The organism is Pseudoalteromonas aurantia, assembly GCF_005886875.1.
Lineage (GTDB): Bacteria > Pseudomonadota > Gammaproteobacteria > Enterobacterales > Alteromonadaceae > Pseudoalteromonas > Pseudoalteromonas aurantia_A.
Genome location: NZ_PNBY01000058.1, coordinates 1 through 57,671 on the forward strand (window position 1 = coordinate 1; position 57,671 = coordinate 57,671).

Sequence of the window (57,671 nt, forward strand, 5' to 3'; positions counted from 1 at the left end):
TCTTGTCTGAACTAATACAAGTGATTTTTCATGCTCTTGCCCTGGGACTTGGTCTGGTTCTGGCTTTGAAGGTGCTTATACTAAAATGCAATATTTAAAAAATAAAATAGCTAAGTGCTTAATAACATAAAAATCCTACACCTATACACTCTACTAATAATCTCTATAAACTTTGATTAATGTAGAGTGTTCTATTAAAAACTATACTCTGTTCTAATTCAGGTTTTATTGTTACTTAGAGTCCATTCTTTCATACATTGGTGACGACTTCTGTTACAGTGTACTCTTCCATGCTTACCTACTATAAATTAAATGTATCCATGAAAAAAATTGCTATTTTTGTTGATGTACAAAATATCTATTACACCTGTAAACAGTCCTTGGGCGGTAATTTTGATTACAATGCATTTTGGGCACAAGCAAAAGAGTATGGTCAAATAGAACATGCCTACGCTTACGCAACATATCGCGGTGACGACAAACAAACTCAGTTTCAAAATATCTTGCGCGCGATAGGGTTTGATGTGAAGCTTAAACCCTATATACAACGTCAAGATGGTTCAAAAAAAGGGGATTGGGACGTAGGCATTACCATTGACATGATGGAGGCAGCCAAAACAGTCGATGAGATCATATTACTATCAGGTGATGGAGACTTTGCTATTTTACTGGCACATTTGCGTGATCACTATAACGTAAAAAGCACCGTGTATGGAGCGACAAAACTAACCGCTAATTTATTGATTGAATCATGCGACGAGTTTATTCCTATTAACTCATCATTGCTGCTATCGCGCTAAAACTTTATCTCGCACCAACAGTGTAATAAATTAACACGCTTTATAAAAAAATAGCGGCAATTGAGCCGCTATTTTAAGAATCTTAAAAAGACCTTATTATTTATCAAGTCCTAACTTCGTCCCTTTTATTTGTTTACGGACATTGGCAATACGTGAGCGGTTTTTAGCACGCGCTTCACCACTTGCCTGATTGCTAGGGCGGTTACTACGAGGTTGACGACGCTGATGTGATTGCTTTTTACTTAACTTTTTAATTAAGTTATCACGGCTACTTACTTCATACCCTGGCAAATAATAACGCTTGATCTGCTGCTCAATCAGTTCTTCAATATGCACCAAAACTTGCTCTTCTTCACGTGCCACAAATGAGATAGCTTGCCCTTCGTTACCCGCTCGCCCTGTTCGACCAATACGGTGAACATAATCTTCAGCCAAATACGGCAAGTCATAGTTAACAACACGTGGTAAGCCCTCAATATCAATACCTCGAGCAGCGACCTCTGTTGCGACTAAAACGCGTACCTTGCCTTCTTTAAACTCTCGAAGAGCACGACGACGAGCGCCTTGCGTTTTATCTCCATGACATACAATCGCTGGGATCCCATCTAACACCAGCTCACTGACTAATTCATCTGCAACGTCCTTCATGTTTACAAACACGAGCACTTGCTGCCAGTTTTTCTTACCTATCAATTCTGAAAGTAATTCTTGTTTACGAGATTGTTCAACAGGATATACAACATGACGAACCGTTTCTGCTGTGGTGTTCTCAGGCGTTACTTGTACATATTTAGGATGTCTTAGTACTGAACCAGCAAATTGCTTCATAGCGGGTGGAAAAGTGGCCGAAAACAATAAAATCTGTTTATCGGTATGCGTTAGCTCAATCACTTGTTGAATATCAGTGATGAACCCCATATCCAACATGCGATCAGCTTCATCTAATACCAAGTGCTTAACATTAGCCAAACTAATGTTACCTAGGCGAATGTGGTCGAGCAATCTACCAGGTGTTGCAACAACGATATCGGCACCTGCAGCCAGCTTATCAGCTTGCCCAGTTGTATTTATACCACCAAACAACGATACGGTTTTTAGCTCTGTATACTGTGCAAATTCCTCACAGTTACGGCCTATCTGCTCCGCCAACTCTCGCGTAGGCGCTAAAATTAAAGCGCGTGGTGATTTGGTTTGCGAGCCATTATCTGCATCTAGCAGTTTTTGAATAACAGGTAATGCAAACGCTGCTGTTTTACCTGTGCCTGTTTGAGCCGTAGCTAAAACATCATGCCCTTTGCGTACGACGGGGATAGCAGCTTGTTGTATTGGGGTTAGGGTAGAAAAGTTTATTTCGTCGAGTGCTTTAAGCAACAAAGGAGAAAAACTAAAAGATTTGAAATTCATGAAAAAACCTGCGACCAATACTTAAGGGCCGCAGATTATACGTTATTTGTTACAACCTAACAAAGCTTTAATAGCGTTTCATCAATGATATTTGCTTTTCCACCGACCACATCGGCTTCGTTAAGCGCATTTATAAGTTCAACCCCTTGCAACTGCTGTGCCTTGCTCAGAGTAACATAAGGTAAACGTGATACAGGTTTAACAGCACCCGTCATAATTAACGCGCTGTTGATTGCAATTGGATTCGGCTCACAAAACAGCCAGTTCATAAGAGGTGTCAATTGCTCATTTAACGTTGGACTTTTTGCGTCCATTAATGTGCGAAATAGCTTAGGGATCAAATTTGAGGTTACTGAAATTACCCCATGCGATTGATGCAAATGGCGGCCATCATGCGCTTCATCATCGTTTCCAGACCAACACGCGATGCCTTTTGACTCATAGTGTGCAATGCGCTCATTGCCACCACACTCCTTTACACCAATAAAATTAACGTGCTTTGCAAGTGGTTCTATGATGTCAGGGGTCAAGTCTTGTCCAGTTCTACCCGGCACGTTATAAACAAATGCTGGGCCAAGATCTAGCAAGCGCTCGAAATGGATTTTAACGCCCGCCAGTGATGTACGGCCATAATACGGGTTAATTTGTAATGCTGCATCCATCCCAGAGGCAAAGCCATATTCTGTAGCTTTTATCGCCTCTCGCGTATTATTACTACCAGTATTGCCAACAATAACTAAGTCTTTCGAAAACTTATTGACGCTATGTGCGATGAGCATTAGGTGCTCTTCCCAGTTCATTAACTGGCCTTCACCTGTTGTTCCACCTACGATAATGCCATCAACGCCCGCAATGACTTGCGCTTCAACCAAGCGGTCATAGGTTGCTAAATCAATGTCACCAGACATGGTGTAAGGTGTTTTTATCGCGGTAATAAGGCTTGCTTGTTTAATTGTTTGTATTGTTCGCATTCGATTTTAATTGGCGTTGGATCAGTTTGGCTATGTTTTACCATAAATGGCCGTAATATCCGAGTAATTCACGATGCAATTTTTTACTTGAAATATTAAATTAAATCATCCACAATTTAATTACTGTATATTTATCCAGTCAATTAACAATGAGTCTACTTAGCCACTTAGATACTTACTTTTATCGCGCTGAAGAACTATGCCAAGCGCTAAAAATTTCTGAAGAAACTTTATTAAAATGGCAAGAAAGCCGCATATTCCCAAAGCCCTCTTATAGTATTCAAAATACCATAAAATGTAGTTCTTACTTAGGGCTCTATGAATGCGAGGAGTTTACCGACTACTACCCAAGAGGTGGCGTACAATGGGGTCAAGACTTAATAAAATATAAAGTGCAAAGCTCTTCTCAGGCTTACGAATTGTTTTATCAGCAATACACGCAAACTCTAGAGCGATGCCAACAACAAGCTTTGTATTGCCAAGACGCTCGCTTTAGTGATGATTTAGAGGACCAGATCCAGACCAGTTGGCAACAGTATCTATGCAGTAAATACGGAACAATAAGCCAAAATGGGTTAATTGAAGAAATTGTTTATATTGAGCTGGGCAGAGCGATTGTCGATGAGCTAACTGAAGAACGCACAGCATCAAGCATTAACATAACAGTACGCCCACAATTGCTTAAAGCACTAAAGCTATTAAATCGAGCCATAAGCCATCAAGCAAAGCATGAACAGAACCAATCATTGCGTGAACGGTATATCGATGCCCTAGTTATTAAGTACGATTTAAGCGTAAAGTAATTATTTACGCTAGGACTGCTCACAGTGCGCACGCATTACTTCAAACGCCTTAAGTACAGTAAGCTGCTCTTTACATAACGCATCGTACCAATTATCGAATTTTTCATCATCTTCTTGCTCGCTGAGCACCTGATATTCAGCAAGTAGCTCGATAATGTCTGTATGAGTGCAACTTAAACTATCTAGTTGTGCACTCAATGCAGAGTGATCTTTATTTTTTAGTGTTGCAATTACACTGTTGTCTAGTTGATCGTTACCCTGAATCATAACTCTTCCCTTTTCTTGTTATAGTTACTAGTTATAACAGTCTGATACGGAATTGGTACCCCCTAAGCAACCGTTTGCACAACATTCGTGCGATCTGAGGAGAAATTGCGGGAGTCGCTATTAATTGTTGCAATTAATTCTTATTTGAAATAAAATTCGATACATTATAACAAAACATTACGGAGTTTTTATGAAGCCTGGTATCCACCCCGATTACCAACAAGTCGCTTTTCACGATACAGCTGCAGATAGCTACTTTGTTGTAGGCTCAACAATTAAAACTGACAGAACGATTGAACTAGAAGGTGTTACTTACCCTTATGTGCCAATCGATGTGTCTAGTGAATCTCACCCTTTCTATACTGGTAAGCAAAAAGCAGTTGCTAGTGATGGACGTGTTGCACAATTTAACCGCAGGTTTAAAAACTTAAGCACAAAATAACGGAGGCTCTATGAAGGTACTTAGTTCACTAAAAAGCGCAAAAAATCGCCCTGGTTGTCAAGTAGTAAAAAGACGTGGTCGCGTATTTGTGATTTGTAAAACAAATCCGCGCTTTAAAGCTGTACAAGGGAAAGGCGGCTCGAAAAAGTAACTTTATCTTGCCCTGACAAAAAACCTCTACCTAGTTGGTAGAGGTTTTTTATTATTAGCTCATTCAGCTATTTATTCTTCGGTCCATAACGCAATTTCACCTATTTGGATCAAACGACCACTATCACCACCAACCCCTTCTCCTGTGCGTGTATTATGAAAATCAATTCGATATTGTATATATTCAGCGGTATTAGCAACATCAAACATGTAGGTCGCACTCAACTCAGGTAAGTTTGAGAACTCTTGACTATCCAGCAGTGTCCATTGCTCACCATCGTTTGAGCCATACATATCCCAACTGCTTGGAAAGCGTATTGCGTTATCTTTGGCTGTTGCAATAGAATATTTTGACACTTTCGTTGCTTGCGCTAAAACAAAGTCGGTATATACACTGTTTACTTGCGCAATAGGCAGTAAATCTGGAGCGTACTCAGCTACCCACCAAGGTGCTTCAATCAACGCATTGAACTTATTATTTATATTATTATCGACTAACTTATCTGGCCCTTCACCCCAAATACCTATATGAGTTGCGTTTGTGTTTACTATTACCGACTCTAAAATTGCAATATTTTTAAACCCTGCCACAGGCGTAGGGAAAGGTGCAGTGATGCCTTTTTCATCTTTCAAGTAGGCAATATACTCAGAAAATACCACTTCAATCCCTCGATCTGCACCAAATATATGCTTAAATGCCAAATCAAAGTCCCATTTATCAAGCTCATTTGCACTGGCATTAAAGCGCTTAATAAAATCGATACTCTTATTTGTATTAACGACCCACTCTAAAAAAAATGCGGTTTGGTTATATGCATCTTCATTATGGTCTTTTACCCAAGCAATATTAGGTCTCGCGTGCTCGTAGAACCCGGCTTCAATTCGGATGAAATTTGCCAGTGACTCCAAGTACGTATGATAGTCGTTACCTGCTTCATAACTCCCTGTCTTTGGTGTGTTATTATAACCATGTGTTAATTCATGCCAAAGTACCCCAAGAACTTCTCTTCTAATGGCTTCATCACCTTGACCTTCCAAGCTCGCTATATGGTTTAAGTCAAACATCAGTTCCATATGTTTATCACTCCCCCCCTTAGCGGCAGGGAAATCATACAGATCAGTAATAAACTTCACTGACTCAAAAGTATTTATTTCGGTTACGTTGTTGAATAAACGCTTGGCAATTTTTAATGATATTTCTTGGATCACTGCTTCAAGGTCAGGAAATACTCGTTCAAGTGCTTTTTGACCTGCGTGCTCAGGTTTATTTTTTATAAAAGTAACGCTTGGGTTTTCAAAACCTGCCCAAGGCTGTTGTTCGTCCCACACCCGTATATAGTCTTCCTTAATTAACATTGACTCACCTTTGTCATTTGCCGCGCTCAAGGTTACCGACTTGGCACCTAACGACGAAAACTTAACCAATGGCGATCGCTCATTACTGGTTTGCGGCGTCCCATCTTCAAATGTCCATTGCCAACTGGTCGGGTTTACCAATGACTCGTCTTTAAAAACCACCAGCTCATCGACCGCTGGTGTCACATTTGTCGCTATAAACTCTACCAGTGGGACATCAGATACTACCATCAACTGCAATTCAGCAAGCTGTAAGATGTTACTGCCGTAGGAGTCAGTCCCAGCATGTACCATTTCAAAATTGAAGTACTGAAATGCTTGTTCATTCTCAATGGAAAATGACCTCATTGACCCACGTGATTCAAATACTTCATCTGCACGAGCATCTATTTCAACCCAGTCTTGCTTGTCATTGGAGCCATACACTACCCAATTTTTAGGGTCTCTGTTCGGTTCATCCCCAGCCGATATAAAGTTATAACCTTTAAGCTCATATTCCTTAACTGCTGAAAAAATCACTGTGGCTTTGCTATCAAACGCTAAAAATTTAGTACCCGCCTTGCCATCAATTAGATTTTCAACCTGCTCGCCAGCAGGTGAGGAGTCAGTTCCTTCAGTCAATATGGCTTCAACTTTAGAGCCAGTATCGCCAACCATATTTCGCTGCGCTGAGTCATTAACAACGGTTTGCATTGGTGTTTCTTCACTACTTTGCCTAGAAGTAAAACCTGATCCATCATTACAGCCCGTTAGTGCCACACACACAGCAAGTGTTACTGCTGAATATTTTAAATTAAACATATTATTCACCTGTTATTATTAGAATTGGTAAGTTAATCTTGCACTAAACTCTCGGCCAATGCTGTCGTAGCGACCGCCATGATAAAATGGATAATTACTGAATGTTTCGTCTTGAGGTGGCATCGCATTGAGTAAGTTTTTAACAGTGAATATCAGACGCGTATCGTCATTAATATGATACCCCAGCGTCACATTGTGCTTTATCCATGCGGGTAACTTTTGACGCTCACCGTATACAGCGTTATTCCACATTTTTCCTTTATATAGCATTAACCAACTCACTGATGTATCGCCACTTTCCCACGTGGCAGAGAAAGACCCTAATTCTTTAAAGTCATTGTTATTTTGGTCATCTAAGATATCAACTAATGGGTCTTCTGCACGGATCCGCTCTTTCTTTTTCAATACACGATTATAATCTGCTTTGTAGCGGAACGTTCCAAAAGCCGTATCAAATGTACCCCGTATGCCAAGATCTATCCCCGCATCTTGACGTTCGGCAGCATTAATATAACCCTCTTGTATCGTGTGAGGTGTATAAGCTAACCCTGATATTGCATTACCTAGTCGGTCAATTCCTTGGCCATTTTCATCATAGCGCTTAACTCTTTCACGCATATTGCCACACAGCTCGGAATCACTATTCTCGCCTCCGTTTTGGCATAACCAGAGTTTGTCTAGGATATAACTTGAATCAAGCCTCTTAATTTTGTCTTTGATTTTTATCGAGTAAAAATCGATATTGAATGACAGTTCATCTGAGTACTCATAAACAATACCCGCGGTAAACGAACTTCCCGTTTCTTCTTTTAGCGTCAGATCACCCGCTGATAATGTTTCAAAACCGGTTTGTAGGCTACTAATATTGGCACTGGTTAAATCTAACTGACCTGTTTCACAAGTATGCGATAACGCATCCGTATTATATCCATCAACTTGTTGCGTGCTTTGCAGCATGCGACACGCATCAGCGGTGATCCTATCGTTTAAGGTAGCAAAGTTACCACTGAACCCTTGGTAGAGTGAAGACATATCAGGGCCTCTAAAGGTTGTCCCATAAGCACTCCTGATCACAACTTGTTCAGTAGGTTTATAGGTGAAACCTAACTGCGACGTCATTGCTCCACCCACTTGACTTTCATCATCATAGTAATCATATCGTACTGCTGCTTCAGCACTTAATTCGGATGTAATTGGAACTAAGAACTCAAAGGCAGCGGCATATCTATCTCGCTCCCCATCGGTGATCACGCCAGTTAGACCAACAAATTGTTTATTTAATATTCTATCGTCGGGTGTGGCTCTCGTGCCCTCTCGCATCACTTCAACATACGCTGAAAACTGAACCGCTCCCGCCGATAATTCGAATAAGTCTCCGGATATATCTGCCGTTACACTGTCATTAAACGAATTACCATCATACGTTGACCAGTCCATAAACTGCATCACACTATCTGGTGTAGCGCCCCCAAAAAACAGTTTATAATTTGGACGATACACATCTATTCCATTCACTTCACCAAGTTTTTCTCCTTTGATAAACTGATTTCCTGCAACGGTATGTGATAAATACCTATCAGCAAAATCGTAGTTAGCGTGGCTGTAACCCACAGAGTAGTAAAACTCACCAACCTCACCTTTTACGCCAAAATTAAATGACATAGACTCATCGTTAAAGATGCGCCCTAAACCGTCATCGGTATATTCATCATCTGATAGTACTCGCCACATATACTTAACTGGAGCGCCATATCCCCCATCACTATTTTGAATATCAGGATCCCAAAAATTACCACCGTGGAATGAGCCTAAATGGCCCCATAAAAACGGATTACGTCGGCCTTTTTTATCTTGCTGAATATAAAATCCATTCGCAAATAGTGCCGTGGTCTCAGACAGTTCATATTCAGAATTCAAATAAACACTGTAAGTTTCACTTTCATTGCGTAATAACTTATCACCCGTTTCATCCCATCCACAGCTCGGCCCATAATTACTGCGCTTAATGAAGTGCTGGGTAGCTTGTGGGTGTGGGTTATCATCAGTATTACAATATTGCTCTGAATACTGATTTCGATACTCAGTATTTTCAGCCCAAACCGTAATGGAGCGGTTAACTTCACTGTTCGAGTCAGGGTCTGGGTTATCCCAAACACTATCGTGATAAGGCCTATCACTTGATAGTAGCGCATCTTCTTTTTTGTATTCTAAAGCGTAATCAAAGGTGAAATTGTCTTTTTTCATTCCACCAACAAATGTCAAAGACTTTTTATCACCCTTACCATAGGTATCTTGACCAAACTTCGCATCAATAAAGTGCCCATCAATTCCTTTCTTAGTTATGATATTTACAACACCCGCCATTGCATCAGAACCGTAAATCGCTGACGCTCCACCGGTTTGAATATCAATCCTTTCAACCATCGCTGTTGGGATCATATCTAGGTTTACAAAGTTTGTTTGTCCGCCAAATGGCATCGGATAGTAAGCTAGTCGTTTACCATTAACCAAAATTAGGGTGTATTCTGGTCCTAACCCTCTTAAATTTAATTCTTTGGCTCCGGGGGTATAAGAGCCTGTTTCGACTTCACCTAATACAGCACCACCTGCTGCAACTGATCCCATTAAAGCATCGTACACAGAATCAAAGCCATTACGAACCATATCGGAAGAACTGATCGTATGTACGTTAATTGCCCCTTCGATGTCAACACGTTTAATTCTCGACGATGTAACTTCAACTCGTTCTATTTTTTTTACTTCTTGAGCTGCCAAGGCGAGGCTTGAGTTAGTGCAAATGACAGCTATAGCCATTGCAATTGGTGACAACCTTCTTAATTTATTATTATTCATATTTCATCCGCTGACTTATATTGTTATTGCTAAATTAGAACGTTCCAATTACCATTAAAAAAACACTGCTAACGAGCTATTTGTTTAATACGCATAAATGGAACCTTCCAATTATTGGTGGTAGAAGGTAGTCTGTCAATGTATTTTATTCAATAATTAATTACATACTATTCAAAGACTGTTGATATTCAGACCACAACAAGTCTACATCTTTACCTGTTACGTGCTTTATTGCTTTATCAAAGCGCCACTTTTCAAGCTCAATGGCTGTTTTGTTAAATCGATACGCAAAATTGTCATGTTCTTTGCTCAACCAATATAGAAAGAATCCAGTGTTTGTGTAACCCCCTAGATAGCTTTGCGATGGCTTAGGTGACCTTGTTTTGTGAAACCCGGCTTGTATTCTAATTAAATCAGCCATACCCTCAATAAAAGCGTGCGCACCAGCATCATCATAACCTACGGACTTTGGAAAGTGCTGATATCCATGAGTCAACTCATGCCATAAAACACCTAGTAGTTCATACCTCACATCTTCATCAGGTTTGCCAGCTAATTTCTCAGTAATATATTTTGAGCTAAAGGCAATTTCCATATTAGTATCATCACCAGCTCGGTAAGCGATGGTATCCATCCATTTTAAGGTAAACGTTACTTGTTCAAAATCAGGTAATTCAGCAAAATTTTTATATAGCAGGGGCGCTAGATCTCTAGTCACTCTGTCAATTGTCTGTGCTATGTTTGGAAATAATCGGAGCAACCTCTTTGCGCCAGCCGACTCTGAATCTTCAATTACCACTTTTACTTTTGGTGTTGTGTGCCCTACCCAAGGCTTTGACTTGTCGACTACTTTTATCACATTGTTACGGTAAACTCTGTCTTCACCAAACGTATTTATTGCCTGCAGTGACACTGAATAACTACCTGGCTTTGAAAAATATGCCTTGGCTTTATTGCCTGCTTCAAACAGGGTAGCACCGGGGATACTCCATATTATTTTACTCGGATCATTAGCGACATTAGCATAAATATCAATAGGTTGATTAATTGTAGACACCGGTTGACTGACATTAAAATCCGCTATCGGCAAATGAGTATCAGAGATAAGAGCAAAGTTAGCAAGTTGCAAATAGCTATCCCCCCATGCAGTTGTCCCCTCTTGTTTCATATCTAGCTTAAATCGGCTAAATGACAGACTATCATTGACTTGAAATCTGAGAGACTGACCGCGTTTTGAAAACGTGATGCTATTTCGTTTATCAAGCTCATACCATGACTCCCCATCATTTGACCCAAATAAAACCCAATTTTTTGGATCTCGCTTTGGCGCATCAAGTGCCGACGTTAATACATACTCATAAACTCGCTTTGGGCGCTCAAACTGGATAGATACCCAACTTTGGCTGTACTTTGATATGTATTTACTTTGCAAGGAAGTATCGAATAGTTTATCAACGCCTTCATTTTCTATGTAAGTTGGATACTGCGTGTTAACGGTGAATGGGTCTTTTTTGGTCATATCATACAACACGAGATCATTCGCTAATATGGCAGGCGATGCCAGTATCACCAGTGTGGTAAATAAGGCTTTTTTTAGGTATGTCATAGACTCTCCAAATGAATGCAAACGCCATTATTGGATCGTTCCTATTGAAAAAGCAAGAACAGCACGATATATTTTAAAAGCCTCGTCTCTAGAGTGAAACTGAATGCGGACAGGAAAAATATGGGAAGGTGATGTTTACACCACAAAGCACCACCTTACAAGTTTACTAATTAGCCAAATATAAGTTGCCAAATGCTCGGGGGTTCATGGAATTTATGGTACTCTTTTCTCAATGAATCTATTTTCTTTAACTCAGTTTGTGCACTTTTCATATCGCCGTTTTTGGCCAACTGCCTGGCCCGTTCAATCGTATCTAATACTTTTTGCAAACCTTCTAACGACTGAGTTTTCAATTCAGGTTTAAAAGTTTCTTTTGTCGCTTCAAGTGAATAACGCGACAGTGATTCTAATGAAGATAGGAGTTCCTGCTTATTAGTCGCTTGCACTGCCTGTTTATAACTTAGCCCTATATTTTTCATCGTGACCGACAGCTCGCTCGTCTCTTTTGCAAAAACAGTTATCGACAGAAAAAATAATAAAAATAGTGTATTACGCATTGCCCTACTTATAACGCCCTTATATATGTTGCCGTAGTATACCGAAAATAGCGCGATTAAACATTTATTTGCCCTGTAAAGGAGGTGTATGAATTAGCCTCAAAAATGCAAATATGTGTCATAATTAAGATAAGTTTAATTTTATGAATTCCCAATGAAATTGCCAATTATCATACTCTTCGCATTGCTGGTTTTTATTGCGCCTCAATCTCATTCGCAAACGAAAGTAACATTTATCAATCCTGGTTACGCCCACAGTAATCCTACAGGCGACTTTTGGCTCAATGTTACCTTATTTATGCAAGCCGCAGCTGATGATCTAAATATAAACCTAACAGTGCAATACGCTGATAGGAATCATATTATTATGAAGCAACTGGTTCGAGAAGCGCTAAAAGACACTGACAGCTATTTAATCTTGGTCGACGAAAAGTCGGTGATAGCCAATACCCTTATAAACTCTACTCATATTCACCCTGCGATCATTTTTTTACTGAACCAACCGACTCAAGTACAAACCAAAAGGCTTGTGAAAAAAGGATATGGTATTTTGGGGAGTTTATTACCAGATAACTTTCAAGCTGGGAGGCTACTTGCGCAGAAGTTAGTGTCGCTCATTGATAAGCCACATCGGCGTTATAAAAATGAAATGATTGCTTTGTTAGGCGAGACTGCAACCCTTGCAGCTCAGCAACGTGAGCAAGGCTTGCTTAATTATTCAAATCGCGAACCATATCTTAACTTAAAGCAAAGAGTGGCTGCCAACTGGTCTTATGATGAAGCATTTCAACTTACTCCCAGCTTACTAAAACGTTTTCCAGACACAAAGCTCATATGGAGTGCCAACGATGCGATGGCTTTTGGTGCAGCAGCAGCGCTTACAGAACTCGGGTTGCGAGAAAAAATTAAAGTTGGCGGCGTTAATTGGGACCAAAAACAAACTACACACTTAGATACCTCCATTGGCGGCCATGTCACACTGGGCGGTCTTGCGATGATAAAAGTCTTTGAACATAACCAACCGGAGTCAATGTCAGTAGACGATAATATATACCCTATATTCACTGTATATAGCGAAAAATATGCACCAATCTACAACGCGATACACAACAAAAATATTGATGATATAGATTTCAGCCGCTTCACCGTCATAAATAAAGCGCCACTGGAATACAATCTTGACGCTTTAAATAGCTTTTTTAAATAACGTATAAAATTCACATAACTTTAATTTATTAAATTAAATAGCCGCATAAAACACCAACCAGCTCATTTAAAAGCCAATAATTGTCTCTTTTTTGGCTTTTATTTCCATAAAAACATTGTTGTATAAAACACACAAAATTGACACCACTCGAATTACCTGTTTTATTTACAGCCGTTAACAACATGTAACTAAGGTAATAACAATGAAAAATATGGTTTCAACAAGCTTAAAAATGACAGCGCTATCAGCATGTATTTGTGCATCTTTAGCAACACACGCACAAGATACACAACGTGTTATCGTCACTCTAAAGTCTCACTCAGTGAATGCTTCACTACCCGTGAAAATGTCTGATGCTGAAATGACGTCTTTCAAACAACAAACTTTAACGAATTTTGCTACGTCAATGAATTCGGCGCCTATTTCAACGTTACCAAGCGTGAATAGTTTTGTAACAGAAGTAACCCCAGAGCAAATGACATTACTTGCTGAAAGCGATGATGTTGCTCATGTTGAAGTAGATCCAAAGCGTTACCTAATGGCGGAATCTACGCCATATGGTATTGGTATGGTTCAAGCTAACCAACTTGCTGATAATATGAGTGGCAACCGTAAAGTATGTATCATGGATACTGGTTACACACTTAACCACCCTGATTTACCAAGCACTGGTATTACTGGTAATGACGGCTACGGCAGTAACAACACAGGTAACTGGTATAACGACGGTAACGGTCATGGAACTCATGTAGCAGGTACAATCGCTGCTGTTGGTGGCAATGGTCAAGGTGTTGTTGGTGTAAATCCATCAGGTCAACTTGGACTTCATATTGTTAAAGTCTTCAATGACCAAGGCCGTTGGGCATATGGTTCTGACTTAATTAAAGCCATTGAGCAATGTGAAGCTGCGGGCGCAAATGTTACTAGCATGAGTTTAGGTGGCAGTGGCAGCTCAACCGCTGAAAGAAATGCTTTCCAAGCAAGCTACAATCGCGGTGTTTTACATATTGCAGCAGCGGGTAATGGTGGTAATAGCAGTTTAAGTTACCCAGCTTCATACGATGAGGTTGTATCTGTTGCGGCTGTCGATAGTGGAGAAAGAAAGGCATCGTTCTCTCAATACAACAGCCAAGTCGAAATTGCAGGACCAGGTGTGGGCGTAAACTCTACTTGGAACAATAACGGGTATAAAAGCATCAGTGGTACATCAATGGCAACACCTCATGTTTCAGGTGTAGCTGCATTAGTTTGGAGCCACTATCCACAGTGTAGTAATAAGCAGATCCGTAACATTCTTAATATCACAGCTAAAGACAAAGGCGCTGCGGGTAAAGATACATCATATGGTTACGGTATTGTTCAAGCAAAAGCTGCATATGACTATATTGCGCAAAATGGCTGTTCTGATGACCCAGTCTTAACGCCAGTTGCAAACTTCACAAGCAGTGCGTCTGGTCTAAATGTTAGCTTCAGCAACACATCACGTAACGCACAAAGCTATAGTTGGAGCTTTGGTGATGGTTCAAGTAGCTCAGCGGCATCTCCTAGTCATACATATGCAGCAGCTGGTAGCTATCAAGTTACTCTAACAGCAACTGGTGCTGGCCAAAAAACATCATCTAAAACAGCAACCGTTACTGTGACTGATGGTTCAACCGGTGGCGGTTGTCAAGGGTTAGAAGCTTGGAATGCATCAACATACTACCGTGTAGGCGACAAAGTATCTTACAACAACAGAGAGTACCAAGCATCTTGGTGGTCAAGAGGTGCTCAGCCAGACGTATTCTCAAACGTGTGGACTCGCGGTGCAAACTGTAACTAAACCTAGTTTTTAAACATCAAAGGCACCAGATTATATCCGGTGCCTTTATCCTTATAATTCATATCTAATATTTAAGCGCTGTCATAGTAATTCAGACATAACCACGTTTACCTGACGCTTCATATAATTATTTATCTTTAAATGGTTCGGTTTCCAACCAAGTAAAAATCGATAGAAGTCCGACCAAATGATGGGCCATGCGCCTCGCCACTGAGATTCAATTTCTCTTTTTATATCAATATCATATCTAGTTTTAAGGGCTGAATGTAATTCACTAAAGTATAGTGCTAACAACGGTTCCTCATAAACATGCTGTTGCTCCGAGCTAAATACACTGGTAAATAACAGCATAATATCTTGAAGCCCAACCCCCTTGCCAACATACTGAAAATCATAACCCATCACGGCATTCTGCTTAATAGCAAAATTAGCCTGTTTCGCATCGCCATGGATCAAGGTCCTGTATTTTTGACTCACCAACCTATTATCGAGATCAACCGCATAACGTTTAATATCCCCTTTGGGCATTTTTTCATATTCGTCAGGACGAGTTGCTAAGTGCCAATAACCCCCTTGCTCCCAAAGTTTTGTGTGTTCTGGTTCTGGCTCAATATCACACCATAAAAACGTCGCGTGAAATCTTGCCAGCCAAGCAACTATATTGCCTACCGCTTCAAGATCTACACCTTCAACAGCATGAAACCCTTGAGTTGTAAAATCTTTAAAGACCAATATATTCTCTGAGCCACACTCATCAGCCCATAACAATTCCGGTGTTGCCGTGCAATAGGGTAAACGTGGTGCATATAGTTGGTAGAAATGCCTTTCTACACAATAAGACTTGGCTTTTCGCGCTTTTGCAAACAAACTTTGCCTAATATTAGGATGTTCGAGAGTATCGGGCACAGATGAAAACTTAATAACAGCGTGCTGGTTATCAATGTCTGCTTTTATAACTTCACCACACCCGCTCCAAAGTGCACATGGTTCGTCATTAAATGTAACGCTATCAAATTTTGTATTGAGGCTTTCTACTAACATAGTCAAATTGTTCCTATTATTGTTGCTACCCTAGCATGCAATTTAAACCTAATCACGACCTTCCTAGATTCCCCCCACTATTTATTTCCCCAACCTTATGGTTTCTAGCAAAATAATAAAGCTTTAAAAGCTCTGCATTGACTATTCAAACAATCATTTTTTAATAAAAAAAACCTCGATATCAACTATCGAGGTTTTTAATCATTAAGTGCCATGTATAGCGGCACTTAGGCATTGTTGACTAGCTTGCTTGCCGCACTTTGGCGACTTTATCAACGGGCTGCGCATTATCATCTAGCAAATTCATATCAAAATCGAATTCATCTACCCGAATCGCTTTTTCGCGCTTTTTATTATAATCAATTAGCTGTGCATACTCTGTCGCATTGATTAGGTTAGCTGCAAGTGCATTGTCTAGCGTTTGAGAAAAACGCACACCGGCTTTAATTTCTTTTTTACGCAATGCTTTTTTAACCTTTGCCAATAAATCTAAGCAAGCAAGTTTTGCTTTAAATGCTTGCTCGTTTATATCGTGTCCGTCACCCGGACTTGGTTTTACTAAATGGGTTAGCTGCACTTTAAAGGCGGTATCTTGCTGTGCAACCTTCGCTAATTCTCGGACCATATCATCTGAAATAGCTGGCATCTTATGACGGAATTGCAGCGTAATTGTACGCATTAATTTACGCGTACCAGATGCTGGGAAGTTATCTAAAAATTTGTGAAGCGCCTCTTCTGCTTTTTGTAGTGACCAACGCGTTGCGTAATGAAAATAAGGGGCTGCTGATTGTCTATCGCTAATCGCTACTTTTTGCTCATAGTACTTGATTGATGCCATTGCGCCATATAAGTGGCTCATCACATCGCCCAGTCTCGCCGATAACATTTCTGCCTGTTTTAGCTTTCCGCCCAATACCAACAATGAGAAGTCTGCATAAACAGCCAGTTTTGCCGACAGTTGATGTACAGCTTTTTCATATTTTTGTACTTCTGGTAACGCTGATTTACTGCCTGCGCTGAAGGGTAATAAACCCAAACCAAATGCACGGAAACTATTAGCAACACTGTAACCCACCGTCTTTACTAAGATTTTATTGAACGTTTTATCGGCAGATTTATCTTCACTATGAATAGATTCAACCATCGACTGCAAATACGGGTGACAACGCATAACACCTTGACCAAATATCATCAGATTACGCGTCAATATATTCGCACCTTCTACCGTAATGGCAATAGGTTGTGCAACATAACCACTCGCCAACGTATTCTGAGGTCCATTTTGTATCGCTTTGCCTGCCTGAATGTCCATTGCAGAATCGAGAACATCACGGCCAACTTCCGTCATATGATACTTAGCGATTGCTGTAACCACTGACGGTTTCAAACCCATCCCAAGCCCTTCGGTCGTCAATACGCGCATTGACTCTTGCAGATAGGTTTTACCTGCGATATCCGCAAGCTTTTCTTGAATACCTTCAAACTGACCGATTGATAGGCCAAACTGTTCTCGCACCGCTGCGTATTCTGATGCCGATTTGAATGCAGCCTGACTGGTTGATACACCCAATGCCGGTAGCGATATTCCGCGCCCCGCCCCTAAGCAACTTACGAGCATTTGCCAGCCTCGGCCAATATTCTGTTGGCCACCAATAATAAACTCCATAGGAATGAATACTTTATCACCTCGAGTTGTACCATTGTAAAAGCGGATACCCATTGGATCATGGCGGTTGCCTAATTCTACACCAGGGTGCGATTTAGGGATAAGGGCACATGTAATACCTAAATGTTCTTTACCACCGAGTATCCCTTGTGGATCTTCCACTTTAAATGCCAGACCAAGTACAGTCGCAATAGGCGCAAGCGTAATGTAGCGTTTGTCCCACGTTACTTCCATACCAACCACTTCTTTGCCTTCAAACATGCCTTTAGTGACAATACCTCGGTCAGGAATACCCCCAGCATCAGAACCCGCTTCTGGACTTGTTAACGCGAAGCATGGGATCTCTCTACCGTTAGCAAGTCTCGGTAAGTAATGCGCTTGCTGCTCTTTTGTCCCGTAATGAAGCAATAACTCACCTGGGCCGAGTGAATTCGGCACCATAACCGTTACGGCAACAGCTGAAGACTTTGTCGCAATTGTCCCTACAATCGTTGAATTGGCATAGGGGCTAAATTCTAAACCACCAAATTCTTTTGGTATAATCAATGAAAAGAAACGCTCTTTCTTTAAGAAGTCCAAAATATGGTCTGGTAAATGTTTGCTATTCTGAATGACAGAATCGTCAACCATTGCCATTAACTCTTTTACTGGGCCGTCTAAAAAGGCCTGCTCTTCACTTGAAAGCTTTGCTTCGGGCACAGCTCTCAGTGCGTCAAAATCGGGTTTACCCTGATAAATTGACCCTTCTAACCAAACATCCCCTGCATCTAAGGCTTCTTGTTCAGTGACTGAAATACTTGGTAATACTTTTTTTAATTGTGTTCTTAAGCTCATAATCAACTCATCCGACCAGCTACATATAACTACATTACGGCATAAAAATTAGATTAGATCAAATACTCAATTAAGTTTTTAACGGCTTTGCTGCTATAAAATCGAAAAAAAGCAGCATAATATACATAAAATCAAGCTATTAAGTTTTAAATATTAAATTTATGTTATTTAGCTTAATTTAGTGAATTAACAGTACGCAGCGATAAATAGGCCTTGAATAGTGTATTCTAAGCAAATAAACCGATAAATCATCTAGCGCTTTTTCAAATTTACCTCTCGCCATTTAAGCCAATTATGACGCCAACTAACAATATCAGTGCACAGACGTGAAACCACATTGCCTAAACAGATCAGTACCAGTCCCATATTCGCATTTAAGCTCCAAACATATCCTTCAAATATGCTCTACATAGCCAAAGCAATGACCGGGGTGCAAACTAAAATATAGGCTGCATTACTCGCACCAATACGATTAACTAATACTAAAAATGCAGTAAAACCGAGTACTGAAGCAGGGACAGCCAAATACAATAAACTGCTGATATACAACATGGTGAACTCAAAATTGAAACTTAATTCTTTTAAAAATATGACAATTAGTAGGCATGCACATCCATATGCCATTGCATAGCTGGTTGCAGTGAAAGGGAGGATCCCTTTGTTTGTATTTTTAACGCTCAACATGTTTCCGATTGAAAAGCACCATGTACCAACCAATGAGTAAAACACACCGTAAAATGTAGCGAGTGACAATTGCAAAGCAGATAGCTCGTTCACAAATAAAAAACCGATGCCAGCCAACCCAAAAAACATACCGAAAAAGAAATTCAGCGTGATAGATTCGCCAAAGAATAGTCGACTGTGAATACTATTAAAAAGTGGCGTAGTTGCCATAAGTAAAGCAACTAACCCACTTGGTATATAAGCAGTAGCGGCATAAAATGCGATGAAGTTGAAGCAAAATAGACTAGCACCTTGTAGTGCAAACCAAATATGATTTTGATAAGACGTAGATTGTAATAACTTCAATAACTTGCCTGCAACTAGCATGATCACAGCAGCAATACAAAACCGATAAAGTATCGACACTTCCAAAGCCACAATGCCGTGCTGCCATTTAATCGCAATCCAAGACAATCCCCAGATACAAACCAATAAAACATATAGAATGAGTGACATAACAGACTCCTAGTAAATAGTGTCACCCATTATCTATGGTGAACCAACTCTGATATCTCACGTTGTTGCCGTCGTTAACACGATCTTGCGGTTATTATCTCCACCTGAAATCGTCACTCGTTGCGAGTATAAAATACTTACGATAAGCTAAATCATAAAATTAAGTAGCTTATCGATTAGTGGATGCCAAACAAAAACCTTCATGCTTCTTCTGCGCAAAGAGGCTGTTCCCATCAATCACATAGCCAGTACTACTTTGCGCTAGCTGCGCATCAGCAAGATCAGCTCTTTTACCCTTACAAGCCATTGCATATGCTTTTAAGTCGATTTTATTGGTCGAAAGCAGTATCGCTATATGCAAAACACCATCAACATTCATTACTATCGTTTTAAATACTGTCTCAGGCTTTAAACAGAGTTGCTAAGCCGCATCATTGGCAAAGTTTACCGAGGTTTCAATCTGCTTAAATTACAACACTTCAAAAAGTATCTGGTGTTTTGACAAGGATTTTATGGCTGGTGTCATAACCTATCCTTAGTGCAATATACGTCTTAATATTCACGACTAGATTAATTCAGACATTAGACTAAAGTCTATAAATGCACCTTTTTTGAAGGTTGGACAATATGCTCAATCGTAACGTTAGAGTTTTATTCTTCATCATTATCGCTTTCTCTGCGATCAATTTTATGGTGACCGAGTATGCTTTATGGACAACAAGTTTAGCTTGTAGCAGTAAATGTGAGGTATTAGGGTGTAAATCTGGAAAACTAATGTTTGGTGAGCGACGTCGATTGATTGGCTGTAAATGCGATAGCAAACAAGACTATCTTGTATTATTAAACTGAACATGTAAAAAACGGTGCACTAGGCACCGCTTTAATTCATGACTTTAGCCATCAAATTTATTTAGTTAAGTCATCAAAGAATTTTTTCACACCGTCGAAGAAGCCTTGTGCTTTCGGGCGGTTTTTGTTGCCTTCAGAGCCCATGCTATCTTCTAGCTGTTTTAAAAGCTCGCGTTGGTGTTCATTCAGGTTAACCGGTGTTTCAATAACAACTTTGCAGATCAAATCACCAACTGCACCACTGCGTACAGACTTAACACCTTTCGCGCGCATACGGAACATTTTACCAGTTTGACTTTCAGAAGGGATCTTCAGGTTAGCACGACCGTCTAATGTCGGTACTTCAATCTCGCCACCCACTGCTGCCGTTGTAAAGCTAATTGGTACTTCACAGTAAAGGTTGTTACCGTCACGAACAAATATCGGGTGTTCTCTTACTGACACTTGTACATACAAATCACCCGCAGGTGCACCATGCATGCCAGCTTCACCTTCACCTGATAAGCGTATACGGTCACCAGTGTCAACACCCGCTGGGATTTTCACAGACAGGGTTTTCGTTTTTTCTACGCGACCTTGACCATGGCACTTATTACAAGGATCTGAAATTGTCTGGCCAGTTCCATTACAGGTTGGACAAGTTTGCTGCACAGCAAAAAAGCCCTGACGCATTTGCACCTGGCCAGCACCGTGACATGTTGAACATGTTTTAGGTTTAGAGCCTGGCTTAGCACCACTGCCATCACATGGTTTACAAGCAACCCATGTAGGTACTTTAATTTCAACTTCTTTGCCACGCACCGCTTCTTCTAAAGAAAGGTCCATGTTGTAACGTAAATCGGCACCACGCTGCTGGCGAGATTGACGACGGCCACCGCCACCACCAAAAATATCACCAAACACATCACCGAAAATATCGCCGAAATCACCTTGACCACCACCATGGCCGCCACCGCCATTTTGATCAAATGCAGCATGGCCATATTGATCATACATTTGACGCTTTTGACTATCAGTCAGTACTTCGTAAGCTTCTTTTACTTCTTTGAATTTAGCTTCGAGTGCAGTATCACCTGCTGTACGGTCTGGGTGATATTTCATTGCTAAGCGTTTATATGCTTTTTTTATGTCACGTTCACTGGCGTCTTTACTCACACCTAGTACGTCGTAATAATCACTTTTTGACATAGTTATCACACTACTCTAATTGGTTGGCAAACAAAGTATCTGCCAAGATGGTAATCTGTAGTTGAGCCCACATTACCAAAATTTACATACACTAAGGGCGCGACAAGCGAAATTCGCCAGCGCGCCCTTACAAGTCAACAATTACTTGTTGTCTTTAACTTCTTCAAACTCGGCATCAACAACATCGTCGTCTTGCTTCGAAGAGCCAGCACCCTGCTGTTGCTCACCAGCTTCAGGACCCGCTTGCTGTGCTTGTGCCTTAGCTTGTGCAATTTCCATTAGCTTTTGTGATTTTTCTGCAAGTGCTTGTACTTTAGCATCGATATCTTCTTTGCTATCACCTTTGATTGCAGTTTCAAGCTCAGTTAAAGCCGCTTCAATTGCTTCTTTATCTGCTGCTGGAAGTTCCTCACCGGCTTCTTCAACTTGCTTACGCGTGCCGTGTAGCATCGCATCAGCTTGGTTGCGTGATGCAACTAATTCTTCAAACTTTTTATCTTCTTCAGCATTTGCTTCTGCATCACGTACCATTTTTTCAATTTCTTCATCATTTAGACCAGAAGAAGCTTGGATTGTGATCTTTTGCTCTTTACCTGTATCTTTATCTTTAGCAGATACATGTAAGATACCATCAGCATCTACATCGAAAGTAACTTCGATTTGCGGTGCACCTCGTTGTGCAGGGCGAATACCTTCAAGGTTGAACTGACCAAGAGACTTGTTATCGCTTGAACGTTTACGCTCACCTTGTAATACGTGGATAGTTACCGCTGACTGATTGTCTTCAGCCGTTGAGAATGTTTGCGATTTCTTAGTAGGAATCGTTGTGTTCTTCTCAATTAGAGCAGTCATAACCTGACCCATAGTCTCGATACCTAGAGACAATGGTGAAACGTCTAGTAATAGTACGTCCTTAACATCACCAGCTAGTACACCACCTTGAACCGCAGCACCAACTGCTACTGCTTCATCAGGGTTTACATCTTTACGCGGCTCTTTACCGAAAAACTCTGTCACTGTAGTTTGTACTAGTGGCATACGTGTTTGACCACCAACAAGGATGATGTCATTCACATCACTTACTGTTAGGTCAGCATCAGCTAGTGCACGCTTAAGCGGCTCGATTGATTGAGTTACTAAGTCTTCAACTAAAGACTCAAGCTTGGCACGAGTAAGCTTCACATTCATATGCTTAGGACCCGTTGCATCAGCCGTTACATAAGGAAGGTTAACTTCTGTATGCTGTGCTGAAGACAATTCGATCTTCGCTTTTTCTGCCGCTTCTTTAACACGTTGCATCGCTAGAGGATCAGTTTTAAGGTCGATACCTTGATCTTTCTTAAACTCATCTACTAGGTAGTTTATTACGCGATTATCGAAATCTTCACCACCAAGGTGCGTGTCACCATTCGTTGCAAGAACTTCGAATGTGTGCTCGCCATCTACTTCATCAATCTCAATGATTGAAATATCGAATGTACCACCACCTAAGTCGTATACAGCAATAACGTTATCGCCTTGCTTTTTGTCCATACCGTATGCAAGAGCAGCAGCTGTTGGTTCGTTAATGATACGCTTAACTTCTAGACCAGCAATACGGCCCGCATCTTTTGTCGCTTGACGCTGTGAATCATTAAAGTACGCAGGTACAGTGATTACGGCTTCTGTTACTTCTTCACCAAGAAAATCTTCAGCTGTTTTCTTCATTTTTTTAAGTACTTCAGCTGAAACCTGTGGTGCAGCACGTTTTTCGCCACGTACTTCTACCCACGCGTCACCGTTATCTGCTTTCGCAATCTTAAATGGCATGATATCGATGTCACGTTGTACTTCTTCGTCTTCAAAACGACGACCGATCAAACGTTTGATTGCAAATAATGTATTTTGTGGGTTTGTAACCGCTTGGCGCTTAGCAGGTTGACCTACAAGCGTTTCACCCTCTGCAGTAAATGCAATAATAGAAGGGGTTGTACGATCGCCCTCTGCGTTTTCGATAACGCGTGCTTTTTCACCATCAAGTACTGCTACACAAGAGTTAGTAGTACCTAAATCGATTCCAATAATTTTACCCATGAATCTTCTCCGACTTCAAAATTCGTTGTTCTGTTTAGATGACTTGTAAATAGGGGCGGTAAAATCTAATTCAACCGTAAAAACAAAAAAAAATGCACTTTTTTTGAAATTTTTTCTATAAACGTCTTTTTTAGGCAAAAAAACATCAACAATAGCGGTTTATTAAACAGGTATGACCAGATATGCTACCCATCATTACAAAAAAACGAATTATATAGGATCCAACAATGACCTTCGATGAAATAATTACTAATCCGCTATTAAAAGCAAGCCCTTGCGAGTTAACATTTCCACAAAATTGGTGTCAAGGCCGTACGGCTTTTGGCGGGCTTTCTGCAGCAATTATGCTGCAAAACATGAAACACCAGCTAACAGATGAACGTCGGTTGCTGTCAATGAGTACTAATTTTGTCGGGCCTCTGTTCGCCGAACAACCGTTTATTTTAGAGACGCAAATACTCCGTAGTGGCAAAAACGCAACTCAAATGTTGTGCACAATTAAACAAGACGCAAAAGTTTGCCTGATTGCGCAAGCCTGCTTTGCAAAAGAACGTGTGTCAAAGGTCAATGTGCCTGTAACTCATCAGCATAATTTGCGCCCAGCTAGCAGCACACACGTGCTGCCCTATCAGGAGAATGTCATGCCAGCATTCTTTCAACATGTTGACCTAAATTTGCAAACCGGTGACATGCCATTTAGTGGTTCGAATAACTCAAATCTAGGTGGCTGGATGCGTTTTAAAAAAGCCCCATCTGATAACCTAAACGAATTACATCTACTTGCATTAGCTGATGCTTGGCCTCCGACTTTATTACAAATGGCCAACTCACCTTCTCCTGCTAGTAGTATGTCTTGGTATATTGAGTTTGTGCAAGAGGTTAATCTCGATAACGATGCATGGTTTGGCTTAGATGCACAAACACACCATGCCGCTAATGGCTATGGTCTAGAAGATGCAAAAATCTATGCACCAGATGGCACGCTGTTAGCAATTAGCAGGCAAACAGTCGCCATCTTTGATATGTGATAACCATTCGCTTTTTGGCTAATTGGCATAACAAAAACAATCACCAAAACAAATTGCACTCATACACACGATGTATCACACTAGAGATATAGTGTGGGTGTGATTGGCTTTATCGTGATAATAGCGTGCAAACAATGTGATAGATTAGTTCAAGTTGAACAGTTAAGTACTCAGCAAAAAGCAACATGTCCAAATTGTGGCGCGCATTTAATTACATGTCGACAAAATCTATCACAATGGAATATGGCATTTGCCATCACTTCTTTATTATTTTTATTTACCAGTCTCTATCCTAGTTTCATTTCTTTTAGTCAACATGGACTAACCCAGCAAATTAGTCTTTGGCAAGCCTGTATATTACTCAGTGAAAAATACAATGCCGTACTCGCAGGTCTCTTTTTGTTTACCATCTTATTGATGCCTGTGTATGTATGCCTATTAACGTTAATTTCTCATAGTAAACTTTGGCCAAAACTCAGGTTAAGTATTGCACGAAAGCTGACAAAGAGCTTTAGCTACATTACCCCTCTTAATTTGGCTGATATATTTTTGGTTGCAGTGCTCGTAAGCGCATTTAAGTTAATGTCGCTGGCTGATCTGACTCTGGGATATGGCTTTTGGGCTTATGTTCTTTTTGTTATTTGCTTTATTGAACTTCTGACATTGGTAGATGAAAGTGAACTTTGGGAGCGTCAACAATGTCAATTTGAACCTGTTGAACATTTATGCGGTCAATCCGCAATGTTAAACAAACTACGCCGCTGTCATATTTGTAACCAATTATCTCACGAAGATACTTGCCCACGGTGCGAAGCAAAAACCTATTTTAGAAAACCTAACTCTATGGAGCGTGCAACTATCTGGATGCTTACAGCACTGATACTATTAATACCAGCCAACCTCCTTCCTATAATGGACACGATAAATTTAGGTCAACATACACCCGCGACGATTTTTTCTGGGATTGTTATTATGTGGAAGTCTGGTTCATACCCGATTGCGAGCTTGATTTTTCTTGCCAGTATCTGCATTCCAATAGTCAAAGCCATATTACTTTTTTACTTAATCGCACAAACAAGCAAGTGCCATTCCCCTAAAAAGGCCAGTCAGTTATATAGGCTGCTTGAGATAATTGGTAAATGGTCCATGATCGACGTATTTGTTGTCATTGTACTCGTGTCATTAGTTCAGTTAGGAAATGTCTTGACTGTTGAGCCAATGATTGGAATAGTCTTCTTTACTACCATGGTGTTATGCCAAATGATCGCCGTACACAGTTTTGACCCTCGAATCCTATGGGATAAATACCACGCATATGAATGAACACGCTAATATTGCAACTAAACCAAAATTTTCAGCGATCTGGCTAGTGCCTGTTATTGCGCTCATCATTACTGCTTGGATGCTTTACCAACACCAAATAAACAAAGGCCACACTATTTTTGTAAAAATGCAAAATGCCGAGGGTATTGTCGCAGGAAAAACCGAAGTAAAAGTGCGCAATGTAAAAGTAGGCGCTGTCGACTCATTGAGGTTACAGCTAGAACAAAATGCCGTTATCGCTCGAGTTCAGATTGACACACATTACGATGATTTATTAACCGAGGACGCTAAGCTTTGGATAGTAAAACCTCGAATTGATGAATCAGGGATCTCAGGTATGAATACATTATTATCGGGTGTTTATTTAGAATTAGAGCCAGGTCAAAGTGAAACTCGCTCTACTTTATTTACATTACAAGACGAACCCGCCCTAATTAGCCCCGATGTAATGGGTAAGCGGTTTAGCCTTACTGCAAATCAGGCTGAAGTACTCGATGTTGGCTCTGGTATCTACTTCAGAAACTATAAGATTGGAAAAATTGAATCAGCTAAATTCAATATCGATGGGCTGACGATGGAGTATGGCATTTTCATATTTGCACCTTATGATAAATTAATCACCACCAATGCAATTTTTTGGGTCAGTGCAGGAGTAAATATTAGCCTCTCGACAGAGGGAATAGATATCTCTACGGGCAGTTTATCAAAGCTTATAAAAGGCGGTATTTCCGTCGATTACCCCCCCAACAGTCTCGCAGCAGAGCAAGCTCCAGCACTTAACCAATATAAACTGCACGAGAGCTTCTCTGCCGCTTTAGAAAAACGGTTTGATAATGCTGATTTCTTTTTGATAGAGTTTGAGCAATCCATAAGAGGGCTCAGGATTGGTGCGCCAGTTGAATATAGGGGGATGCGTATTGGAACAGTTGAACAAGCCCCCGCTCAAATTGAGCGCGATGGCCAGCCGCTTTATTTTCAGCAAGACACCACGTCAGTTCCAGTTTTAATAAAAATTGAATATGGTCGAATTTATGAACAAAGCGAGTTAGCCAAGACATATTGGCAGACTAATATAGAAAAATGGATTAGTAATGGGCTACGAGCATCATTAAAAAGTGGTAACATAGTCACAGGTGCGGTATATATAGAACTAGATTTTTACACTAAAGCGCCACCAGCTCAACTTGTGCAATCTTCTGTTTATCCCGTATTGCCGAGTGTATCGAGTGGATTTACCGCTTTATCTGAACAAGTTACAGATTTACTTAATAAATTAAACGATTTACCTCTGTCAAAAACAATGACAACATTTGACGGAACATTACAGGAATATAGGTTACTTGCAATGGAAATGAATAAACTGATCAGCGAATTTAACAAAAACGATATTGCTGGTGATACAAAAAGCAGTCTTGGTAATATTAACTCAACTCTAAGCCAATTAACCTCTAGCTTAAAACAGTTTGAGAAAACGTTAACCAATTACCAGCAAGGCTCTGGCATGGTTGAACAATTGACAGACACATTAGAAGAATTAGAAAGCCTCTCTAATACACTAAAACCAATATCAAAAGGCTTAACAGAACAACCCAGTATGCTTATTTTTAACAAGCAAAGCCCTGAAGATCCAGAGCCAAGGAAAAAATAATGAAAGGCTTGATCCCCGCGTTCTTCAGTGTACTTTTTGTTGTTGGGTGCACAGGTAATTCAAATAATGGTATCGAGTACTACCAGTTTAATACCAGCACCACAGTGAGCAATAGCTTAGCACCCGATAATACTGTATTGCTTAAGCCCATAAAGATCATTGGCTTATCTGATCAACAGGCCATTGCCCAAATACATAGTAACCATAGCGTATCAATTGCTAACTTTAATTACTGGTCAGAACACCCAAAACATATGTTGTATAAATCCGCACAGCATCTTTTGTCCCAAGCGCTTAATAAATGGCAAGTGATTGACGCACGGGCTGGCGCCTTGCAGTTTCCATATTTTGAAGTCGAAATTCATGTGAGTGACTTTGCAGGACATGAAAAACATGGTGGGATAATTTCGGGCAATTGGTATATTTTTTACTATCGCAATGATCAAAAGAGATTATTAAAAACACAACACTTTGTGGCTTCTCAGCCATTACAAGCAGATGGCTACCCTGCGCTTGTCAATGCCCTCGAAAACAGTTGGATCCAAGTCAATATGGAACTAAAAGCAGAACTAGAAAAAGTACGCGCTGCGCTGTAATAAGCTTTTAGCTTTCCTTTCCTACATTATTTGATATTGCTTTGTTGTTACGTGAAACGTTTATGCTTGGCGTGCCATGAGTTGATGATTGACTTAAATAAACCTGACTCTCTTACAATACGATAAATACCTATGTGCCACTCGCGAGCAATAAATTAAAAACCAGAGCAGCAAGTATTGAATACTCGCTGCCCATACAGTTGAAAGTTATTGCATATCAACTTGCTCATACAAGACACTAAGTGATTTGACAACGGTTTGATTGGGCAATGTTGCAAAAGGCTGATCAGCAAACTTTTCACCACGCATTTGAACATTAATTCTCGCAGCGTCTGGGTTTAACATTGTGTTCTTGTAATATGCCTTAACGTCTTCTAAAGATACCTGCTCAACCGCTTTGATCAACTTATCCTTTGAATCATAGTCGTAGCGCTCTCTGTACCAGTCGTTGATTAACGGGTTAAACTCTTCAGCTAGATTCTTTGGTTCCTCTTTTAATGAAACCAATAGAGCCGTTTTTAAATCAGTAAACGTTTTTTCACTCAGCTGAGTCAAAATCTGTCCATATTCGATTTTAAATGCCTCAAAGCGCTGCTGCATTTTCTCAACACCATTCACTGGAGTCTGAATATACAAACCCATTGCCGAATAATCATCGATACTTTGTGCCGTTGCGCCCACAGCATAAGCTAGCTGCTCCTCTGTACGAAGTACTTCGAAGGCGTGTTGTCTAAAGTGTGATTGCAAGACTAACCCTTGTGCTTTTTGTGGATATCCAGGGACTGGGTGAACATGCATATCAACAATTGCGACATCAGCAACCGTTATGTCTTCTTGCCAAACAAGTGTTTGTCCTTGCTTAGGCAACACATATTGTGAACGAGTGTAGCTGGTTACTTTTTTCGGTTCAGGTAACGCGAGGTTAATCTCAGTCGAAATTGCTTCAACTTCCTCTTGGCTATAATTCCCATAGCTAAATACCCGAATATTATTTTCAGTTAATGTTTTTCTTTGCAACTGGATAAAATCCATAACGGTAATTTCATCTAGTGCTTTTAGCTTTTGTGAAAGGTTGAAGCCCCCTGAGCGAATCATGTCAGAGTATTGGCCAAAAGCCTGACGAAATGGGAACTGCTTTTGCGCATTCATTAAGCCCCGGCGGTACCTATCGACAGCCTGCGCAAACATGGTTTTATTTACTGAAATTTCAATATTTTTAAGCGCATGACTTATCAAAACAGGTTGTTTATCCGTAAATCCTGACACAGATAAGATCAAGCCATTGCCTGGCGCCAAACCCACTGACATACCAGCCACACTTGCCTCGGTGATCAGCCGACTTTGTTGCAATGAAAACAAGTCAGCCCACAGTTGCATCGCAATGGCATGCTTTACATTACTTAGCGGTTCAGCAGTATTAATGAAAATATCCACTGAGCCTTTTGGCTGATGTGCGAAGCGCTCGCTAGCTGCATGCCATACAGTCACTCTTTCATCTTTATAAACCTCAGATACGCCATTACGTGCTTGCTCGGAGGTGGTTTTAATATCAAAGTTTTGTGGTAATAAACGATTTACTGTTGGCAATTCCAAGTTTAAATCTGACGGTTGATACCATTGAGCAATGTCGTCATCAGTTATTGCTGAAATCTTATATTTACCATCATAGAAATGTAAATCACTGTCCGACGGTTCTTGCTGGCTGATATACCAAACCCTAAGTCGCTCAGGAGTTAGCTGTTTAAGCACATTATTTACTGCGGTTGCATCAAATTTTGCATAGTAAAAATCCGAATTAAGCACATGATTTAATGGAACTTTTTGCATGCTATCAGCAACGCTACTGACGTAGCTAAATTCATCTCCTTTTTCAAGAAATTGAAACTCATTACTTAATGATGTACTGATTTCATCGAAGTATTTGTCGTTCACTCCTTCTTTTTTTATTAACTCAATATACTGCATAACAGCAGATATAATGTCGCTACGATGGTCCATACCAGAATCAGTTACATTGATATCAATCGTTAGTGAGCCATAATTGCCATACATACTAGGACTGGCGTAAGCCGTTAAACTCGATATCCACCCTTTATCTTTCATTACCTGTGCTGGCCCGCCTGCCATTTCATTACTTAGTAAGTAAGTCACAAAGTAATTAGGTTTTACGGCAAAATCACCACTGTTATTGTCAATAGTAAAATCAATCTTAAGCTGCTTCACATCTTCATTAGGAACATAATGGATGAGCTTCTTGCCGACTTTGCTAAACTCGATAGATTTCGAAACTTCAGGCTTATCAATGTGCTTATTCTTTATGGTAGAAAAATACTTTTTCGCCTTTTTGGCCATATCAGCAGTCGACTCATTTGAGATCATCGCCACCTTCATGATATTTGATGAATAATAACGCTCATAAAAAGCCACGGTTTCTTCATGTAAACTACTGTTTTTTTTGTCACCTAGAGTCTCTAGGTTACCAATTAGGAAGCGGTTTGCTGGATGATCCCCATACATGCTTCTTGCGAGTTTAAACTGACCAAAGAAGTCCATTTCACGACGCATAGACCACTCTGCGTTTACGGCGTTTTTTTCTTTGTCTGTATATTCTGGGTATAGCTTAGGCGCTTTAAAAAAATCAGAGAATCGGTCCAACCCTTCATCATAGGCATCGTTATTGACCTTGAACATATAGTTGGTTATGTCGAGCCAAGTGTAGGCATTATGTGTACCACCATTGTTGGTCATGAAGTTCGTATAACCTTTAGAGTCAGGGTAACGTTCAGTGCCAAGAAATAACATATGTTCTAAATAGTGTGCCATCCCCTGTTGTGTCATCGGATCATGGAGTAATCCAACACCAACACTCAACGCAGCTGCTGACTTTTCAACTTTAGGATCTGAGATTAATAATACGTCGATGCCATTTTCAAGGCGCATTGTTTGATACTGTCTATCATCGTTAGGACTCACGACCAAAGACTCAGCAACCAACGCCGAAGATGGACTATTAAGCCTTGGAGAAGTTGTCCCACAGCCAGTCATAACCAAAAGTGATAGCGCACTTACTGTAAATAATCGTCTCATATTTTATCCATAAATAGGTTCTTATACCCCATATTCTTTATTTACTTGCCAATTTGCAATCACAAATGTACTTTGATTGTAACTGTGTGTAAAAAGGCGATTTAATATGCATCACCCTGCGTTATTTTTGGTCATACTGGCTATGTTTTTACAAGTACTACTCACTATTGTGGTGATGTTCATTATGGGACGCCGCCGATTTACAGCACACAAAACTAAAGCAATACCGAGTCATGCTTTTAAAACCATGGATTTAGACAACGCACCTGAAAGTGTTGTTGTTGCCGGTAGAAATTTTAGCAACCAATTTGAAATGCCTAACTTGTTTTTCGTAGCCTGTTTACTCGCAATTTCCCTTAATAACACATCGTTGTTCTTTGCTGTCGTCAGTGTATTATTCGTAGTTTCTAGAATAGTGCATAGCTATGTACACCTGAACGGTAATTTTATCGTTGCCCGCTTTTGTGTGTTTTTGGTCGGTTGTGCATTACTAATTATTCAATGGATCACATTGATGGTCACACTTTTATAACATAATAATATAAAAAATCATCATTTAGTAACGCATTGTTCTTTTTCTATTCGTTATATTTGATAGGATAACCGCGTCAATAAAAACTGAAAGGGGCTTAATAGGATGAATAACGATAAGGAAATATGCGATTTTGGTTTGCATCAAGGTGAACCATATACTGCGCTACCCGCTACATTTTTAAACTGGATGATAGAAACCAATCATAACAAATCACATTTTGCTAAAAATGAGCTAGAACGGCGTATTATTGCTGTAGAAAATACTTTTCGAGACTCAAAAAATCTCTGATCAGACGTTTCTTCTTAGAGCTTTTAGTTTAAACTAGAGCATAACTATTTTATTCGACTAAATTATATTATGCGCATAACTTTGTTAGCTAGTTGTTTGCTTCTATCAGCATGCAACATATCGCCAACCATCTCTGAAAAAGCCTTAGAACAAGAGGTTCAATACCTTACTATATTACATACAAACGATAATCACGGTCGTTTCTGGCACAACGAAAATGGTGAATATGGCATGGCTGCGCGCAAAACCTTAATAGATAAATTAAGGCGTGACGCAGCAAAAAATGGCCATACCGTATTATTATTATCTGGCGGAGACATTAACACAGGGATCCCTGAGTCAGATCTTCAAAAAGCAGAACCCGATTTTAAAGGTATGAGCCTAATAGGGTATGATGCGATGGCTATCGGCAATCATGAATTTGATAACCCATTAAGTGTACTCGATAAACAAATTAAATGGTCTAACTTCCCGCTGCTGTCGGCCAATATTGTCCACAAAAAAGATGGTTCTCATGCATATCAACCCTATACCGTGCTTAACCGAAATGGGCTAAATATTGGAATTGTTGGGCTAACAACGACTGATACCGCAAAAATTGCTAATCCACTATACATTGGCCATTTAGATTTTGTTGAACCCGCTTCAATAACAGAAAAAGTGACCGATGAAATCCGCGCCAAACACAGCATTGATGTCATGATAGCCGTGACTCATATGGGCCACTATCACGATGCGGCCTATGGCATTAATGCACCTGGAGACGTCACATTAGCACGTTCATTAAAACCAGGTACGCTTGATATGATCATTGGAGGCCACTCGCAAGAACCGATTTGTGTTACGCAAACTGGTGAAGCTGATAATGAATTTACAGCGGGAAAAGCATGTAAACCTGATCAACAAAATGGTACATGGATCATGCAAGCTCACGAATGGGGTAAGTATGTTGGTAAAGCACAGTTCAAAATAGCAGGCGGTGAAAAAACGCTACTTAGCTATGAGCTGATCCCCGTCAACCTCAAAGATTCAGAAGGTCACTATATTCAGCAGCATATAGAACCAGACCCTGCACTCTATGCATTTCTAAAGCCATATCAAAACATAGGTGAACAACAATTAGCTGATAGCGTAGGATCGGTTGATACATTTTTAGATGGAAGACGTGATACCGTCAGGTTTAAACAAAGTAATTTAGCCAACCTTATCATAAAAGCACAAATGGCAGCTGTAGGCGCCGACTTTGGGCTAATAAGTGGTGGAGGTATTAGGCACAGTATAAAAGCGGGTAATATTACCTATAAAGATGTACTTAAAGTACACCCTTTTAAAAACCGCATCACCAAGGTGACTTTTACTGGGGCTGAATTATATGAATACTTAAATATCGTAACCCGATTCCCAGCTGATTCAGGCTCTTATTTGCAATATCATGGCATAAGTTTTGAACTAAGCAAAGGTATACTCAGTAATGTAAAAGTGAATGGTAAGCAGCTGAAACAAGATCACACTTACACCATGAGTATAAATAGCTACAATGCAGCCGGTGGTGATGGGTACCCTTTATTAAGTAAAAAAGAGGGTTTTGAGTCGAGTAGCACAACTGACGCACAAGCACTAAAAGACTACTTAGAAAAGAACTCGCCAATAATCGCTGAGTTACTATAAAATACGACTCCTTATGATGGCAGTATATAAAAGCTATGCTGCTGTCACACCTTTTAGTCTTGGTGTTCCCAATCCAGCCTACTTTCCAATTAATTCAATGTCAGTTAGCGCCACATTTATTAACCCATAGCTGTGAATTTTTGAACGTGACCCTTCACCGTGTGCTTTTGGTGGGTAGTACTTTGCTTTTAGCTCAATATGCTCTGCCATGACATCGTCTAAGGCCGCTCTAATTTCACTTAACGTCTTTTCTAAACTAGAAGAGAAATTAGGTCTCTTTCGTATGGTATGCCCCAAAGCAATCAGCCGGTGAAAATATTTGTCTGCGATATCGATTAATTCGTCAGGCACATCTTTATTTTGGTTTAATACCACATCAGGGTGTGACTCACAGTACTCAACCAGTGCCAAGTAGAAGCATAATGGCTTATTCGCTAATTTCACCGCATCTTGCTTACGGCTATTAAGCATAATAGTTTTAGAATATAAATCGACAACCAACTTTTTTGGCAACTCTGTTTTATCTTTATGCTGTGGCCTACTCGCACGTGTTCTTGCAACGCTGATATTTACCCAACCATAGAATGCAGTATTTAACAAAGCGAGAATAAAAGGCACAATATACGCAGATTTCACATGCGCATCATCAATAGCGAACGATACATACACATCGCGATGAGCATCAACCAACTTTTTCACCATGATATTATCAGTACTGTCAACATGCTCAATACTTACTTTTTGTAACTGTATGCGTGCATCTTGTCTTACAAGTACCGCATTTATTTTACCTATATACGATTCAACAACAGAGGTATTTCCCGAATAACTGAAAAAAGGGTCCGCAATCGGTAATGTATTGATATCAAGTGCCACACGCGTTACAACCTGAGATGCTTGTTTCTTAATATCATGTTTTATTTGATAAGTTTGTGACAGGTAAAATATCGATAAGAATAATATTAGGGCCATTGTAAATACAATTATGTTCTTACTGTGTGACATTACAAGCCCTCTTCAACAAAGTAATAGGGTAATGAAACACATTGCCAGTAATTTTGTAATGATTCAAAGTAGGAAGAGCTTTGCGACTTTGCTATTAAACTGATCACAGACTGTAATTCACATGCTAGATCTGTATTTTCATCATTCATCTTCAAAAACCAACGACTACCGATAATCTCTCCACTAATAGGGGTAATATAATTATTAGAGAAACGTTTTTGATCATCTTTTCTCCAATAAGAAGAGATCAAGTCAATTTCTCCACGAGCAAGTTTGTCCCGCAATGCTTTGTGGGTGCTCGCATAGACTATGTCCAATGCATCTAAGTCTATATCTAAAGTTTTAAACACTTGTTTTGGCAAAATATGACCGGAACGGCTCGTTGGATAGTCTAATAATCCGATTCTTTTATCTAAAAAGTAGGCTTTATCCAATTTTGGTTTTTCTTTATTCGAAATAAAAAAAGCAGTGTAGTTTTGATAGCCAATAATTGGTCGATAATTATGGGTAGACTCTGCCATTAATGCTTGCATGACATTCTCTTTACTTAACACAACATCGGCAACGCCTTTAGCTAGAAATTCAATTTGCTCAGCTAAATTGCCTCCCCAATACAATTCAACATACCCATACTGTTTTGCAACTACTTTATTCGTGCATAATGGGGTTTTTAGTGCGACGGCAAGTCTTTCTATAGGAACATGCACCCGTAATACTGATTTATTAGCAATAGACGAAGTTTGACATTGATAAGAATGTGTCAATACATGATCAACATCTTGAATTTGAGATTGACTAAGCGCTCCCCCTAATAGCCAGCTGATCAGGGTGGATAGAAACAATAATGTAACAATCGTAGATTTATTAGTTAAAATGTTATTATGTATCAAGAGTATTTTATTCTTATATTGCCAACTTACTCATTAAACCAATATTCTTTACTCATTACAATAAGTAAATTTACTAAATGAATATAAACCTATGAATTGCATACTTTATTAATAAGAAATTATGAATCTTTTTAAGTCCTTTTTATTTCTTGAAAAATACGGACAATTGACCTTATTGAAAAGCCGTCGTTGGCTATTTTTTAATAATGAAGAAAACACATATGTTAGTTAAAAAGCTCTCTGTAATCGCACTTGTAGGCGCCCTATCTAGTTCGTTTAATGCTGTCGCATGGGGGCAAAACGGCCACCGTATTATTGGGAAGGTTGCTGAAGAGCACTTAACAACAGCCACAGTAAAAGCTTTGACTCCCCTGCTTGAAGAAAGTTCATTAGCACAAGTGTCAACTTGGGCTGATGAAATGCGCTCTAACAACAGTGAGTTCTGGCGTAAAAAGTCGACAAAATGGCATTATATTAATGTTAAAGACGCGACAAAAATGCACTCTCACATTGATCATTCAATCAATTCCAAAGAACAAGTAAAAAATATTCTCGATGGTATCTATTACGGTATTAACACACTTCAATCTGACGCTACATCAATTGACGAAAAACGCTTCGCGTTACGCTTTTTGGTGCATTTAGTTGGCGATAGCCATCAACCTTTCCATGCCGGTCGCGGTGAAGACCATGGCGGAAATTTGATCAAAGTGACTTTTTTTGGGGATAAAACAAACCTCCACTCCACCTGGGACACTCGCTTAATTGAAAATGAGCGTCTATCTTACAGTGAGTTTGCAGAATTCATAAAAACGTCAAATAAAACGATTATAAGTGATTACCTTAATAGTGAGCCGGCTGACTGGCTATTAGAAAGCCATCATATTTCAGATAAAGTATATAACTTAAATGAAACTGAAATAAGTTATGGGTACATTTATAAGTACATGCCAACCGTAAGAATTCGTTTGCAACAAGGTGGTATACGACTGGCTGGCTTACTTAACCAAATTTTTGACAAAAACGCAGCGCCATTAAAAGAGGCACTCAAGACTTCTAACGTCGTCGCTGTAAAATAAACCAATCAAAACACGGGAAACAACATAATGAAAACTCTATTGCGCAAAACAGCTCTGTCTCTTGCTATTGCAGCAAGTATTGGTGCAAGTGGCGCTGCATTTGCTAACGACACAGCTTCAGCAATGAAAGGTCAAATCGTTGGTCCACAAGGCAACCCTGCAGCTGGTACGAAAGTAACTATTATTCACACGCCTTCAGGCTCAGTAAAAACCGCAGTAGTCAACGAAAGTGGGTCTTTCTCTGCAAAAGGCCTACGCGTTGGTGGCCCTTACCAAGTGATTGTTGATTCAGATTCGTTTCAGGATACTTTGGTAGAAGACATTTATTTGTCATTAGGTAAAACCTATCCAGTAACCGTACAGCTTAAATTACAACAAGATATCGAACAAATTGTTGTAACTGGTCGACCTATTACCATGCAATCTGGTGGCACAGGCCCTGCTACACACTTCTCTCTAGCAGATTTGCAAGAAAAGCCTGCTATAAACCGTGATATAAAAGACATTGTTCGTACTGATCCACGTATTTATGTTGATGAAAGTAGCTCAGGTGCCATTCAATGCGCCGGCGGTAACCCGCGTTTTAACAGCTTGACGGTTGACGGTATGCGTATGAACGATAACTTCGGTTTAAACCGAAATGGCTATCCGACAGAGCGCATGCCTTTCTCTTTCGATTCAATTGCACAAGTCGCCGTTGAGTTAGCACCATTTGATGTGCAATATGGTGGTTTTACCTCGTGTAATATCAACGCAGTTACAAAATCTGGTACCAACACACTGTCTGGCGGCGTCTTTTTCGATTACACAAATGACTCTCTTTCAGGCGATAAAATTGATGGTAAAACACAAGATATAGGTAACTATAACGAAAAACGTTACGGCTTTAACTTGGGTATGCCACTGGTTGAAGACACCTTATTCCTATTTACCAGCTATGAAAAATTAGAAGGCGCACAAGTATTTGAATATGCACCGTTGGCTAACGGCAAAATAAGCCAAGCTACAATTGACCGAATTGCGGCAATTTCTCAAGATAAGTATGGCTACGATGCAGGTTCTTTAGTCCCAAGTATGCCTGTCGAAGATGAAAAAGTTCTTGTTAAACTAGACTGGAACATCAACGACGAGCACCGTGCAAGCTTTGTTTATAACTATAACGATGGCTTTACACTTTCTCAGTCAGACAGCGGTTCTTCTCGTATTTCATTGTCTAACCACTTCTACGAGCGTGGAGCTGAGTTACAATCATTTGTGAGCTCATTGTATTCAGATTGGAGCGATGTATTTTCAACGGAAGTACGCATAGGCTATTCAGAGCTAGATAACCGCCAGATTTCTTTAGATAGAACATCAGGTTTCGGTGAGTTTAGAATTGATACAGGTGACGTTGACGTTTACCTTGGCCCGGATGATTCACGTCAAGCGAACAAACTAAAATATGATAACCTGTCAATCAAACTCGCTGGTACCTATTACCTTGATGACCACGAGCTATCATTCGGTTATGAGCGTGAAGAGTTAGACGTATTCAATATGTTCGTGCAACATAATGAAGGTGAACATCGTTTTGGCAGCATTGAAGACTTCGAGAATGGTATCGCGCGTGTTTATTACGGTAATGCATCGTCACACAACCCGGTAGACGCAGCGGGTGAGTTCAAATATGCTCTAAACACAGTATATGCTCAAGATAAGTTCGATTTAATTGATTACGACATCACACTGACAGCCGGCTTACGCTATGACTGGTATACCAGCGACGACGTACCAGCATACAATCCTAACTTTCAAGAGCGTTTCGGTTTCTCTAACCAACAGAACCTAGACGGTGTTGACCTAATTCAACCTCGTTTTGGTTTTAACTGGATCTACGATGAGCAATTAGAGCTTCGTGGTGGCTTCGGTCTGTACTCTGGCGGTAACCCGAATGTGTGGATCTCTAATAGTTATTCAAACGATGGGGTTCGTAACATCCAAGAAAGTGCGCGTAATGTTCAACTGTTAGGCCCTGATGCAGTCGCGTTTGTAAACGGTGGCAAAGCCGGATTCGACATTCCATTAGACCTATATAACTCGGTTGGCTCTGGCAGTGCCGATGACAGCACAAATGTGACAGATCCTAACTTTAAACTACCATCTGAGTGGAAGTATTCATTAGGGGCTACTTACGTCACTGAATCTGATTTCGTCTTTACTGTAGATTATTTGTATACAGATAAAAAAGACTCTGCGCTTATTCGCAACTTAACGTTAGCAAGTGATGAGACAGCACCAGACGGACGCCCTATTTACAATGATAGCATCCACTCTCGTAAGTCGGACTTATTGTTAACTAACGTTTCAGGTGCTGATGCATACACACATGTTTTATCATTTGGCATGAATAAATCTTTCGATAACGGTATCGACATTGCTCTTTCTTATGCATATACCAAATCGAATGATGTTCACCCGATGACGAGCTCTGTGGCATTCTCTAACTTCCATGGTATTGCTACGCATGATCCGCAAAACCCAGGTGTATCTACCTCAAATTATGAAATCCCACATCGTGCCACCATGTCACTGTCTTATAAGCACCAGTTCATCGATGGGTTAGACACCAAGTTTAGCCTGTTCGGTCAAGCTGCTAAAACCAATCCTTACTCTTATACATTCGATAACACGGGTATGTTTGGTTATGCCGATAACAAGCGCGACCTATTGTATGTACCTCGAGATAATGATGGATTAGTTGAATATGGTTTCCACACAAATGACCAAGGTGAAGAAGTTCCGTTCCAAAAAGCCGACTTTGACAAATGGGTTGAACGTGAAGGCTTAACACGCGGTGACATTCAAGGTCGTAATTCACAAGATGGCGACTGGTGGGTCACGTTTGATTTAAAAGTTGAACAAGAATTTGGTGGATTTGCCGATGGCCATAAAGGCTCTGCATTCTTTGTTATTAAAAACGTAGGTAACCTGCTTAACGACAACTGGGGTACGTTAAACACAGGTAGTGCAATGCAAAACGCCGTGACAGCATCAATTAACGACAATGGCAAATATGTTTTTGAAGAGTTTAATTACCCTTCAGGCACTGACTTTGAGGTGAGACCCTCACTTTATGAAATTCGCCTTGGGGTTAAATACGACTTTTAATTTTTTCGAGTCAAGGATATGACTCACTCTTAAAATTCAGTACAGATAATACGGCTAATGTACCTATAAAGGCATTAGCCGTATTTTATGCGCCATTTAAAATTGGCTAATTACTGTACTGGGTTTGATTACACCTGTTGTAGATAAAAACATCTGCTTTACTGCAACAGACTATAAAAAACTGGTAATACTTCGAAGTTACAGCTTTCTAAAGTATTCACACAGTATTTGAAATTTTAAATAACCTTACACGGGAAACAACACAATGAAAAACGTTCGCTTAACTAAAGTGGCCGGCGCTTTAGCACTAGCTCTTGGCGTATCAGTCAGTGCTTTTGCTGCTGATACTTCATCAGCAATGCGTGGTAAAATTACAACACCCATTGGTGACGCTGCTGCAAACGTTAAAGTTACAGTTATTCACGAGCCAACAGGCACAAAAAGCACATTTACAACCAATGAATCAGGTACTTTTATTGCAAAAGGCTTGCGCGTTGGTGGTCCATACCGCGTAGTGCTTGATTCAGATACTTACTCAGATACTGAGTTAGATAACATTTTCCTTGAATTGGGTGACACTCACCGTCTGATATCACAACTTCAACCGCTACAAAAAGTAGAAAAAATTGAAGTTACTGGCTACCGTTTAGTTCAACAAGCGGGTGGGTCAAGCAGTGTATTTGGCGCCGACACCATTGCGAATGTTCCGAGCTTCAACAACGATATTAAAGATGTTGCCCGCTTAAATCCGTTAGCAAGCATTAACGGCAATGGCGAACTGACAATTGCTGGCGCAAACCCAAGAACAAATGGTTTAACCGTTGATGGGATTGGCCAAAACGATGACTTTGGCCTTAATTTTGGTGGCTACCCTACGTCGCAACCGCCTGTCGCACTTGATGCCGTTGAGCAGATTTCGGTAGATTCTTCACCTTTCTCAGCTAGAAAGGGTAACTTTGGTGGCGGTACAATCAACGCAGTTACTAAGTCTGGTACTAACGAATACACCTTTACTGGCTTTTACGAAACAAGTACACCGAGCTTAGCCGGTAAAGTTGACAATATTTCTGAAGTAAAATACAAAGAAGATGTTTACAACGAAGCAGGTGATCGTATCCACCGCAGAGGTGACAATGTCCTAGATGCAGACGGCCACAAAACATACGAAACCTCAAGCACTGATCCAATTGTCACAGAAAAACGTCTTGGTTTTAGTACCGGTGGCGCAATCATTGAAGATGACCTTTTTTACTTCGTAAACTATAACTCTTGGAAACAAGAGATGGATATGGATTACGGGTTTGATGGCTCTGGTACAGCGCATGAATTCGATGTTTCAGAAAGCGATTACAACCGTTTTATTTCAACGCTTAATAACACGTATGGCCTGCAAGACAGCTTCGGTGATAATCCAGAAGATACAAGCGACAGCTTACTTGTCAAGCTTAGCTGGAACATCAATGACCTTCACCGTGCAGACTTCACTTACCAATGGCAAGACGAAGAGGAAACGAGAGGTTTTGCAACTGGCGGGTCTAAAGTTAAAATGGCTTCTCAGCGTTACCAGTACACAACAAAGTTCAACAACTTTGCAGCCAAACTATATTCAGATTGGTCTGATGACTTTTCTTCTGAGTTCGGTTTAGCTTATAAAAACGTCACTAATGATAGCCTTTCGAACAATGACTTAGGTTCTATCACAGTTTATCGTGAAGGCGGCCGTGGCGATGCTTTTGAATTTGGTCGTGACACTAACCGTCATGAAAACGAATCAGAAACCGAAACACTTGCACTGACTTTTGACGCCACTTATCTGTTTGGCGACCACGAGATTAACTTCGGTGCTCAGCTTGATAACATGCGCCTTTATAACTTGTTTGCGAGAAATTCTAGAGGCTCTTGGAAGTTTGGAAGTATCGAAGACTTTGAAAATAAAAAGCTTCATCAAGACAGAAGAGATAACTACCAGTTTACTTATGCAAATGCTTACACAGGTAACGCAAATGATCTAGCATATGATGCAACGCGTACTCAATTAGCGTTATATGTTGAAGATAAGTTTTACCCTACCGATGACTTAGAAATGACAGCTGGTCTTCGTTATGAGCGTCTATCGTCAAATGATGAACCAACATTAAACACTGCTTTCCAAAATACTTATGGCTTTACTAACCAAGAAAACTTGGATGGTGTTGATATTTTATTACCTCGTGTTAGCTTCAAGTACTACGCAACTGAATCACTAACAATTAACGGTGGTATCGGTCGCTTCCAAGGTGGTATTCCAAATGTTTGGTTTAACAATCCATTCCAAAATGATGGTATTACAAACGTAACCGCCTCTCAAAACAAAATTAATGATTATTTTTCAGGTGTTGAGCAAGTAGATTTCACGCGTGTACCTGGGCAAATAGTAGACTCTCTCGAAAAAGGTGCTGGTAGTACTAACTACACAGATCCGAACTTCGAGCTACCTTCCAGTATCCGTGCTCAGGTGGGCTTTGAATACGACTTTGACTCTGAATTGTTAGGTGATGGTTTTAAATGGAGCGCAGAACTTGCCTACCACAATAAAGAGAACGAAGCTGTATGGCGTAATACTTCAATCACACCAAAGCTTGATGAAAATGGTAACATCGTTCGCTCAGCGACTGGTCGTATCATTTATGACAATAAATACACTGGTGATTTGAAAGACAACTATGACATCATGATGACGAATGCTGAACACAATGCACGCTCAATCATCTTTTCTACAGCATTAGCTAAAGAGTGGGATAACGGCCTGTATGTTTCTGCAAGTTACACACACCAAGATGTAGAAGACGTGGCGCCGGGTAGTGCATCAACGGCCGATGGTAACTACAAACACGCTACAACGCATAGCCGTAACGTAGATCTAGTTGGACGTGGTCACTATGAAGTTGAGCATAGTTTAAAAGTTAATCTACGTTATAATGTGGAGTTATTCGAAGGTTATGCATCTAAGTTTAACGTGTTCTTTGAGCGTCGTTCAGGACGTCCATTTAGCTATACAATGGGCTCATTCCGTGATGGTGACTTTGGTGATACCCGAGATTTCAACAGTACTTCAGCTTACTTAGCTTACATCCCTACTGGTGCAGATGATGCTAATGTAAACTGGGATGAATCAGGCCTATCTTGGAGCGATCTCGAAACGCTATTAAATAGAGCCGGCATTTCTGAACGTGGCCAGCTACTCGACCGTAACACAGGCACTCAACCTTGGGTTACAACCATGGATGTGAGCTTCAAGCAAGAAATCCCTGGCTTCTACAAAGGTCATAAAGGCGAAATATATTTCATGGTTGAAAACTTCGCAAACCTGTTAAACAGCGATTGGGGTATTGAGAAGAAAATTCAATATGCAGACCAAAAACTGTATGACTTCGGTGGCTTAGATGATAACAACAAATTAATTATCGACCAGCGTTACAAAGGCTCAGATGTTCGTAACTACTCTACAATAGTTAAAGGCTCATCTGCATGGCAAGCTAAAATTGGTATACGTTACACTTTCTAATATGAATGGGTGCGCTTAACTGCGCTATTTAAGTGCACTTTTGTAACAATACACAGAATAGAGTATCTAACACGCAAATTAGATAAACTCTGAAGGCCAGCACCTGCGGGCCTTTTCCTCTTGATGGATACAGTGGTAAGTATCTATCTTTTTCGTTCTCGCTATTCTATAAAATTTTTTAGAACAGTGATCTATTTTATTTTTAATAAGGATTTTAAGAATATATGGCACCTAATAACAAATACAAAAAGATAATACATATCAGTATTATGACTGCCCTGCTGATCAGCATACCCGGTTTTACTTTGTTGAGTTTTTTAGTGGGAAATAGTAGCAAACTCTCTTTTACAAGCCTTTTTTTTGCTACCATCGCAGACCTTAGTGTTAAAGCGATTCCTATTGCCATTACTTATTTAGTCACCACTTATATAAAAAGTCAGATTGGCTATCATTTTTTAAAAGCATACCTATCGGTAACGACATTAATCATTGCTTTTTTATACTATATTTGTGTTTTTGGCACATCTCTATTTCCAACGTCAGCACTGAGTGGACTCATACTCGTTTCACCTTACGTTGTGTTGATATCAGTACCGGGGATAATTTTTGGCCTCATTTACGTTCTTTTCTTTAATAGAAAGGCAAAAATTGAGCGCGAGTAACACACCTGAAGTTTTAGGTTTTATATATTTCAACTACAATTTTAGGCGCGAGATCCCAACTTCACAATGAAATATTAAGTACCTCTCCCCAAACGTATCATTTAGTTTGAACACTTGGGGAGCTATAATATACGATAGCCCAAATACTCCAGGTAATTATTTCGCTACGCCAACGAGTAACTTTTCCAAAATCTTATTATCTAAACCTATGAAATTAACTTTATCCAAAGTAATACGTCTGTATGCTGTGTATTAATCAGTGAAATGCTTACAGATATATGCCCACAATTCTGAAATAAGTGTCTTTAACTGCTTTTGTTCATCGTAAATTTTCCTATTTCAGTTAATGGAAAGTTCTACTTATGAACTGTTTCATTTTTTTGGGGGAATTACGCCTAGGCTTATATGTGCCCTCGATGAGCACTTATCGATAATACCAACTTTAAGGTGCACAATAATACTGAATGACATACGAGAAAGGGGAGTGCAAATAATACTAATAACACATAACCGTAACAGGCCTGTACAACAGTACCACGCTACGATTGACACATAGGATTTTTAACTTCTTAGAAAATACGTATATATGCAATGCTAATTTACCACTACACATACGAAGGTCATATATGCGTATAAAACGCGTGGGCTTTACTGTCATGACTCATGCGCTTTGTTACTCAGCCTCGATTCAACAATAAAACAAATGCATTGCATTAAGAGTATATTAATACAAAACCACTGCAACCCTTCGTACTCGAACGCTATCGCAACTAGCAAAACGCCAGAGAGACTTAAGTTTAATTTATAGGAGCTCAAATTAAATGACTCTTTTTTACTATGACGATACAGCATAGCCAACAGTAATGTGCAAGCAAAAAGGTATATAAAAGTCGAAAGGTATAAATTCACTGAGTTGAAGGTCAAAAAGTACAACCATAAGTTATAGTAAGCAATAAAACCTAAGAAAGTTTGTCTAGCCGATAGCTCAAACACCTTGAACAATATAATTGGGACAAGCAAAGGCGCTATAAAAATAAAAAGTGCGTATATATTCATGTTATACCCTTCATATGGGGCACATAGCCGCCCCCCTAAATAACCATCTTAGTAGCATTGTTGCTGTGCTATATCTCCACTATACGAAACATCCTTAGATGATATGCATGGAGCAGTAAGCAATATATTTCCAAGCGTATATTCGACAACCAACATTATAGACAAGAAATGCTATTATAATTTAAATTTCATTAAGAATATCACTTAAAATTATTAAAGTATCATTTATAAAACTCAACTCCTATGCAACATTAACTCTTATGTTTTGCGGTAGCATGATAGTAAAGGGCAGACCATTTTCACGAACCTTTCACATGGCTTTAAGCCACCTCAAGACCGTTACTCGTATAATAGAGCTACATAATAATCCATTAAAGGCGTCTTAAATAGCAAACGCCCAGCATTAATATACAATCACTAATTGAGGGGGTGAAATCGCGAATGTACTTTGAACAATCTTAGGTGTATTTGACTCATCATGTCTATTAATAACTTCTAAGGGGAATACAACAAAGGCTTAAAAAGTGACTAAGACGCATTCATTCGGTTGCGCTGCCGGCTCTTTTTATAAGCTTTAACCCTTGTGCTTTTAATCTTGACGACTAAAAAATAACGATATATAACATAACGCTACGAGCTAATCTGTCGAGTCTTTAATGGCAATATAACTCGATAACTTCGAGATTAGTCCTTTTAACTGCTTTTGTTCATCATCTTGTAAGCATGACAATAGATCACTTTCCCAATTAAGTGCCATCGGCGTGATGTCTTGATATAAGGCACATCCAGTATCCGTGACCGTCACTACCATGGCGCGTTTATCGTTCTCATGTTGTGTTAACTGGATCAGCATTTTTTCTTCTAGTTGTTTTATCGCTCTTGATACCGTCGACTTATCCATATTCGCTAACTCACAAATTTGCTTTGCGGTGCTGCCCAGCCCTTGTGTATTTACAACATGTGCCAGTACCCGCCACTGGGCTTGTGTGAGCCCTCCATGAGCAATATACACGTGAGAAAAGTCCTCGCTTACTTTGCTTGATAGGGCTACAAGCTGATAAGGCAGAAATTCATTAATATTTAATAATGTCTTATTGTTCACGTATGCCACCTTTTTCCTATTTACGTACAAAATCATTTACAAGGTTAGTTTTGTGAGGTACTTGATATTACTCTCACGTGAGAGTATCTTACAGGAAAACCTACAGGAGTCGAACGAATGAGTCACGAATATCAATATTTAACTGGTTTCGGAAACCAGTTTGAATCAGAAGCCCTGCCGGGCGCATTGCCTATTGGTCAGTTTTCACCACAGAAAATAAAATACGACCTTTACGCTGAACAATATAATACCACTGCGTTCACAGCCCCCCGTGCTGAGAACCGTCGCAACTGGTTTTATCGTATTCGCCCTTCGGTTGTACAAGGTGACTATCAAGCCATAGATAATGGCTTGCTGCGTTCAGCCCCAATCACCGAGGTACCGACTCCTCCGACGATGTTACGTTGGAACCCAATCGATATTCCAAAAGAACAAACAGACTTTGTTGATGGCTTAGTAACAATGGCAGCGAATGGCAGTGCCAACAGTCAAACAGGCATTGGTATTCATGTATATGTGATCAACAAAACCATGACTGACCGTTACTTCTACAATGCAGACGGCGAAATGCTGTTCGTACCGCAACAAGGTGAATTACTGCTGCACACTGAGTGCGGCAAGTTAACCATTAAGCCCGGTGAAATTGCGGTTATTCCACGCGGCATTAAATTTAGCGTTGAGTTGTTAAATGATGAGGCACGTGGCTTTATTTGTGAAAACTATGGCCACCCTATGGTGTTACCTGAGCGTGGTCCTGTAGGCGCAAATGGTTACACCAACGAGCGAGACTTTCAGTATCCCGTTGCTGCTTTTGAAGATAAAGAAGGTGACTTTGAATTAGTCGCTAAATTTAATGGTAACTTATTTCGCTGTGATATTAGTCATTCGCCATTTGATGTGGTTGCTTGGACAGGAAATAGCGCACCCTATAAATATGATTTATCACGTTTCAACGTTATAAACACCGTGAGCTACGACCATCCAGATCCGTCAATCTTTACTGTACTGACCTCACCATCGGGTACTGAAGGCGTTGCTAACGTCGATTTTGTCATATTTCCTCCCCGTTGGATGGTTGCAGAAAACACTTTCCGCCCACCCTATTATCACCGAAATATTATGAGTGAATTTATGGGGCTAATTGAGGGGGTTTATGACGCAAAAGAGCATGGTTTCGTACCTGGGGGGATGAGCTTACATAATTGCATGTCACCTCATGGCCCTGAGGCTGATGTATTCGAAAAAGCCTCAAATGCTGATCTTGCACCACAGCGCTACGACAATACCCTTGCGTTTATGTTCGAATCGAAATATGTGATCTCACCGACCAAGTATGCACTTGAAGGTAAAGAACGTCAGCCTAATTATGCGCAATGTTGGAAGAACATTAAAAAGTACTACAAGGGCGAGTAAGCTACTACTACACTAATACTAAAACAGGCACGATTTGTCGTGCCTTGTCGTGACTAAGGACACCAATGAAACTCTATACATATTTTCGCTCTTCTGCAGCATACCGCGTAAGAATTGCACTCAACCTAAAAAATATCCCGCATGAACTCGCGGCGGTCAATCTATTAAAATCTGAGCAGCAAGCAACCCCTTACATAAATAAAAATCCACAAGGCTTGTTACCAGCGTTAGAAACAACCCAAGGTGTATTGACACAGTCTCTCGCAATATTAGAGTGGCTTGAAGAAACCCACCTCGATACCCCGCTACTACCAAGTAATAGTTGGGAAAAAGCACAAGTCCGTAGCTTCTGTTATGCCATTGCCAGTGATATACACCCAATTGATAATTTACGTGTGTTGAAATATTTAAGTGGTGAACTAACGGCAACAGATGAACAAAAAAGCACTTGGTATCGCCATTGGATAATAGAAGGCTTTAGCAGCTTAGAAGCAATACTTGGCGAGCATGATTACTGTTTTGGTGATAAGCCGAGCCTTGCCGATATCTGCCTCGTACCTCAAGTCTTTAATGCGCTTCGCTTTAAAGTAGATATGAGCCTATATCCAAAAATATCCGCTATTTATGCACGTTGTAATAGCTTACAAGCATTTATAGATGCAGCGCCAGAGAATCAACCTGACGCGCAATAGTGACCTAAATTAGGCATTATTGCAATGCACAGTGCACCTGATCAAGGTGCACAACTAAATCAAGCCCTAAATCAGTTAAGTACCCCCCATCTGGGCTATCAATCACCCCTTTATTGTACAATCGCTCAGCCGCATCTTTTAAACTTGGCTCTGCCGATTTATGTAATTTGATGCCTTGATGCATACTATTTCTTGGAAACTTTGCTAATAAAGTCAGCTCTGCCATCATGTTTTGATCAAAAGCCATTGTGATTCCCTCTTATTTTGTTTTTAATCTTATATGAAAGGTGATTAATCGTTTGTATATTACTCACACAATTAAGATTTTATCTACAATCATAGTAAGATTAGACAAATCTCGGAGTTATGCCATGAGAAATTTAACTTTAACCGCCTTTACTGTCATGCTAACTGCACCAGAGCTCCTTGCACTTGATACCAATCATGAAAAGTCTGTGTTTATAGACCAACCAATGAATGTATGTTGGTACCAAGGTCAACAATACAGTGAGGGGTCTATCATAAAACAGTTCGATATGTTATTTGCATGTGCTAAAAAACACCCTAGAAAAAATAGTCATTCATTGGTATGGGTAAAAGCCAATGCGTCAGGTGTACCAATAAAACTGGACCCTGAACGCACAATACGCGTAAAATAAATGATTTAGAATGTTAGGGTAAATCATGAGTCAAGAGCAGCCAAAAAATCCACTTCACGGTATTAAATTAGAGGATATTTTAATCAAGCTAGAGGATCATTTAGGCTGGAAGGCAATGGGAGAAGATGTTGATATTCGATGTTTTACACATGATCCAAGTATAAAATCGAGCCTAAAGTTTTTAAGAAAAACCCCTTGGGCGCGTGAAAAAGTAGAGCAGTTATATCTAGATACATTCCACAGTTTTGTGTGGCCTTCAATCAAAAAGTAACGACTCGTTCAGCAATGCTTTATACGCATTGCTGATCTTATCTATGGTATCTTTTTCTACCTGCTTATTACATGCAAAGTATAATTGAGCACCCTGATTTTTTAGCGTAAACACTTTTTTAAGTTGTTTGGTAAAAGGGTCTTTTAATGCTCGAAAATCAAACTGAGCATCGTTTAGTATCACTAAGTCTAGCAGACCTTTGCGAGTTTCTAACAATTCAAATACTCTATCAAAGCTTGAAAGCATCACTAGGTGTTCATCCTCAGAAAACCCTCTAGCTCGCAAATACTGATGGCTGTAGTTATTTCTTATCACCCCTGTTTTATAGTTTTTCGCATCATTAAGTGAGCTTACATCAATGTGCTCCGATTTTAGTCCGTAAAACGAAGTGGTAAAGTGGGCTATCGGAAACACCCAGGTAAACAAAGACTCTCGGGTTTTAGAACGCCCCGTTGAAAAAATACAGGTATTCGGGTCTCGCAAAGCAGCAATATAGGAAACCGACCACTGATTGACGCCCAATGTATAATTGATATTAGCGCGTTGCAACACGGCTTTGACTTTATCAACAGCAGAGCCCACCAGTTCACCTTGTTCATAATACTGAAAAAGCGGGAAGTCTTCCGTCACAATATTGAGCTTGCTGGCAAAAGCGCTACTAGAAAATACACTCAGTAGCAGTAAAAATCCTATATACATTCATGAGGCTTCGTTGTTTGTCCCTTAAGAAATATAGCGTAAAAATAAGCAATTACAATCAATATAGCGTAAGTAGAAAACTGAATAAGGGGAAATTAAGGAAGAAAAATGGCAGAAAGCGAAGCATACACTCCGCTTTTATCTCATTTGGTATTAACTATTATTCATCGCGTCTATTAAGAAAGCAGAAATCTTAGCACCTTCTCTTAGTGTTGTCTCAGAGCTAGACTGCCCAACCAATGAACTATCTGTAAATGGGGCTATTTCCATCATATCAGCACCCGTAATTGGAAATTCAGCACGTAACGCTGTCAATATTTCTAATGCTTCATCGGGAGTCATACCATTCCCTTCAGGCGTACCAGTTGCCGATGCAAACTCTTCATCTAACGCGTCAATATCAAAACTCACATAGAGTTCGTCTACGTTATCGGCTTTCAATTGCGCTATTACCTGCTCAACAATCGCAGATGTACCTTGCTCACGAATTTCGTGTGCCCAGTGCTGTTTTACACCAAACGTTGATTCCCAGTGCGACTTATCTTTGCCGCTAGAACGAATACCAAACTGAATTAAATGATGCGGTGCTGGTAGGTACTCCAAAACATGCGTACACCAAGAACCAAAGCATAGATCAATTCCCAAACGCTCTACGAGTAAGTCTGTATGCGCATCGAAATGAATAATAGCCGTGCGCTTACCCAGATCACGCTTTGCTTTCAAATACGATTTAGTCAATGGGTAGCTGATTGAGTGGTCACCGCCAATACCAAATATCCCTTTATCTGGGTACTGCTGATAAAACCCGTCACAGACGTCTTCAGTGATAGATAGTGGAGAAACATAGTAGTCACTAGTCGGGTTTTGATACAACGCTTTCTGACAGTTACTTATTGTTGCCTCATTTAAGTATTTATCATGCAGCAAGTGAGGAATCACCCGCACATCACCTAAGTCAAAGGCGCTCACATGAGGCTGCTGTTCAATTAGAGTTGAACGTAAAAATAACGGTCCCCAGTTTGCACCACGTAAAATCCCGCCACCACAGTCTGACGCAATCCCTAAAATTGCAGCCTTATGCTCTGAGGACGAAATATTTGTTAAAGACGCTTTCCAAATTGCGTCAACACCTTCAGTTTGTCCGTAGAGTTTAGTTCTTAAAGCATCTTTACGTTCTTTGGCTGTATTAACGGTAAATACGCCATCTCCTGGTGGGCACAAACAATGCTCTAGTTTCTCTTGAAGTTGTTGTTTTGTGATCGTCATATCGTCCTCCGGGTAAATTATCTTTGCATATTCATGCGAAAAATGATGAGTCACGTTTTTTGCATGAAGTCCTGTTTACGTCGCTTTCCATGAGTAGGCATAAATTATCAAAAACCATTATAAAATTTAAAAATCAATAGTTTAGTGGTAAGAGAATTTGCATTATTTAGATGCGAACGCAAGCAGAAGTGCTTTAATCGAGAGGTATATCATGCCAAGAAAGAAAGTCAACCATAGCGAAAATTTAAACAATAGACGCTATGGTTTTATATGCATTGAGGCTGCATAGTTAGGTATTACTCATAGCCTCGAGCTTTTTTAGTTTTAATAATCGCAATGTACCCGTGCCAGCTGGCATAACTTAATAGAGGCATGATCACAATAAACCCTGCTGCACCTGTTGCAAAACCGATTATAACCAAACCGACAATCAGTACCCCCCAAACAAACATAGCATGCGCATTTGTTTTCACTGCGTGAATGGACGATACAACAGCAGTCATAATGTCAACACGCCGTTCCATCATAATTTGTGGTGTAAACGCTGATATCGCAAAAACGACCGCCATTAATACACCACCAACAATACTTCCCAGCGTTAAAAAGGCAGAAAGCTGTTCAAAAGTTGGATCTGGAACATTAGGGTATAGAGCATGGATCAATGCGGCCAAACGCATCCAAACAATCATGATAACCATAAGCAAAATCGCAAAGCCCCACTCTCCTGCAGGATTTCTAAACATCGACTTTAAACTATGGGTAAGTGTCGGCTTGTGGCCTTTTTCGAGCTCCCAGGCAACATCATACAAACCAGACGCAAAAGCAGGTCCTATTAGAGCGAATGCCACTGCGGCGGGTAAAATAACCAAATGCGTACCAGAATAAAAAACGAGGTACATTATTGAAGCTGGAATTATTGTAAAAACTAGGCCATATATCAGACTGAGCATAGGTGCACTGGCAATGTCTTTAAACGCAAGCGCTAGCCAGTGAAAAGGAGCGAGAGTCCCTACTTTGTTACTTTCGAGACATCGAGCAAATTCAGTGTGTTTATCTAGTGACGGTGATGCAGGCATAACTCTTCCTCATTATTGCATTACTTAAGGTTTAGAAGAACAACTTTAAAGTTGCAAGCTAATAACCTATTCTGAGTTAAATATTCGGACATCTGTCCTGTACTTTTTACTCATAAGTATTAAGTATTACGCTTTATATAAAAATAAGGTTTACTATGGACAAGGTATTTCATTTAGGACTCGATAAAACTGCGCTTGACGGTGCAACTTTAGCAATAGTCCCGGGCGATCCAGAGCGCGCTAAACGCATCGCAGAAAAAATGGAGTCATCTAAATGTCTTGCGCAGACACGTGAATTTCATGTTTATTCAGCAAAGCTAAAAGATAAAACAGTCATTGTTTGCTCCACTGGAATTGGCGGGCCATCCACCTCCATCGCCGTCGAAGAACTCGCTCAGCTAGGAATAACAACATTTTTACGCATTGGAACCACAGGCGCTATCCAGCCCCATATAAATGAAGGTGACTTATTAGTAAGCACAGCATCAGTGCGACTTGACGGCGCTAGTCAGCATTTTGCGCCGTTAAGTTACCCTGCGGTCTCTGACTTTCACTGCACACAAGCAATGGTTAACGCCTGTGAATCTTTAAGTGTGACGCACCATGTAGGTATTACGGCTTCGAGTGATACCTTCTACCCTGGCCAAGAAAGATATGACACTTATTCTGGTTATGTTTCAAAAGATTTCCAAGGTACTTGTGAGCAATGGCAAAAATTGAATGTCATGAACTATGAAATGGAATCTGCAACCCTCTTTACCATGTGTGCTGCATTAGGGCTTAAAGCAGCCTGCGTTGCCGGTGTATTGGTCAACCGTACGCGCCAAGAGATCCCGAACGTAGATCACGGTGAAATTGAGAAAAAAGCAGTCTCTGTTGTGATAAAAGCGGCAGAAAGCCTGCTATAAAAAGCCAAACTTGATGTCAGGGTAATTTAAAAAAGGGCCATGCGGGCAAGCTGATACGGATACGTGTCCCTAAAAGCTAGCTTTAAGCAAAAGAAGTGCTATATTACTGTATATTCAGTCAGTGTAGCACTTTTTTTATGAGCAAAAAATCTTGCCAGCCAAGACCCTCTCGGATACCAGCAGAGCATAAAGGAATTCAGGTAAATTGTTGTAAGTTTACTAGATGCAGCAGCTTTGGTCTGACACCAGAGAAAGCTCGTCAGACCGATTTGTACCAAGAATATAATAAAGATAAATTAAACCGTCAAGTGCGTGAGTCAGACCCATACTACATGCTTACTGGCACCTCTATCTTATGTAGAGAATGTGATTCTTTAAACGCTCTCTCTAAAGAAAAAAATCAAGTTTATTATTCCCTTAAGAGTAATATTGCTGCTTCAGAAGAATTTGAACGAATTAGTTCTTATCTTCAGCGCCCCGGCACAATCTGCACTAGAGAAACTTGTCCCTCTCATGAAACCGGGATATATAACATCAAAAAGAAGGGTTACACAGGCAAAGGAACTCCTCGGTTCATGTGTAATGTTTGTGGTAAAACTTTTACTGGCAAGCCAATAGACAGACCGCACGAGAAAACTGAAATCAACAAGCAATTCTTTAAGCTTCTTGTAGCCAAAGCTCCCTTAAGGGTACTCGAATTTACCTTTGATATGAGTATGGGAGCGATCTATCGTAGAATTGACTTTATTCATCGCCAGTGCCTAGCATTTGTTGCAGATCGTGAAAGGAAACTCTTTGAATCAATGTCATTTGATAGGCTTTACTTATGTACTGATAGGATAGTAACTAAGAGTAATTGGACTAACAGGAAAAATAAAAAGAATTGTGAGTTCTATGGGATTGGCACAGCCGATTTATCTACTGATTATATATTTGCTTTCAATTTCAATTACGACCCTGATATGACCCCAGCCGAGGTGCAACAAGAAGCTTTAGATATCGAGGATGATAAGCAGCCTGTTTACAAACGGAAATTTGCTAGGGTGTGGTTAAAAGTCGATTTTGAAAAGTCAAAGAGAGAACGAGCCAATAGAGAAAAGAAGCTATCAGGCTCACAAGAGGAACTTATCAAGAATAAATCGAATGAGATTTACGAGGAAGCTATGCTTTCCTCCGAGAATCTTGAGAAAAACACTGACTTGCCAGTGCAAGGTATGGAAGTTCACAACGAATATACCATGATTGCTCATTTCTATTTAATCCGTAAGCTAACACAGAATGCCGAAGCTACACGTTTTTATATGGACTTGGATATGGGTATGAAAACTTGGTTTTTAGCTGCTTTTAAAGAGGAAATCCTCGAAGGCCGCTGCGATGGTTTTCTAGTTAGCATGGATAAAGAAATGACGGTAGACAATAAGCGTATCGCTGTTGAAAAGGCCAAAGACGCTATTGAAAAATTCAGTGGCTTGCCATATAGCTCATTGAGCCATCAACAAAGACACAGGGTGATCAACGATATGATTATCCAGAGCATTAATAACCCTTTTATGCCAGAAGGTTCAAAAGAAAAATGGATTGTTAATCCAACACCCTTTATGGGAGAGCCAAACAAAAAGATCTCTGCGTTTACCAATATAGAAAGATTTGACAGTGAACATCAGGCAAACCTATATCGTAAAGGCTCTCTACACGCCATAGACAGGTTTTTTCAAAAACTTAGGCGCAGAGTTAACATATTTGAAAGACCGTTCCAGTCAGGCACTAATCAAGGCCGAACATGGAATGGGTATAGCCCCTATAACCCCGCTCTATATCAAAAAATGGCTGATATTTACCGTGTTTTTTACAACTACTGCGATACGTCAAAAAAATATAAGAAAACACCAGCTATGCGTTTAGGGCTAGCAAAGGGGCCTGTAGATATTGAAAAAATTATCTATTTCAATAAGTATGGTTAACAACTGATTTTTGCGTCAATAGCCACTATGGATATGTTAAAAAGGAATAGGAAAATTAAAATTATTGTCAAAGCGTGCCTGACCTGCATTCTAACTGCACTATCAATTAAAGCGTATACCTCAGAAATTGTTAAGATTGAGTTGGGCGATGAAATATATTCGATCCCTAAAAATTACTTGTCTCCAAATGAAGGCTTACGAAATGCACAAGTTGCAAATGGCATGGTCGAAATCGGTATGTTTCTTCCTGATTATTCAGGGTACTCAGGTAATCGAAATTTACCAACAGTAGGGCCGTATGACGAAAATCAAATTAGTGCTTTTTGGACAAGCAAAGGAACAGGAAAGAGACTTGATGCACAGTATCGACTAGATAATGGTCTGAAGTACAATTTAGTAAAAAGAAGCGAAGAAGATGACATCTTAGGATTAGTGGCTTATCGACATAGCCATAACAAAGGTATCAGCTACATTGGGAGAAACACTTTTGGTTATTTAGTTGAGATAGATTGTTTTGAAAAAGTAATTAACCAATTGTGTAAAGCCCAGTACTACGATGAGAAAGAAGATATTGGCTTATTTTTTTCTTTTGATCATAAACACCTAAGTCAATGGACAGATATTAACAAAGTCCTAATAACAAAGATGCTTCAATGGAAAGCTTAAAATCTTGTAATTATTTTATACAAATTGAAAGTGTGTTGTAAATTTACAGAAAAAGCCCATTCGATTTTGAATGGGCTTTTGTGTTTATAGCTTAGCTAAGATTCGCAAGGGACACATATCCGTATCAGCTTGCCATGCGGGCCCTTTTTTATTATTAAAGCTATTTATTCACTTCACCAATACGTGTTGCAACACGCAATCGCTGCAATAGCTTTCTAATACAGCAGCAGCCACCGCTTTTTGGTTATGACCATTTGCAGTCTCCACGAGGGTGATCGAAGTCAATTCAACACAGTTTAGCGTCAGCCCTGCCAGTGCCAATTGACTCAATGCACTCTGCATTGGAGATAAACTGGGATTATATGCGGCATTTTCCGCATAACGTCCATAAAAACAGCCATGAGAGGCCGTTTTAATTTCAACGGCAGCAGGATTATGTGAATACGGGGCATAAGCAAGCATAAACTGTTGTGCCAATTGGTGACTAATTTGCTCAGGAAATGCTATGTCCTCGTGAGTCTTCAGTGCCAATAAACAAAACTCATTTCCTAAATCTTTTGGACCGAACGAATGAGGTAGCAATGACTGCAGGTCGGTCTCTAGCGCAGGAAGTACAATCTTTAACGTATCAGCACCTGCAATTTCATTCATAAACTGCCTACAATGACCACATGGTGGCGCCGTAATCGCAATCACAGACACTGATTGCGCACCATTGATCCATGCGTTATTAATTGCAGCTTGTTCGGCATGGACAGTTAGGCTCAGAGCTTGGTGTGAAAACTCCAGGTTTGCGCCACAATAGGCATTTCCAGTGGTTTTATCATAAGCAATAGCACCCACATTAAACTGTGAGATTGGCGCTTGAGAAAAAGAAGTTGCCACAGGTAACAGAGCCTGTAGTAATGTACTTATGTCGCACTGTAATGTGTTGAGTAACGGTGTAAGAACCGATTTAGGAATAAGCCCTTTGGACTGTTTCGCTTGCTCTGTTAAGTTTTTTATTTGAAGCGGAGTTAATACTGCCATTATTTATTCATAGTTAACCAATGGCAGCATAGTTTAAGCAGTAATTAGTTATTACACAACCATTGCTTTGCAGATTTAAAACATTCGAAGTTTTCTGCATTCACATTAAAACGTTTGGCTTTTTGTAAAAATAAATCATGCATATACCCTTCAAACCCAACAACGCGTGCAATGCTTAAGTCTCTTAAGTAGTGTGCAATCTTAGGCATGATATTTACAATATCAATCGCTGCAAATCGGTGCTCTAAATTACTCACATCAACCAAAACCTTAGAGCTATTATGAGTTTTCGCGTATCCATTTGCTATTTGATAAACATCAACCACATCCTGTGCGCTCGCTGTGCCTCTCAGCGTCATCATCACCAACGATGTTGTTTCATCATAGGTAATACTTGTAGAAAGTGTGGACATCGGACCTCAATATACAATAGTTTGCATACCTGCTTTTAATAAGCATTATGCTTTAAAAATAGACTACTGGTTTAACCAGAGGGGAATTCTT

Annotated in this window: 47 protein-coding genes; 24 read left to right on the top strand and 23 right to left on the bottom strand. The window is 40.0% G+C overall.

Annotated elements, in window-relative coordinates; genetic code table 11:
* Positions 1–320: 320 nt before the first annotated feature.
* Positions 321–800, top strand: a complete 480-nt coding sequence (locus CWC18_RS12095) for an NYN domain-containing protein (protein ID WP_119862920.1) — start codon at positions 321–323, stop codon at positions 798–800.
* A 96-nt stretch (positions 801–896) separates the two neighbouring features.
* On the opposite strand, the gene CWC18_RS12100 is transcribed toward CWC18_RS12095, so the two are convergent.
* Positions 897–2,204 (bottom strand): DEAD/DEAH box helicase, encoded by a 1,308-nt coding sequence (locus CWC18_RS12100; RefSeq protein WP_138675339.1) that lies wholly within the window; start codon positions 2,202–2,204, stop codon positions 897–899.
* Positions 2,205–2,260: 56 nt separating this feature from the next.
* Positions 2,261–3,175 carry a 4-hydroxy-tetrahydrodipicolinate synthase gene (gene dapA / locus CWC18_RS12105; RefSeq protein ID WP_138590363.1) on the bottom strand — a complete coding sequence of 305 codons (915 nt, stop codon included), beginning with the start codon at positions 3,173–3,175 and terminating at the stop codon, positions 2,261–2,263.
* A gap of 149 nt (positions 3,176–3,324) precedes the next feature.
* Here dapA and CWC18_RS12110 point away from each other — a divergent pair, with 149 nt between their 5' ends.
* Positions 3,325–3,978 carry a DUF6058 family natural product biosynthesis protein gene (locus tag CWC18_RS12110; RefSeq protein WP_138675340.1) on the top strand — a complete coding sequence of 218 codons (654 nt, stop codon included), beginning with the start codon at positions 3,325–3,327 and terminating at the stop codon, positions 3,976–3,978.
* Positions 3,979–3,987: 9 nt separating this feature from the next.
* Here the strand turns inward: CWC18_RS12110 and CWC18_RS12115 are convergent, their stop codons facing one another.
* On the bottom strand, positions 3,988–4,245 hold the full coding sequence (locus CWC18_RS12115; protein WP_138590360.1) for a hypothetical protein: 258 nt from the start codon (positions 4,243–4,245) through the stop codon (positions 3,988–3,990).
* A gap of 190 nt (positions 4,246–4,435) precedes the next feature.
* On the opposite strand from CWC18_RS12115, the gene CWC18_RS12120 reads away from it, so the two are divergent.
* Positions 4,436–4,687 carry a type B 50S ribosomal protein L31 gene (locus CWC18_RS12120; RefSeq protein ID WP_010361845.1) on the top strand — a complete coding sequence of 84 codons (252 nt, stop codon included), beginning with the start codon at positions 4,436–4,438 and terminating at the stop codon, positions 4,685–4,687.
* Positions 4,688–4,697: 10 nt separating this feature from the next.
* A complete protein-coding gene (ykgO, locus tag CWC18_RS12125; protein ID WP_010361844.1) occupies positions 4,698–4,838 on the top strand; it encodes a type B 50S ribosomal protein L36 in 141 nt (46 codons plus the stop codon).
* Between the two features lie 71 nt (positions 4,839–4,909).
* Here the strand turns inward: ykgO and CWC18_RS12130 are convergent, their stop codons facing one another.
* From CWC18_RS12130 to CWC18_RS12145, 4 genes are all read right to left on the bottom strand, one after another.
* Positions 4,910–6,994 (bottom strand): basic secretory protein-like protein, encoded by a 2,085-nt coding sequence (locus CWC18_RS12130; protein WP_138675341.1) that lies wholly within the window; start codon positions 6,992–6,994, stop codon positions 4,910–4,912.
* Positions 6,995–7,012: 18 nt separating this feature from the next.
* The gene (locus CWC18_RS12135) at positions 7,013–9,847 is read right to left on the bottom strand and encodes a TonB-dependent receptor domain-containing protein (protein ID WP_138675342.1); all 2,835 of its coding nucleotides are present in this window, start codon (positions 9,845–9,847) and stop codon (positions 7,013–7,015) included.
* 160 nt (positions 9,848–10,007) lie between these two features.
* Positions 10,008–11,453 carry a basic secretory protein-like protein gene (locus tag CWC18_RS12140; protein ID WP_138675343.1) on the bottom strand — a complete coding sequence of 482 codons (1,446 nt, stop codon included), beginning with the start codon at positions 11,451–11,453 and terminating at the stop codon, positions 10,008–10,010.
* 170 nt (positions 11,454–11,623) lie between these two features.
* On the bottom strand, positions 11,624–12,010 hold the full coding sequence (locus tag CWC18_RS12145) for a cytochrome b562 (protein WP_138675344.1): 387 nt from the start codon (positions 12,008–12,010) through the stop codon (positions 11,624–11,626).
* 154 nt (positions 12,011–12,164) lie between these two features.
* Here CWC18_RS12145 and CWC18_RS12150 point away from each other — a divergent pair, with 154 nt between their 5' ends.
* Positions 12,165–13,217, top strand: a complete 1,053-nt coding sequence (locus CWC18_RS12150) for an ABC transporter substrate-binding protein (protein WP_138590351.1) — start codon at positions 12,165–12,167, stop codon at positions 13,215–13,217.
* Positions 13,218–13,419: 202 nt separating this feature from the next.
* Positions 13,420–15,039, top strand: a complete 1,620-nt coding sequence (locus tag CWC18_RS12155) for a S8 family serine peptidase (RefSeq protein ID WP_138675345.1) — start codon at positions 13,420–13,422, stop codon at positions 15,037–15,039.
* An 81-nt stretch (positions 15,040–15,120) separates the two neighbouring features.
* On the opposite strand, the gene CWC18_RS12160 is transcribed toward CWC18_RS12155, so the two are convergent.
* The 6 genes from CWC18_RS12160 to dnaK form a co-directional block, all read right to left on the bottom strand.
* Positions 15,121–16,080 (bottom strand): phosphotransferase, encoded by a 960-nt coding sequence (locus CWC18_RS12160; protein ID WP_138675346.1) that lies wholly within the window; start codon positions 16,078–16,080, stop codon positions 15,121–15,123.
* Between the two features lie 241 nt (positions 16,081–16,321).
* On the bottom strand, positions 16,322–18,580 hold the full coding sequence (locus CWC18_RS12165; protein WP_138675347.1) for an acyl-CoA dehydrogenase: 2,259 nt from the start codon (positions 18,578–18,580) through the stop codon (positions 16,322–16,324).
* 405 nt (positions 18,581–18,985) lie between these two features.
* Positions 18,986–19,759, bottom strand: coding sequence for a DMT family transporter (locus CWC18_RS12170; RefSeq protein WP_349304803.1), 774 nt, complete (start codon positions 19,757–19,759; stop codon positions 18,986–18,988).
* 169 nt (positions 19,760–19,928) lie between these two features.
* Positions 19,929–20,138 carry a hypothetical protein gene (locus CWC18_RS12175; protein ID WP_138675348.1) on the bottom strand — a complete coding sequence of 70 codons (210 nt, stop codon included), beginning with the start codon at positions 20,136–20,138 and terminating at the stop codon, positions 19,929–19,931.
* A 527-nt stretch (positions 20,139–20,665) separates the two neighbouring features.
* Positions 20,666–21,796, bottom strand: a complete 1,131-nt coding sequence (gene dnaJ / locus CWC18_RS12180; RefSeq protein WP_138675349.1) for a molecular chaperone DnaJ — start codon at positions 21,794–21,796, stop codon at positions 20,666–20,668.
* A gap of 141 nt (positions 21,797–21,937) precedes the next feature.
* Complete coding sequence (dnaK, locus tag CWC18_RS12185; RefSeq protein ID WP_138675350.1) at positions 21,938–23,869, bottom strand: molecular chaperone DnaK; 1,932 nt, start codon at positions 23,867–23,869, stop codon at positions 21,938–21,940.
* Between the two features lie 227 nt (positions 23,870–24,096).
* On the opposite strand from dnaK, the gene CWC18_RS12190 reads away from it, so the two are divergent.
* The 4 genes from CWC18_RS12190 (at position 24,097) to CWC18_RS12205 (ending at position 28,464) form a co-directional block, all read left to right on the top strand.
* Positions 24,097–24,897 (top strand): acyl-CoA thioesterase, encoded by an 801-nt coding sequence (locus CWC18_RS12190; protein ID WP_138675351.1) that lies wholly within the window; start codon positions 24,097–24,099, stop codon positions 24,895–24,897.
* Between the two features lie 99 nt (positions 24,898–24,996).
* The gene (locus tag CWC18_RS12195; protein ID WP_249348177.1) at positions 24,997–26,220 is read left to right on the top strand and encodes a paraquat-inducible protein A; all 1,224 of its coding nucleotides are present in this window, start codon (positions 24,997–24,999) and stop codon (positions 26,218–26,220) included.
* A complete protein-coding gene (gene pqiB, locus CWC18_RS12200) occupies positions 26,213–27,868 on the top strand; it encodes an intermembrane transport protein PqiB (RefSeq protein ID WP_138590335.1) in 1,656 nt (551 codons plus the stop codon). The genes CWC18_RS12195 and pqiB overlap by 8 nt, the downstream gene beginning before the upstream one ends.
* Positions 27,868–28,464, top strand: a complete 597-nt coding sequence (locus tag CWC18_RS12205; RefSeq protein ID WP_138675352.1) for a PqiC family protein — start codon at positions 27,868–27,870, stop codon at positions 28,462–28,464. The genes pqiB and CWC18_RS12205 overlap by 1 nt, the downstream gene beginning before the upstream one ends.
* A 207-nt stretch (positions 28,465–28,671) precedes the next feature.
* Here CWC18_RS12205 and CWC18_RS12210 read toward each other — a convergent pair whose 3' ends face one another.
* Entirely contained in the window at positions 28,672–31,551 is a 2,880-nt protein-coding gene (locus tag CWC18_RS12210; RefSeq protein WP_138590332.1) for an insulinase family protein, read from the bottom strand.
* Between the two features lie 106 nt (positions 31,552–31,657).
* On the opposite strand from CWC18_RS12210, the gene CWC18_RS12215 reads away from it, so the two are divergent.
* The 3 genes from CWC18_RS12215 (at position 31,658) to ushA (ending at position 34,042) form a co-directional block, all read left to right on the top strand.
* Positions 31,658–32,083, top strand: coding sequence for an MAPEG family protein (locus CWC18_RS12215; protein WP_138590330.1), 426 nt, complete (start codon positions 31,658–31,660; stop codon positions 32,081–32,083).
* 105 nt (positions 32,084–32,188) lie between these two features.
* Positions 32,189–32,374 (top strand): hypothetical protein, encoded by a 186-nt coding sequence (locus CWC18_RS12220; protein ID WP_138590328.1) that lies wholly within the window; start codon positions 32,189–32,191, stop codon positions 32,372–32,374.
* Between the two features lie 69 nt (positions 32,375–32,443).
* The gene (gene ushA, locus CWC18_RS12225; RefSeq protein WP_138590326.1) at positions 32,444–34,042 is read left to right on the top strand and encodes a bifunctional UDP-sugar hydrolase/5'-nucleotidase UshA; all 1,599 of its coding nucleotides are present in this window, start codon (positions 32,444–32,446) and stop codon (positions 34,040–34,042) included.
* Positions 34,043–34,120: 78 nt separating this feature from the next.
* On the opposite strand, the gene CWC18_RS12230 is transcribed toward ushA, so the two are convergent.
* Together CWC18_RS12230 and CWC18_RS12235 are read right to left on the bottom strand one after the other, a co-directional pair.
* Positions 34,121–35,014: a hypothetical protein gene (locus CWC18_RS12230; protein WP_249348179.1), complete on the bottom strand. Its 894-nt coding sequence runs from the start codon at positions 35,012–35,014 to the stop codon at positions 34,121–34,123.
* A 32-nt stretch (positions 35,015–35,046) separates the two neighbouring features.
* Positions 35,047–35,937, bottom strand: a complete 891-nt coding sequence (locus tag CWC18_RS12235; RefSeq protein WP_171041099.1) for a PhnD/SsuA/transferrin family substrate-binding protein — start codon at positions 35,935–35,937, stop codon at positions 35,047–35,049.
* Positions 35,938–36,158: 221 nt separating this feature from the next.
* On the opposite strand from CWC18_RS12235, the gene CWC18_RS12240 reads away from it, so the two are divergent.
* The 4 genes from CWC18_RS12240 to CWC18_RS12255 all read left to right on the top strand — a co-directional run bounded on the left by CWC18_RS12240 (position 36,159) and on the right by CWC18_RS12255 (position 44,369).
* Positions 36,159–37,016 carry a S1/P1 nuclease gene (locus tag CWC18_RS12240; protein WP_138675353.1) on the top strand — a complete coding sequence of 286 codons (858 nt, stop codon included), beginning with the start codon at positions 36,159–36,161 and terminating at the stop codon, positions 37,014–37,016.
* Positions 37,017–37,043: 27 nt separating this feature from the next.
* The gene (locus tag CWC18_RS12245; protein ID WP_138675354.1) at positions 37,044–40,163 is read left to right on the top strand and encodes a TonB-dependent receptor; all 3,120 of its coding nucleotides are present in this window, start codon (positions 37,044–37,046) and stop codon (positions 40,161–40,163) included.
* Between the two features lie 265 nt (positions 40,164–40,428).
* Positions 40,429–43,707: a TonB-dependent receptor gene (locus CWC18_RS12250; protein ID WP_138675355.1), complete on the top strand. Its 3,279-nt coding sequence runs from the start codon at positions 40,429–40,431 to the stop codon at positions 43,705–43,707.
* A 224-nt stretch (positions 43,708–43,931) separates the two neighbouring features.
* Complete coding sequence (locus tag CWC18_RS12255; protein WP_138675356.1) at positions 43,932–44,369, top strand: hypothetical protein; 438 nt, start codon at positions 43,932–43,934, stop codon at positions 44,367–44,369.
* 1,693 nt (positions 44,370–46,062) lie between these two features.
* On the opposite strand, the gene CWC18_RS12260 is transcribed toward CWC18_RS12255, so the two are convergent.
* The gene (locus CWC18_RS12260) at positions 46,063–46,527 is read right to left on the bottom strand and encodes a MarR family winged helix-turn-helix transcriptional regulator (protein WP_249930113.1); all 465 of its coding nucleotides are present in this window, start codon (positions 46,525–46,527) and stop codon (positions 46,063–46,065) included.
* A 117-nt stretch (positions 46,528–46,644) separates the two neighbouring features.
* Between CWC18_RS12260 and hmgA the strand changes: the two genes are divergently transcribed.
* Both hmgA and maiA read left to right on the top strand, forming a co-directional pair.
* On the top strand, positions 46,645–47,940 hold the full coding sequence (gene hmgA, locus CWC18_RS12265) for a homogentisate 1,2-dioxygenase (protein WP_138590312.1): 1,296 nt from the start codon (positions 46,645–46,647) through the stop codon (positions 47,938–47,940).
* Positions 47,941–48,005: 65 nt separating this feature from the next.
* Positions 48,006–48,632, top strand: coding sequence for a maleylacetoacetate isomerase (gene maiA / locus CWC18_RS12270; RefSeq protein ID WP_138675357.1), 627 nt, complete (start codon positions 48,006–48,008; stop codon positions 48,630–48,632).
* Positions 48,633–48,648: 16 nt separating this feature from the next.
* Here the strand turns inward: maiA and CWC18_RS12275 are convergent, their stop codons facing one another.
* Positions 48,649–48,879 carry a TIGR02647 family protein gene (locus tag CWC18_RS12275; RefSeq protein ID WP_010361810.1) on the bottom strand — a complete coding sequence of 77 codons (231 nt, stop codon included), beginning with the start codon at positions 48,877–48,879 and terminating at the stop codon, positions 48,649–48,651.
* A gap of 124 nt (positions 48,880–49,003) precedes the next feature.
* On the opposite strand from CWC18_RS12275, the gene CWC18_RS12280 reads away from it, so the two are divergent.
* Together CWC18_RS12280 and CWC18_RS12285 are read left to right on the top strand one after the other, a co-directional pair.
* Positions 49,004–49,291, top strand: a complete 288-nt coding sequence (locus CWC18_RS12280) for a DUF1496 domain-containing protein (protein ID WP_138675358.1) — start codon at positions 49,004–49,006, stop codon at positions 49,289–49,291.
* A 25-nt stretch (positions 49,292–49,316) separates the two neighbouring features.
* Positions 49,317–49,562 carry a VF530 family DNA-binding protein gene (locus tag CWC18_RS12285; RefSeq protein WP_138675359.1) on the top strand — a complete coding sequence of 82 codons (246 nt, stop codon included), beginning with the start codon at positions 49,317–49,319 and terminating at the stop codon, positions 49,560–49,562.
* Here the strand turns inward: CWC18_RS12285 and CWC18_RS12290 are convergent.
* The 3 genes from CWC18_RS12290 to CWC18_RS12300 all read right to left on the bottom strand — a co-directional run bounded on the left by CWC18_RS12290 (position 49,548) and on the right by CWC18_RS12300 (position 52,603).
* Entirely contained in the window at positions 49,548–50,261 is a 714-nt protein-coding gene (locus tag CWC18_RS12290) for a substrate-binding periplasmic protein (RefSeq protein ID WP_138675360.1), read from the bottom strand. The two genes, CWC18_RS12285 and CWC18_RS12290, sit on opposite strands and share 15 nt — an antisense overlap.
* A 153-nt stretch (positions 50,262–50,414) precedes the next feature.
* Entirely contained in the window at positions 50,415–51,527 is a 1,113-nt protein-coding gene (locus CWC18_RS12295) for an arginase family protein (protein ID WP_138675361.1), read from the bottom strand.
* 296 nt (positions 51,528–51,823) lie between these two features.
* Entirely contained in the window at positions 51,824–52,603 is a 780-nt protein-coding gene (locus CWC18_RS12300; RefSeq protein ID WP_138590302.1) for a DUF2189 domain-containing protein, read from the bottom strand.
* A gap of 155 nt (positions 52,604–52,758) precedes the next feature.
* Between CWC18_RS12300 and udp the strand changes: the two genes are divergently transcribed.
* The 3 genes from udp (at position 52,759) to CWC18_RS12315 (ending at position 56,138) form a co-directional block, all read left to right on the top strand.
* Positions 52,759–53,511 (top strand): uridine phosphorylase, encoded by a 753-nt coding sequence (gene udp, locus CWC18_RS12305; protein ID WP_138590300.1) that lies wholly within the window; start codon positions 52,759–52,761, stop codon positions 53,509–53,511.
* Between the two features lie 137 nt (positions 53,512–53,648).
* Positions 53,649–55,472, top strand: coding sequence for an IS1 family transposase (locus CWC18_RS12310; RefSeq protein WP_138675362.1), 1,824 nt, complete (start codon positions 53,649–53,651; stop codon positions 55,470–55,472).
* 27 nt (positions 55,473–55,499) lie between these two features.
* Positions 55,500–56,138, top strand: coding sequence for a hypothetical protein (locus CWC18_RS12315; RefSeq protein WP_138675363.1), 639 nt, complete (start codon positions 55,500–55,502; stop codon positions 56,136–56,138).
* Positions 56,139–56,306: 168 nt separating this feature from the next.
* Here the strand turns inward: CWC18_RS12315 and cdd are convergent, their stop codons facing one another.
* Positions 56,307–57,167, bottom strand: coding sequence for a cytidine deaminase (gene cdd / locus CWC18_RS12320; protein WP_138675364.1), 861 nt, complete (start codon positions 57,165–57,167; stop codon positions 56,307–56,309).
* A gap of 44 nt (positions 57,168–57,211) precedes the next feature.
* Positions 57,212–57,580 carry a hypothetical protein gene (locus tag CWC18_RS12325; protein WP_138590296.1) on the bottom strand — a complete coding sequence of 123 codons (369 nt, stop codon included), beginning with the start codon at positions 57,578–57,580 and terminating at the stop codon, positions 57,212–57,214.
* Positions 57,581–57,671: the final 91 nt, after the last annotated feature.

Bases quoted from the DNA above. Each gene is read 5' to 3' on its own strand.
- CWC18_RS12095 (WP_119862920.1), top strand. From the start codon at position 321: ATGAAAAAAATTGCTATTTTTGTTGATGTACAAAATATCTATTACACC.
- CWC18_RS12100 (WP_138675339.1), bottom strand. From the start codon at position 2,204: ATGAATTTCAAATCTTTTAGTTTTTCTCCTTTGTTGCTTAAAGCACTC.
- dapA (WP_138590363.1), bottom strand. From the start codon at position 3,175: ATGCGAACAATACAAACAATTAAACAAGCAAGCCTTATTACCGCGATA.
- CWC18_RS12110 (WP_138675340.1), top strand. From the start codon at position 3,325: ATGAGTCTACTTAGCCACTTAGATACTTACTTTTATCGCGCTGAAGAA.
- CWC18_RS12115 (WP_138590360.1), bottom strand. From the start codon at position 4,245: ATGATTCAGGGTAACGATCAACTAGACAACAGTGTAATTGCAACACTA.
- CWC18_RS12120 (WP_010361845.1), top strand. From the start codon at position 4,436: ATGAAGCCTGGTATCCACCCCGATTACCAACAAGTCGCTTTTCACGAT.
- ykgO (WP_010361844.1), top strand. From the start codon at position 4,698: ATGAAGGTACTTAGTTCACTAAAAAGCGCAAAAAATCGCCCTGGTTGT.
- CWC18_RS12130 (WP_138675341.1), bottom strand. From the start codon at position 6,994: ATGTTTAATTTAAAATATTCAGCAGTAACACTTGCTGTGTGTGTGGCA.
- CWC18_RS12135 (WP_138675342.1), bottom strand. From the start codon at position 9,847: ATGAATAATAATAAATTAAGAAGGTTGTCACCAATTGCAATGGCTATA.
- CWC18_RS12140 (WP_138675343.1), bottom strand. From the start codon at position 11,453: ATGACATACCTAAAAAAAGCCTTATTTACCACACTGGTGATACTGGCA.
- CWC18_RS12145 (WP_138675344.1), bottom strand. From the start codon at position 12,010: ATGCGTAATACACTATTTTTATTATTTTTTCTGTCGATAACTGTTTTT.
- CWC18_RS12150 (WP_138590351.1), top strand. From the start codon at position 12,165: ATGAAATTGCCAATTATCATACTCTTCGCATTGCTGGTTTTTATTGCG.
- CWC18_RS12155 (WP_138675345.1), top strand. From the start codon at position 13,420: ATGAAAAATATGGTTTCAACAAGCTTAAAAATGACAGCGCTATCAGCA.
- CWC18_RS12160 (WP_138675346.1), bottom strand. From the start codon at position 16,080: ATGTTAGTAGAAAGCCTCAATACAAAATTTGATAGCGTTACATTTAAT.
- CWC18_RS12165 (WP_138675347.1), bottom strand. From the start codon at position 18,580: ATGAGCTTAAGAACACAATTAAAAAAAGTATTACCAAGTATTTCAGTC.
- CWC18_RS12170 (WP_349304803.1), bottom strand. From the start codon at position 19,759: ATGTCACTCATTCTATATGTTTTATTGGTTTGTATCTGGGGATTGTCT.
- CWC18_RS12175 (WP_138675348.1), bottom strand. From the start codon at position 20,138: ATGAATGTTGATGGTGTTTTGCATATAGCGATACTGCTTTCGACCAAT.
- dnaJ (WP_138675349.1), bottom strand. From the start codon at position 21,796: ATGTCAAAAAGTGATTATTACGACGTACTAGGTGTGAGTAAAGACGCC.
- dnaK (WP_138675350.1), bottom strand. From the start codon at position 23,869: ATGGGTAAAATTATTGGAATCGATTTAGGTACTACTAACTCTTGTGTA.
- CWC18_RS12190 (WP_138675351.1), top strand. From the start codon at position 24,097: ATGACCTTCGATGAAATAATTACTAATCCGCTATTAAAAGCAAGCCCT.
- pqiB (WP_138590335.1), top strand. From the start codon at position 26,213: ATGAATGAACACGCTAATATTGCAACTAAACCAAAATTTTCAGCGATC.
- CWC18_RS12205 (WP_138675352.1), top strand. From the start codon at position 27,868: ATGAAAGGCTTGATCCCCGCGTTCTTCAGTGTACTTTTTGTTGTTGGG.
- CWC18_RS12210 (WP_138590332.1), bottom strand. From the start codon at position 31,551: ATGAGACGATTATTTACAGTAAGTGCGCTATCACTTTTGGTTATGACT.
- CWC18_RS12215 (WP_138590330.1), top strand. From the start codon at position 31,658: ATGCATCACCCTGCGTTATTTTTGGTCATACTGGCTATGTTTTTACAA.
- CWC18_RS12220 (WP_138590328.1), top strand. From the start codon at position 32,189: ATGAATAACGATAAGGAAATATGCGATTTTGGTTTGCATCAAGGTGAA.
- ushA (WP_138590326.1), top strand. From the start codon at position 32,444: ATGCGCATAACTTTGTTAGCTAGTTGTTTGCTTCTATCAGCATGCAAC.
- CWC18_RS12230 (WP_249348179.1), bottom strand. From the start codon at position 35,014: ATGGCCCTAATATTATTCTTATCGATATTTTACCTGTCACAAACTTAT.
- CWC18_RS12240 (WP_138675353.1), top strand. From the start codon at position 36,159: ATGTTAGTTAAAAAGCTCTCTGTAATCGCACTTGTAGGCGCCCTATCT.
- CWC18_RS12245 (WP_138675354.1), top strand. From the start codon at position 37,044: ATGAAAACTCTATTGCGCAAAACAGCTCTGTCTCTTGCTATTGCAGCA.
- CWC18_RS12250 (WP_138675355.1), top strand. From the start codon at position 40,429: ATGAAAAACGTTCGCTTAACTAAAGTGGCCGGCGCTTTAGCACTAGCT.
- CWC18_RS12255 (WP_138675356.1), top strand. From the start codon at position 43,932: ATGGCACCTAATAACAAATACAAAAAGATAATACATATCAGTATTATG.
- hmgA (WP_138590312.1), top strand. From the start codon at position 46,645: ATGAGTCACGAATATCAATATTTAACTGGTTTCGGAAACCAGTTTGAA.
- maiA (WP_138675357.1), top strand. From the start codon at position 48,006: ATGAAACTCTATACATATTTTCGCTCTTCTGCAGCATACCGCGTAAGA.
- CWC18_RS12275 (WP_010361810.1), bottom strand. From the start codon at position 48,879: ATGGCTTTTGATCAAAACATGATGGCAGAGCTGACTTTATTAGCAAAG.
- CWC18_RS12280 (WP_138675358.1), top strand. From the start codon at position 49,004: ATGAGAAATTTAACTTTAACCGCCTTTACTGTCATGCTAACTGCACCA.
- CWC18_RS12285 (WP_138675359.1), top strand. From the start codon at position 49,317: ATGAGTCAAGAGCAGCCAAAAAATCCACTTCACGGTATTAAATTAGAG.
- CWC18_RS12290 (WP_138675360.1), bottom strand. From the start codon at position 50,261: ATGTATATAGGATTTTTACTGCTACTGAGTGTATTTTCTAGTAGCGCT.
- CWC18_RS12295 (WP_138675361.1), bottom strand. From the start codon at position 51,527: ATGACGATCACAAAACAACAACTTCAAGAGAAACTAGAGCATTGTTTG.
- CWC18_RS12300 (WP_138590302.1), bottom strand. From the start codon at position 52,603: ATGCCTGCATCACCGTCACTAGATAAACACACTGAATTTGCTCGATGT.
- udp (WP_138590300.1), top strand. From the start codon at position 52,759: ATGGACAAGGTATTTCATTTAGGACTCGATAAAACTGCGCTTGACGGT.
- CWC18_RS12310 (WP_138675362.1), top strand. From the start codon at position 53,649: ATGAGCAAAAAATCTTGCCAGCCAAGACCCTCTCGGATACCAGCAGAG.
- CWC18_RS12315 (WP_138675363.1), top strand. From the start codon at position 55,500: ATGGATATGTTAAAAAGGAATAGGAAAATTAAAATTATTGTCAAAGCG.
- cdd (WP_138675364.1), bottom strand. From the start codon at position 57,167: ATGGCAGTATTAACTCCGCTTCAAATAAAAAACTTAACAGAGCAAGCG.
- CWC18_RS12325 (WP_138590296.1), bottom strand. From the start codon at position 57,580: ATGTCCACACTTTCTACAAGTATTACCTATGATGAAACAACATCGTTG.